The sequence below is a fragment of the Micromonospora sp. NPDC051006 genome, assembly GCF_044456245.1.
Classification (GTDB): domain Bacteria; phylum Actinomycetota; class Actinomycetes; order Mycobacteriales; family Micromonosporaceae; genus Micromonospora.
Map to the genome: position 1 here is coordinate 77,645 of NZ_JBITFP010000001.1, position 56,534 is coordinate 134,178.

Consider the following 56,534-nt stretch of genomic DNA (forward strand, 5'->3'; position numbering starts at 1 on the left):
ACACGTTGTGGGGGCTTATCTCCCCCGCGCCCCGTTACAACCACCTGGTGTCCCCGGGGGGGGGGGGGGGGGGGGGTTTGTGTGGGGGGGGGGGGGGGGGGGGGCCCCCCCCCCCCCCTTTCCGTGGGTCGGGTGGATCACATGTTGGCTACGTCGGCCTGCTTGGAGCGGACGGCCTCGGCGGCCTCCTTGAGGCTCGCCAGCTCGTCGGCGTCCAGGTCGGTCTCGACGACCCGCTTCACGCCCTCGGCGCCGATCTGCGCCTCCACGCCCAGGTAGACCCCGGAGATGCCGTACTGGCCGTCGACCCAGGCGCAGACCGGCATGACCTCGCCGGAGTCCTCCGCGACGGCCTTCGCCATCTTGGCGGCGGCGGCCGACGGGGCGTAGTACGCCGAGCCGGTCTTGAGCAGCGCGACCACCTCGGCGCCACCGTTGCGGGTCTTGACGACCAGCTCCTCGATCTGCGCGTCGGGCATGGCCTCACGCAGCGGCTTGCCGTTGACCGTGCTCTTCGACGGCACCGGCACCATGGTGTCGCCGTGCGAGCCGAGGGTGAGGGTCTTCACCGACTTCACCGGTACGTTCAGCGCCTCGGCCACGAAGTTGGTGAACCGGGCGGTGTCGAGCATGCCGGCCTGGCCGAGCACCCGGTTCTTGGGGAACTGGGTGGCGAGCTGGGCCAGCGCGGTCATCTCGTCCAGCGGGTTGGAGACCACGATGACCACGGCGTTCGGGGCGTACTTGGCGACGTTCTCGGAGACCTGGCGGACGATCTTGGCGTTCGTCTCCAGCAGGTCCATCCGGCTCATGCCCGGCTTGCGCGGCAGACCGGCGGTGATCACGACGACGTCCGAGCCCTCGATCGCCTCGTAGCCCTCGCCGTTCGGGCCGGTGGTGACGCCGACGACCTTCGTCTCGAAGCCCTCGATCGGGCGCGACTGGTTGAGGTCCAGCGCGAGACCCGCCGGCTTGCCCTCCACGATGTCGGTGATCACGACGGTGTCGAAGACGTCGTACTCGGCCAGGCGCTGTGCGGTGGTGGAGCCGTAGAAGCCGGCCCCGACGACAGTGACCTTCTTACCCATGGTCGTCCCACTCCCTGCTACCAGTCGGTTTTCCGGACCGTATCAGTCATCCTGGCACCGAACCGGCCAGGGGCGGACGGTTATGACCCCGACGGGCGTCGCGTCCGGACCTCAGCCCTGCTCGGCGCGCTCGACCACGTTGGTCAGCAGCATGGCCCGGGTCATCGGGCCGACGCCGCCCGGCATCGGAACGAGGCCGCCGGCCACCTCGGCCACCCCCGGGTCCACGTCCCCGGTGTAACGGCCCTTGCCGTCCGGCCCGACCACCCGGGTGATGCCGACATCGACCACCACGGCGCCCGGGGTGATCATGTCGGCGGTGAGCAGGCCGGGTACGCCGGCCGCCACGATCACGATCTCGGCGTCCCTGGTCTGCGCGGCGAGGTCGAGGGTGCCGGTGTGGCAGAGCGTCACCGTGGCGTTCTCGGTGCGCCGGGTGAGCAGCAGGCCGAGCGGGCGGCCGACGGTGTTGCCGCGGCCGACGACCGCCACCTTGGCGCCGCGCAGCGGCACGTCGTAGCGGCGCAGCAGCTCGACGATGCCGCGCGGGGTGCAGGGCAGCGGCCCCGGGTAGCCGAGCACCAGCCGGCCGAGGTTCACCGGGTGCAGGCCGTCGGCGTCCTTGGCCGGGTCGATCAGCTCCAGCACCCGCTGGGTGTCGAGGTGGGCCGGGAGCGGCAGCTGGACGATGTAGCCGTGGCAGGCCGGGTCGGCGTTCAACTCGGCGAGCACGTCCTCGACCTGCTGCTGGGTGGCGTCGGCCGGCAGCTCGCGGCGGATCGAGGCGATGCCCACCTCGGCGCAGTCCCGGTGCTTGCCGTTGACGTACGCCTGCGAGCCGGGGTCGGAACCGACCAGGACCGTGCCCAGTCCGGGGGTGATGCCGCGTTCGGCCAGGGCCTTCACCCGCGCCCGCAGCTCGTCCTTGATCTCCGCCGCGGTCGCCTTGCCGTCCAGAAGCGTCGCCGTCACGAACTGATCGTCTCATGTTGGACGTCGGTCTTTCGGATGACCCGGTTCCACGACCCGGCGGCAGCTCGAGCAGCCGCCGTCGGTAACGAAGCGTGACGTGTCGTTCATCACTCTAGGTGATGGTTTGTGGATCAAGCCACAGCTGTTACCGGACCCGTCGGCACGGAAGGCGACAACCGGGACGGGCGACCGAATACCGCCGATCAGCGTCCGGGCAGGCCCGAAGCACGCCGCTTTCCCCGCAGTAATCGCACTTCAGGGGCGTAAACGCCGCCTCGCCCTAGCAGGCTCGCCGCCCATCGGCAACGGGCCACCACCTACACCGTTACCGAGTCGCAACCGGCTCGTTGCCGGAAGCACCCACCCCGACCTACCGTTGCCGATTGTTGCGCAGCGTCACCCAGCGTCGGGCCTGACTGCGCAGCGTGAGGAGATGAGGAGGCTCAATGCGAGTTCGTAGGCTCGCCGCCTGGACCGCCCTCCCGCTCGCGGTGACCCTGGGCCTCGCGGCCTGCGGCAGCGGCGGCGACGGTGGGTCCGGTAGCGGCGGTTCCGGTTCCGCGGTCAGTATCCAGATCGGGGAACCCCAGCACCTGGTTCCGACCAACACCACCGAGACGTCCGGGTCCCAGGTGCTCGCCGGCCTGTTCAGCCCGCTCGTCGACTACGACGCCCAGAACAAGCCGTACGAGGTCGCGGCCGAGTCCGTGACGTCGACCGACAACAAGGTCTGGACGATCAAGCTCAAGGACGGCTTCACCTTCCACAACGGTGAGAAGGTCACGTCCGAGGACTACATCAACGCCTGGAACTACGGCGCGTACGCGCCCAACGGCCAGGGTGGCAGCTACTTCTTCGAGAAGATCGACGGCTACCAGGACCTGCAGGGCGACAAGCCGAAGGCCAAGGAGATGTCCGGCCTGAAGAAGGTCGACGACCTGACCTTCCAGGTGACGCTCTCCGCCCCGTACATCGACTTCAAGACGATGCTGGGCTACAACGCCTTCTACCCGCTGCCGGACGCCGCGTTCTCGGCCCCGGGCGTGCTCAAGGACTCCTACGAGCAGGCGCCGATCGGTCAGGGCCCGTTCAAGATGAAGGGCACCTGGCAGCACGACAGCAAGATCGACGTCGAGCGGTACGACGCCTACCCGGGTGAGAAGCCCAAGGTGAATGCCGTCGAGTTCCGGGTCTACCAGCAGCTCACCGCCGCGTACGCGGACGTGCTGGCGGACAACCTCGACGTGCTGCCGACGATCCCGACCGAGAGCCTGAGCACCGCGCCGACCGACCTGGGCGACCGTTACCAGACCAGCCCGATGTCGTCGTTCCAGTTCCTGGCGTTCCCGACGTTCGACAAGAACTTCAGCAACCCGGACGTGCGCAAGGCGATCTCGATGGCGATCGACCGGGACGAGATCACCAAGTCGATCTTCAAGAACTCGCAGCAGCCGGCTCGCTCGTTCGTCTCGCCGGTGCTGCCGGGCTACCGGGAGAACACCGCGGGCGCGGCGGGCGAGTTCAACCCGACCGAGGCCAAGAAGCTCTACCAGGCCGCCGGCGGCCCGTCGAAGATCGTCATTTCCTACAACGGGGACGGCGGCCACAAGGACTGGGTCGACGCGACCGCCAACCAGCTGAAGGCCAACCTGGGCGTGGACGTCGTCGGCTCGGCCGAGCCGAAGTTCGCCGACCTGCTCACCAAGGTCGAGAAGAAGCAGCCGGTCGGCATGTTCCGGCTGGGCTGGGTCATGGACTACCCGTCCATGGAGGACTACCTGGGCCCGCTGTACAGCACCAACGGCTCGTCGAACTACTACGGCTACAGCAACCCGGAGTTCGACCGCCTGGTGAAGGAGGGCTCCGCCGCTCCCACCCAGGAAGAGGCGATCAAGAAGTACCAGCAGGCCGAGGACATCCTGGCCAAGGACATGCCGGTCATCCCGCTCCGCTTCGGCGAGAACGTGTTCGGGCATTCGACCAAGGTCAGCCACGTCGAGATGGACCTGTTCCAGCGCGTCAACCTGGTCAAGATCGAAGCGACCAGCTGAGCTAGCTGACCGCGTCCGGGCCACTCGGGGAAACCCGGGTGGCCCGGGCACGCGCGGACCGGGAATCGCCGACCAACCGTCCGGCCGCTCTCCGCACGGCCCCCGGGCCGGAGGGGCACCGGCGGCAAGATTTCCGGTACGACCAGAGACGTCGTACTGCGAACCTTTCGCACTTTTCCAGAGAGACTGTCAAGTATGTTCCGCTACATCCTGCGGCGCCTCCTGCAGATGGTCCTCGCGTTCCTCGGGACCACCCTGATCGTCTACGCGCTGATGTTCGCCGGGCAGGGCGACCCGATCCAGGCTCTCGCCGGTGAGCGGCCGGTGACGGCGGCTCAGCGGGCATATCTGACCGAGAAGTACCACCTGGACGCGACCGGCGTGGGCGGCTTCTTCTACCGCTACTTCGACTACGTGCGCAGCCTGCTCCAGGGCGACCTGGGCCAGTCGCTCACCGGCCGGCAGATCGGCGACATCCTCCAGCAGGCCTGGCCGGTCACCGTGAAGCTTGCCCTCATCGCGCTCGCCGTGGCCGTCATCTTCGGCGTCACCTCCGGCGTGATCGCCGGAATCCGCCGGGCCAGCATCTTCGACAACTCGACGCTGGTGCTGACCCTGCTGGTGCTGGGCATCCCGACCATCGTGCTGGCGCCGCTCGCACAGTTCTTCCTCGGCGTGAAGTGGCAGCTCTTCCCGCCCACCGCTGGCTCGGAGCCGAGCTTCTACGCGCTGCTGCTGCCCGGCATCGTGCTCGGCTCGCTCTCGCTCGCCACCGCGCTGCGGCTGACCCGCACCTCGGTGGCCGAGAACCTGCGCGCCGACTACGTACGGACCGCCCGGTCGAAGGGCCTGCTCAAGCGGCGCATCGTCAGCGTCCACGTGCTGCGCAACTCGCTCATCCCGGTGGTGACCTTCCTCGGCGTCGAGCTGGGCAACCTGATGAGCGGCGCGATCATCACCGAGGGCGTCTTCAACATCCCCGGCGTGGGCTTCAACCTCTTCCGGGGCATCCGCACCGAGGACGGGCCGCTGGTGGTGGGCATCGTCAGCGTGCTCGTCGTGGTCTACCTGGTCTCGAACCTGGTGGTGGACGTCCTGTACGCCGTACTCGACCCGAGGATCCGCTATGAGTGATTTTGAGACTGTGGCGGCCACCGAGAACCAGGCCGCACGGCGTGGCCCCTCGGGTGAGCCCGGCACGCCCAACCAGGTCGGCGCGGCGCAGAAGCCGCGCAGCCTGGCCGGGGACGCCTGGCGCGACCTGCGCCGCAACCCGATCTTCTGGATCTCGCTGGTGCTGGTGCTGCTCGTCACCCTGATGGCGCTCCTGCCCGGCGTGTTCACCGCGAACGACCCGCGCGACTGCCTGCTCTCCCGGCAGCACGCCGGGCCGTCCGGCGGGGCCATCTTCGGGTACGACTTCCAGGGCTGCGACACGTACTCCCGAGCGGTCTACGGCACCCGGGCGTCGCTGCTGGTCGGCGCGCTCTCGGCCCTGGGCACCGGCGTGATCGCGCTGGTCATCGGGATGCTGGCCGGTTACTTCGGCCGCTGGGTGGACGCGGTGCTCTCCCGGGTCATCGACGTCGTGCTCGGCATCCCGCTGCTGCTGGCCGCGATCGTGCTGCTCAAGCGGGTCGGCAGCGACAGCCCCACGGCCCGGATCACCGCGGTCATCTTCGTGCTGGCCGTCCTCGGCTGGACGACCGCCGCCCGGGTGGTCCGCTCCTCGGTGATCACCGCCAAGGAGCAGGACTACGTCGCCGCGGCCCGGATGCTCGGCGCCAACCACGGCCGGATCATGTGGCGGCACATCCTGCCGAACTCGCTGGCCCCGGCCATCGTGGTGCTGACCATCGCGCTCGGCTCGTTCATCGCCGCCGAGGCCACGCTCTCCTTCCTGGGCATCGGCCTCAAGGCGCCGACCATCTCGTGGGGCCAGGACATCGACACCGGCCGGATCCACATGCGGGAAGCGGCGACGCCGTTGATCGTCCCGTCGGCCTTCCTCGCACTGACCGTGCTCGCGTTCATCATGCTCGGCGACGCGATCCGTGACGCCTTCGACCCGAAGCTGCGGTGACCCTGATGACCGACTCCATCGTCCAACCCACGCCCGCCTCCGCCACCCCGGAGGGCGGCCACCTGCTCGAGGTACGGGACCTGCACGTCGAGTTCCGCACCGGCGAGGGCGTGGCCAAGGTGATCAACGGCGTCTCGTACCACCTGGACGCCGGCGAGACGCTCGCCGTGCTCGGCGAGTCCGGCTCCGGCAAGTCGGTGACCGCCCAGGCGATCATGGGCATCCTGGACACCCCGCCGGCGCACATCCGTTCCGGGCAGATCCTCTATCAGGGCCGTGACCTGCTCGCCCAGTCGGAGGAGCAGCGCCGGCAGGTGCGTGGCAAAGAGATCGCGATCATCTTCCAGGACGCGCTCTCGGCGCTGAACCCGGTCTTCCCGGTCGGCTGGCAGATCGGCGAGACGCTGCGCCAGCGGGAGGGGATGTCTCGCGGCGACGCCCGCCGGCGGGCCATCGAGCTGATGGACCTGGTGAAGATCCCGGCCGCCGCCCGGCGGATCGGCGACTACCCGCACCAGTTCTCCGGCGGCATGCGGCAGCGCGTCATGATCGCGATGGCGCTGGCGCTCAACCCGAAGGTGCTCATCGCCGACGAGCCGACCACCGCGCTGGACGTCACCGTGCAGGCCCAGATCATGGACCTCCTGGCCGACCTTCGCCGGGACCTCGGCATGGCGATGATCCTGATCACCCACGACCTCGGCGTGGTGGCCGGCGTGGCGGACCGGATCGCGGTGATGTACGCCGGCCGGATCGTCGAGCACGCCGACGTCCGCTCGCTCTACCGCGCGCCGGCGCACCCGTACACCAAGGGGCTGCTGGAGTCGATCCCGCGCCTGGACGTCCGCGGCCAGGAGCTGTCGACGATCAAGGGGTTGCCGCCGAACCTGATGCGGATCCCCTCCGGCTGCCCGTTCCATCCCCGCTGCCCGTACGTCCAGCAGGTCTGCGTGGACGCGGTGCCGCACGACCTGGTCCTCGGCGACGGCCGGACCAGCGCATGCCACTTCGCGCAGGAGGTCCGTGATGACAGCGCCCGCTAGCTCCACCAAGGTCCGGGGCGAGACCATCCTCTCCGTCGACAACCTGGTCAAGCACTTCCCGATCTCGCAGGGCGTGCTGTTCAAGCGGCAGATCGGCGCGGTCAAGGCGGTGGACGGGGTGAGCTTCGAGCTGCGTCGGGGCGAGACCCTCGGCGTGGTCGGTGAGTCCGGCTGCGGCAAGTCGACGCTGGCCCGACTGCTGATGCGGCTGGAGACGCCGACCTCGGGCGGGGCCACCCTGGAGGGCAAGGACCTGTTCAAGTCCTCCGGCGGCGAGCTGCGCCGGCTGCGGCGCAACATGCAGATGGTCATGCAGGATCCGTACACCTCGCTGAACCCGCGGATGACGGTCGGCGACATCATCGGCGAGCCGTTCGAGATCCACCCGGACGCGGCGCCGAAGGGCAGCAAGCGCAAGCGGGTGCAGGAGCTGCTGGACGTGGTCGGGCTGAACCCCGAGCACATCAACCGGTACCCGCACCAGTTCTCCGGCGGGCAGCGGCAGCGCATCGGCATCGCCCGGGCACTCGCCCTGCGTCCGGAGGTGATCGTCTGCGACGAGCCGGTGTCGGCGCTGGACGTCTCCATCCAGGCGCAGGTGATCAACCTGCTCGAACAGCTCCAGGACGAGTTCGGCCTCTCCTACATCTTCATCGCCCACGACCTGTCGGTGGTCCGGCACATCGCGGACCGGGTCGCGGTGATGTACCTCGGCCGGATCGTGGAGATCGGCACCGAGGACGAGATCTACGAGCGGGCCACCCATCCGTACACCCAGGCGCTGCTCTCCGCCGTGCCGGTGCCGGACCCGGAGGCGCGCACCGACCGGAACATCATCCGGCTCACCGGTGACGTGCCGTCGCCGGCCGACCCGCCGAGCGGCTGCCGGTTCCGCACCCGTTGCTGGAAGGCGCAGGAGATCTGCGCCGTCGAGGACCCGGAGACCGTGCCGCGCGCCGCCGATCCGCACCCCTCGGCCTGCCACTTCGCCGAACTGCGCCCCACCGCGGCGGCCTGACCCCTGCCCCCAGCCCGGTCGATCATGCAGTTGTGGTGGCCGAAAGGCGCCGATTCGCGCCCTTCGTGAGACACCACAACTGCATGATCGACGGGGTCCAGCGGGGTCTAGCGGCGGGGTCCAGCGGGGGTCAGTGGAAGAAGTGGCGGGTGCCGGTCAGGTACATCGTCACGCCGGCCTGCTTGGCGGCGGCGATGACCTCCTCGTCGCGGATCGAGCCGCCCGGCTGGACGATCGCCCGAACCCCCGCGTCGATGAGGATCTGCGGGCCGTCGGCGAACGGGAAGAACGCGTCCGAGGCGCAGACCGAGCCCCGGGCCCGGTCCGCCCCGGCCCGGCTGACCGCCAGCCGCGCCGAGTCGACCCGGTTGACCTGACCCATGCCGACCCCGACGGTCGCGCCATCGCTGGCCAGCAGGATCGCGTTGCTCTTCACCGCGCGGACCGCCCGCCAGGCGAAAGCCAGATCGTGCAGGGTCTGCTCGTCGGCCGGGTCGCCGGCGGCGAGCTGCCAGTTCGCCGGGTCGTCGCCGGGGGCGTCCACCCGGTCGGCCAGCTGCACCAGCACGCCGCCGCTGATCTGCCGCCACTCCGCCGGCGGCGGGTTCCACGCCGGGGCGCGCAGCAGCCGGAGGTTCTTCTTGGCCTGGAGGATCTCGACCGCGCCGGCCTCGAACTCCGGCGCCACCACCACCTCGGTGAAGATGTCCGCCACCTGCCGGGCCAGCTCGGCCGAGACCGGCCGGTTGACCGCGATCACGCCGCCGTACGCCGAGACCGGGTCGCAGGCGTGCGCCTTGCGGTGCGCCTCGGCGACGTCCGCGCCCACCGCGATGCCACACGGGTTCGCGTGCTTGATGATCGCGACGGCCGGCTGGTCGACGAAGTCGTTGGCGGCCCGCCACGCGGCGTCCGCGTCGACGTAGTTGTTGTAGGACATCTCCTTGCCGTGCAGCTGCTCGGCCTGGGCCAGCCCGGCCGGCGCGTCCGGGTCGGTGTAGAGCGCCGCCGCCTGGTGCGGGTTCTCGCCGTAGCGCAGCGCCCGCTCCGCCCGCAGCGCCAGCCCGGCGAAGCCCGGCCACTCCGGCTCGGCCCCGAGCTGCACCGCGCACCAGTTCGCCACCGCCACGTCGTACTCGGCGATGTCGGCGAAGGCCCGCGCGGCCAGGGCCCGGCGCTGAGCCAGGGTGAAGCCGCCCGCGTCGAGGGCGGCCAGCAGTGCCGGGTACGCCGACGGGTCGGTCAGCACGGCGACCGACGCGTGGTTCTTGGCCGCGGCCCGGACCATCGCCGGCCCGCCGATGTCGATCTGCTCCACGCACTCGTCGAGGCTGGCGCCGGAGGCGACCGTGGCCTGGAACGGGTAGAGGTTGCTGACCAGCAGGTCGAACGGAGCGACCCCCAGCTCGTCGAGCTGGTCGACGTGCGACTGCTTGCGCAGGTCGGCCAGGAGCCCCGCGTGCACCTTCGGGTGCAGGGTCTTGACCCGGCCGTCGAGGACCTCGGGGAAGCCGGTGACCGTCTCCACCGCGGTGACCGGCACACCGGCGCCGGCGATCGTCGCGGCGGTGCTCCCGGTCGACACGATCTCCACGCCGGCGGCGTGCAGGGCCCGGGCCAGCTCGACCAGCCCGCTCTTGTCGTAGACGCTGACCAGCGCCCGCCGGATCGGGCGGCGCTCGTCCTGAGTGGAGCTCACGGGGTCGTGACCTTTCTTCCGGTGATCGTCCAACCGGCGCGGACCAGGCGGCCGACCTGCTCGACGAGCTGGCGCCGCTCGGCCGACTTGATGCGCTCGGTGAGGGTCTCCTCGTCGTCGTCGTCGAGCACCGGCACGGCGACCTGCGCGACGATCGGGCCGGTGTCCATTCCGGCGTCGACGAAGAAGAGGGTGGCGCCGGTGACCTTCACGCCGTAGGCGAGGGCGTCGCGCGGGCCGTGGATGCCGGGAAAAGCCGGCAGCAGGGTGTTGTGCGTGTTCAGGTAGCGGTCGCCGAAGGCGGCCAGGAAGTGCGGCCCGACCAGCTTCAGGAACCCGGCGGAGATGACCAGGTCGGGCGAGTGCGCGGCGACCTGCGCGGTGAGCGCGAGGTCCCACTCCTCCCGGGTCTCGTACGCCTTCAGCGGCACCACGAAGCTCGGCACCCCGGCCGCGGCGGCCCGGTCCAGCCCGGCGATGCCGTCCCGGTCGGCGCCGACCCCGACCACCCGGGCGCCGTACGCCGGGTCGGCCGTGGCGTCGAGCAGCGCCTGCAGGTTGCTCCCGGATCCGGAGATGAGGACGACGATGCGGGCGGCGGACGCGGGCTCGGTCACCGGGTCACCCTATCGGGCAGGTCGGGACGGCCCACGTCCGGGCAGGTCGGGACGGTTGCCGTCGATCGGTGCTCGCAGGTGACAGCCGGACTGGCGCGAAACCGGTACGCTGCCGGTCGCTCGGGACCGGCGCGCCCGGCCCGCACCCCGTCGATGATCCGACACGCGAGCCGTGTCGATGAATGAGGAGCCCCCATGCAGCCCGGATACCCTGCCCCCCAGCAGCCGATCAACAACAACATGACGATGTCGATCGTCGCCATCTTCCTCTTCTGGCCGCTGGCCATTCCGGCCATCATCAACGCGTCCAAGGTGAACCCGCTGCTCCAGCAGGGTGACTACGCCGGGGCGCAGGCCGCCGCGGCGGAGTCGAAGAAGTGGTCCAAGTGGGCCCTGATCATCGGCATCGCGTGGTATGTGATCGTGCTGGTGTGCTGCGCGCTGGGCGGTCTCGGCGCGATCATGAGTGGCGACAGCACCACATACTGACGGACCATGTACTGACGACACAGCCAAGGAGCCTCGTCGAATGCAGCCCGGTTACCCCGGTCAGGATCCCTACAACCAGCAGCCCAACCAGGATCCGACCGCGCCGCAGCAGCCCCACGACCCGTACGCCCCGCCGCCGGCGGCGCCGTACGGGCAGCAGCCTCCCGCCGGGCAGCCCTACGGCCAGCCGCAGGACCCGTACGCCGCGCCGCAGAACCCCTACGGTCAGCAGCCGCCGCACGGGCAGCAGCCGACCTCGGGCCAGCCGTACGGCCAGCCGCCCACCTCGGGACAGCCCTACGGCCAGCCGTACCAGGACCCGTACGCGCAGCAGCAGCCGTACGGCGGTGCGCCGACCTACCCGAACGCCGGCTACCCGCAGGCGCAGGGGCAGAACAACACCCTCGGCCTCGTGTCGATGATCCTCGGCATCGCGTCGATCCCGTTGGCCTGCTGCCTGTTCCTGGGCATCCCGGCCGGCATCGCCGCCGTGGTCACCGGCTACCTGGGTAAGCAGAAGGCGGACCAGGGCCTGGCCAACAACGCGGGCCAGGCCAAGGCCGGTCTGATCTGCGGCGCGGTCGGCGCCGGCCTGGGCATCCTGGTGCTGATCCTCAACCTCATCGGTATGAGCCTGCCCAGCCAGCCCTGACCGTCCGAATCACGAAAGGGGCGTCCCGCGAGCCGCGGGGCGCCCCTTCGGTCTGTCTGCGGGGTGTGGGGACCGGCCGCCCGCGGCTCAGCCGGCGGCGGGGCGGGCGAAGGCCCGAGCGGCCGCCGCGCCGAGCAGCGCGCCGGCGCCGACCACCGCGGTGGTCACCGCGGCGACCTGCCAGGCGACCGGACCCACCTCGGCCAACCGGCCGCCACCCAGCGGACCGGCCGAGGCCGCCGCGGCCACGCCCAGCAGCACCCCGGCCACCGGTCCGGCGATCGCCGCCGGGCCGAGCAGCGCCGCCCAGCCGACCGGCGCCCGCTCGTCCAGGGCCAGCCGCAGCAGCCGCCGGGCGAGCAGCCAACCGGCGGTCATCGCGGCCAGCACGGGCACCGCGAGCATGGCGGCGCCCAGCCCGTCCACCGGGCCGCGGGGCAGGCCGGCCAGCAGCGGTACGGCCGGCAGGGCGCCCACCGAGACCTCGCTGGTCCGCACCGCGGTGTCGGTGCCGACGGCGAAGCCCGGCCCGAGCAGGTAGCTGGTGGACCAGACGGTGGCGTTGGGCGCATAGGCCAGGCTGACCAGGGTGATCCCGGCCTGCCCGGCCACCCCCGTCCGGTAGGCCCCGATCATGTCGGCCGCGTCGCCCCCGCCGGTGGCCACGGCGAGCCCGGCCGCCCCGGCGCCCGCGCCGAGCAGCAGCAGACCGGCGACCAGGCCGGTGCGGATCCCCTCGCGCAGCGCCACCGGGGCGCGCTCGTCGAACAGCCTGGCCACGCCGGAGATGCGCACCGCGCCGACCAGCGCGGCCAGTGTGCCGAGCAGGGCGAAGGTCAGCCCGGCACGGAGCAGGGACACCGTCGGTCCGCCCACGCCGACCAGCACCGCGGCGAGCACACCGAGCAGCGCGTAACCGATGCCGACCGCGCCGGCGGCGACGAGCGCCTGCCGCAGCGACCGGCCGCCGCGGGCGCCGATGGCCCGACTGACGTGCACCCCGGCCCGGGTCAGCCGCCAGACCACCAACCCGGTCAACGCCAGCGGAACGAGCCCGAGCGGACCGGCCTCGGTGTGCAGCGGGACGCCGTGCCCGAGCAGCCAGCCGGCCAGCCCGACACGCAGGGCACCGGTGACCGAGCCGGCGTCCTCGCTGAGCTGCGCCAGGCCGAGCACGATCGCGACGGGCAGGTAGGAGGTGAGCGCGGCGCCGATGGCCGCCACCGCCGCTGCCACGGCGAGCGGCGCGCGACCGCGCGGCGCTCCGCCCGACCGCGGCGCCGGCACCCGCCGGCCCGGCGCGGCGCGGCCACCCGACCGGTCGTCGGCGGTGGCCGTACCGGAGCGGCGGGGTTGATCAGGGGTGACGGAGGACATCGGGATCTACTCTGGCATGCCGCGCGCGCGGGAGCAGTCCGATAACCCCCCGGCACGACGGCGAGTTCCGCTGTCCGCGCTCCGTCGGCCCCCCGTGGGCCCTGCCGCCGGCCACCGAGCGGGCCCGCACCGCCGTTCCGGCGTGCTCGGCGTCGCGTCCGGTCCCATCCTCCGCGGAGTCCTCGGCATCGTCCTCGACCACCTGTCCATTCGGGACACCCACCCGCCCGGCCATCCGGTCACGTCGCCCTCGCGCCGGGCGTCGTGGGAGTCGTCGTTCGAGAGCGGGCTCCGCGCCCGGGCCGGCACCGACCCGGGCGAGGAGACGACTGAGGGGGCCGACCGCGCCGGTCGACCCCCTCGGTACGCGCACAGCCGGATCAGCCGGCGGACATGATCTCCCGCATCAGGCGCGCGGTCTCGGTCGGCGTCTTGCCGACCTTCACACCGACCGCCTCCAGCGCCGCCTTCTTCGCCTCGGCGGTACCGGCCGAGCCGGAGATGATCGCGCCGGCGTGCCCCATGGTCTTGCCGGGCGGGGCGGTGAAACCGGCGATGTAGCCGACGACCGGCTTGGTGACGTTCGCCTTGATGAACTCGGCGGCCCGCTCCTCGGCGTCGCCGCCGATCTCACCGATCATCACGATGGCGTCGGTGTCCGGGTCGGCCTCGAACGCGGCGAGCGCGTCGATGTGGGTGGTGCCGATGATCGGGTCACCGCCGATGCCGACGCAGGTCGAGAAGCCGATGTCCCGCAGCTCGTACATCATCTGGTAGGTCAGGGTGCCGCTCTTGCTGACCAGGCCGATCCGGCCGGTGCCGGTGATGTCGGCCGGGATGATGCCGGCGTTCGAGGCGCCCGGCGACGCGATGCCGGGGCAGTTGGGCCCGACGATCCGGGTCCGCTCCCCCTTCGACACGTTGTACGCCCAGAACGAGGCGGTGTCGTGCACCGGCACGCCCTCGGTGATCACCACGGCGAGGTCGATGCCGGCGTCGATCGCCTCGACGACGGCGGCCTTGGTGAACTGCGGCGGAACGAAGATCACCGTGACGTCGGCCCCGGTCTCCTTCATCGCGTCCGCGACCGAGGCGAAGACCGGCAGCTCGGTGCCGTCGAAGTCGACGGTGGTGCCGGCCTTGCGCGGGTTCACGCCGCCGACCACGTTGGTGCCCGCGGCGAGCATCCGCCGGGTGTGCTTGGAACCCTCGGAACCGGTCATCCCCTGGACGATGACCTTGGAGTCCTTGGTCAGCCAGATAGCCATCTTCAGACCCCCGCAGCTGCCAGCTCGGCGGCCCGCTCGGCCGCGCCGTCCATGGTGTCGACCCGCTGCACCAGCGGGTTGTTCGCGCCGTCGAGAATCGCCCGACCGGCCTCGGCGTTGTTGCCGTCGAGCCGGACGACGAGCGGCTTGGTGACCTGCTCGCCGCGCTGCTCGAGCAGGGCGAGCGCCTGGATGATGCCGTTGGCGACCTCGTCGCAGGCGGTGATGCCACCGAAGACGTTGACGAAGACGCTGCGCACCGACGGGTCGGAGAGCACGATCTCCAGCCCGTTCGCCATCACGGCCGCGCTGGCGCCGCCGCCGATGTCGAGGAAGTTGGCCGGCTTGACGCCGCCGTGCCGCTCACCGGCGTACGCGACCACGTCGAGGGTCGACATGACCAGACCCGCGCCGTTGCCGATGATGCCGACCTCGCCGTCGAGCTTGACGTAGTTGAGGTCCTTCTCCTTGGCGGCCTGCTCCAGCGGGTCCACCGCGGCCTGGTCGACCAGCGCCTCGTGGTCCGGGTGCCGGAAGCCGGCGTTCTCGTCCAGGCTGATCTTGGCGTCGAGCAGCAGCAGCTTGCCGTCGCCCGTCGTGGCCAGCGGGTTGACCTCGACCAGGGTGGCGTCCTCGGCGACGAAGGCCTGCCACAGGCCCACCGCGACGTCGACGACCTGGTCGGCGACCTCGGCCGGGAAGCCGGCCGCGGTGACGATCTCGCGGGCCTTCGCCTCGTCGACGCCCTTGACGGCGTCGATCGGGGCCTTGACCACCTTGTCCGGGGTGTCGGCCGCGACCTGCTCGATGTCCATGCCACCGGCAACGCTGGCGATGCAGAGGAAGGTGCGGTTCGCCCGGTCGAGCAGGTACGAGAAGTAGTACTCCTCGGCCACGTCCGCGGTCACCGTGATCATGACCTTGTGGACGGTGTGGCCCTTGATGTCCATGCCGAGGATGTCGGTGGCCCGGGCCACCGCCTCATCCGGGCCCTCGGCCAGCTTGACGCCGCCGGCCTTGCCCCGGCCGCCGACCTTCACCTGCGCCTTGACGACCACCCGACCGCCGAGGCGTTCGGCGATCGCGCGGGCCTCCTCCGGGGTAGTGGCGACGCCGCCGGCCAGCACGGGCAAGCCGTGCCGCTCGAACAGGTCCCGCCCCTGGTACTCGTACAGGTCCACGATTGCGCGTCCCGTCCCGTCTCCGCGGCGCGCCGTCGCGCCGCCACCAGCGTTCAGAAAACAGTTTGACGCCTGTCATCACTTGAAACAGGCCATTGGCCGCAGCCTAGCGAGGTGGCCACCGGCGGCAACCGAGCGGGTGCGCGGTGTGCGGTAATGCACAGCCCACCGTCGGACCCGGACCGCCGCCGCGCGGCAGCCGCCCCGGACGCGCCTGCGCCGGGTCTTTCCCGGGCGGCGACGGTCCGGTCGCGTCAGTCGTCCGGGCGATGTTGGCGGGGGCGCGTAACCCCTCCGGCGGGGCCTCGTTGAGTCAGATGTCGGAGCGCTGGAAAGCGCGATGACGGGAGACGGCCGATGCCCTGTCGGTCGAGGGGTGGCGGCGGGGCATCGTGCATAGAGGGGCCGGACGTGTGAGGGGTGCGTCCGGCCCCTCCCCCGTGTCCCGATCCGGCCGCGGCCTTCTCGCCGCCGCTGTCAGCCAGGAGAGCACCGCCGCTGTCAGCCAGGAAGGCCGGCGCGACGCCCGCCTCAGCTGACCGGCTGCGCCACGTTCTGCCGCACCCACTCCACGATCGACTGGGTGGTCGCCCCCGGCGTGAAGATCTTCGCGACCCCGAGCTTCTCGAGCTCGGGCAGGTCGGCGTCCGGAATGATGCCGCCGCCGAACACCACGATGTCCCGCGCGTCGCGCTCGGCGAGCAGCTCGAGGACCCGCCGGAACAGCGTCATGTGCGCACCGGAGAGCACGGAGAGGCCGACCGCGTCGGCGTCCTCCTGGATGGCGGTCTCGACGATCTGCTCCGGCGTCTGGTGCAGGCCGGTGTAGATGACCTCCATGCCGGCGTCGCGCAGCGCGCGCGCGACCACCTTCGCGCCCCGGTCGTGGCCGTCCAGGCCGGGCTTGGCGACGACGACCCGAATTCGAGAGCTCATCAGCGCACACCTTTCACCGGACTTCGCGGCATTCACCTGAACGAACGGTAACCCGGCCGACCGGGGCCGGGAAATCCGGGCCGGGAACCCGGCCGGCGAGTCGGGTGGCGAGTCGGGTGGATCGTCGGCCGGGCGGCGGGGTCCACCCGACGGGCGAGCCGTGCCGGACCTCCGGGTCCGGGATCCCCGGTGACCTGCGGCGGGCGCCCGGGCGGTGCGGCGACCGCCCGGTCGGGAACGGGCGGCGCGGCCCTCGCCGTCAAGCGGGACGAGTCCGCCGTACCGGTCACGCTCGGCGACGAACGGACAGTAACCTGGGCACCGATCGGCGGCGCGAGGCGTGACAATCACGGACGCAAACGGACAGATCGACACGCCAATTCGGCGCTCCGGCTTGTGACTCGCCTGGTGGTTGGCTAACGTGTCCACGGTTGTCATCAGGTCCATGGACGGGTGACGACGCGGTCAGCAGACGTTCACCCGAGCTTCTTCGGGTGTCCGCGGGCCGCATCGGAACCCCGACAACGGAGGGTGTGCGTGCGCCAGCGCCTGTCGTCTGAGCCCGATAGATATCGCGGTCGTCGCCGCGTACCCACGCCCCCGCGTAGCCGTTACGCGGCCGTCGTCACCACCGCCTTCGTCGGCGCCGGCGTCGTCGCGCTCGGCGCGGGCGCCCTGCCGGACGCCAAGAGCGTCAACCCGTCGGTCCTCGACGACCTGCGGCAGGCCTCGATCACCAGCCAGGACGCCGCGGCCCGTGCCGACGCCGCCGACCGCGCCTCTCGCGACAGCGGGCGGTCCGACGAGGCCGGCGAGCCGGACGTCTGGCTGCTGCCCCTGCAGGGCTACGACTTCAACTCGCCCTACGGAATGCGCTGGGGCAAGCTGCACACCGGCGTCGACCTGGTCGCCCCAGAGGGCACCCCGTACGTCGCGATCCACGCCGGCACCGTCACCAAGGCCGGCTGGTTCGGCGGCTACGGCCACGCGGTGATCGTCCAGCACCCGGACGGCAGCGAGGCGATCTACGGCCACTCCTCGGCGGTCAGCGTCCAGGAGGGTCAGCAGGTCAAGGCCGGCGACCAGCTCGGCCTGGTGGGCAACACCGGCCACTCCTATGGCAGCCACCTGCACCTCGAGGTGCATGTCAAGGGCGAGCCGGTGGACCCGGTGCCGTGGCTCCAGGAGCGCGGAGTGGACATCAAGCTACAAGTCGAGGCAATCTACGGCGAGGTAGCCGCCTCCTGACGCTACGTATCGACGAACAACCGCCCGGATCGATCGATCCGGGCGGTTTTTTCATGCCCGGGGCGAACCGATGTCACCTGCGCCACAGCCGGAAATGTGAGCGGCGCCACCGTCGAACATGATCACTTAACGGGTCAGAACCCCCATGGCCGCCCAGAACGGGTCAGCGGCCGGTGTCCTGCCGCCGGCCCGACCCGTCCCCCTTACCCGCCGGTACCCGGGCCCGCACCAGGATCTTCTCCGTCCGATCCCCTCGACACGTGAAGGTCCCCCCGTGCAGGAAGAAGACAGCACCACCCGGAACGAGCAGCGCGCCGACGCCGACGTGACCCGGCACCGGATGCGCGTCGGGCGCCGCGCCCGGCTCCTCGTGGTCGGGGCGGTCGCCGCGCTCGGCATCGGCGTCGCCGGCGTCGCGGTCGCCACGACCGGCGACGACCACACCCCGGCGCCGGTCTCGCTCGACGCGCAGGCCCGTGCCGAGGCAGCCGCCCGCGCCGACCGCTCCGTCCGCGAGTCGAGCGCGGCGGCCACCCCGTCGGTCGCGCCGAGCAGCCCGACGCCGAGCCCGTCCGCCGCCAGCCCCTCGGCCAAGCCGGCCACCGCCAAGCCGAAGCCGAGGAAGACCACGAAGCCGAAGCCGGCCTGGGTCATCCCGATGAAGGGCGCCGCGACCACGTCCTGCTTCGGCCCCCGGTGGGGCACTCAGCACGCGGGCATCGACTTCGCCCTGCCGGCCGGCACCCCGATCCACGCCGCCGCCGCGGGCACCGTGGTCAAAGCCGGCGACGCCGGCGACGGGTACGGCAACTCGGTCTTCATCGACCACGGCAATGGCTACCTGACCCACTACGCCCACCAGAGCCGGCTCGTGGTGAGCGTGGGCGACAAGGTCGGCGTCGGCGAGGTCATCGGCTACGAGGGCTCCACCGGCGACTCCACCGGCCCGCACCTGCACTTCGAGGTGCACCAGGGCCAGATGTGGAACCAGATCGACCCGGCGCCGTTCCTGCGCGCCCGGGGCATCGACGTGCCCTGCTGACCTCACCGAGGCACGCGGCCCGGTCCGGCATCCGCCGGGCCGGGCCGCGCCGGCTCAGAGCTTGTCGATCGGGGCGTGCCGGAGCACCAGCCACATGGTCTGGTCGCCGAAGTCGATCTGCGCGCGGGCACCGGGGCCGTGTCCCTCCACGGCGAGCACCCGACCCAGCCCGTAGCGCTGGTGGTTGACCCGGTCGCCGGCGGCCACCTTCGGCCCCTGCGGCAACTCGCTGGCGGTGGTCAATCGGCTGCCGTCGACACCGAGCCGCTTCGCCAACTGGGCCGCCTTCGGCGTACCCCCGTTGAAGGTCCCGCGCCCGCCGGGCGTGCGGTCCGCGCGGCCACCGACGCCGCCGCCCCCGCCGGCCCACGAGGTGTACGACCCCTCGGTGCGCTCCCAGCGCACCAGCTCGGGCGGCAACTCCTCGAGGAAGCGGGACGGCGGGTTGTAGGACGGCTGTCCCCACGCAGAGCGGGTCACCGCCCGGGAGAGGTAGAGGCGCTGCCGGGCCCGGGTGATCCCGACGTAGGCCAGCCGCCGCTCCTCCTCCAGCTCGCGGGTGTCGCCGAGCGAGCGCAGGTGCGGGAAGACGCCGTCCTCCAGACCGGTCAGGAAGACCACCGGGAACTCCAGCCCCTTGGCGGTGTGCAGCGTCATCAGCGTGACGACGCCCTGGTGGTCCGGGTCGTCGGCGGGGATCTGGTCGGCGTCGGCGACCAGGGCGACCTGCTCCAGGAAGCCGGCCAGGGTGGCCCGCTCCCCCTCGTCGCCGGTCGCCTCGATCCGCTCGGTGTACTCCCGGGCCACGCTGACCAGTTCCTGGAGGTTGTCGACCCGGCCGGCGTCCTGCGGGTCGAGGCTCTCTTCCAGCTCGGTCAGGTAGCCGGAGCGGGTGAGCAGTGCCTCCAGCACCTCCTCCGGGGTGCCGGTCTCGGCCAGCTCGCGGGCGCCGTCGAGCAGGGCGACGAAGTCGGCGATGCCGTTCGCCGCCCGGGTCGAGATGCCCGGCGCCTCCTTGGCGCGGTGCAGCGCCGCGCCGAAGGAGATCCGGTCCCGGCTGGCGAGCGCCTCGACGCACGCCTCGGCCCGCTCGCCGATGCCCCGGCGCGGGGTGTTCAGGATCCGGCGCAGGCTCACCGTGTCGTCGTCGTTGACCACCGCGCGGAGGTAGGCCAGCGCGTCGCGGACCTCCTTGCGCTCGTAGAAGCGCACCCCGCCGACCACCTTGTAGGGCAGGCCGATCCGGATGAACACCTCCTCGAAGACCCGGGACTGGGCGTTGGTGCGGTAGAAGACCGCCACGTCACCCGGGCGGGCCTCGTCGGCGTCGACCAGCCGGTCGATCTCGCGGGCCACCCAGTCCGCCTCGGCGTGCTCGGTGTCGGCCACGTAGCCGACGATCTGCTCGCCGGCGCCGGCGTCGCTCCACAGCCGCTTGGGCTTGCGGGAGGTGTTGCGGTCGATCACCGCGTTGGCGGCGTTGAGGATGGTCTGGGTGGAGCGGTAGTTCTGCTCCAGCAGGATCGTCCGGGCGTCGGTGAAGTCCCGCTCGAACTCCAGGATGTTGCGGATGGTCGCGCCACGGAACGCGTAGATCGACTGGTCCGCGTCGCCGACCACGCAGAGCTCGGCCGGTGCCAGTCCCTCGGTGCCGGAGACCAGCTCCTTGATCAGGGTGTACTGGGCGTGGTTGGTGTCCTGGTATTCGTCCACCAGCACGTGCCGGAAGCGCCGGCGGTAGGTCTCCGCGACGTGCGGGTGCGACTGGAGCAGGTGCACCGTGGTCATGATCAGATCGTCGAAGTCCAGCGCGTGCGCCTCGCGCAGTCGGCGCTGGTAGAGCGTGTAGGCCTCGGCCAGGGCCCGCTCGTTGGGGCCCTTGGCCCGGGCGGCGAACTCCTCGGGGTCGACCAGCTCGTTCTTCAGGTTGGAGACCTGGGCGGCCAGGCCGCGCGCCGGGTAGCGCTTCGGGTCGAGATCGAGCTCGCGGGTGACCAGCTGCATCAGCCGGCGGGAGTCGTCGGCGTCGTAGATGGAGAAGGTCGACTTCAGACCGGCGTGCTCGTGCTCGGCGCGCAGGATCCGGACACAGGCCGAGTGGAAGGTCGACACCCACATCAGCCGGGCCCGCGGCCCGACCAGCGCGGCGACCCGCTCCTTCATCTCGCCGGCGGCCTTGTTGGTGAAGGTGATCGCGATGATCTCGCCGGGGTGCACGTCTCGCGCGGCGAGCAGGTAGGCGATCCGGTGGGTGAGCACCCGGGTCTTGCCGGAGCCAGCGCCCGCCACGATCAGCAGCGGCGTGCCGGCGTGCGTGACCGCGTCGCCCTGCGGCCCGTTCAACCCGGTGAGCAGGGCCTGTGGATCGAGGCGGCTGGGCGCCGGCCCGGGCCGGTGCGGACGGGCCGACGCGCGCTCGAGCGCGGGCGGGGACGCGGGGATGTCGAAGAGAGGATGCATCGCACGGCGAGTCTATGCCGCCGGGCGGACACTTCCCGACCGCGCACGCCCGGGTGCGACCCAGCCGGCACCGCCCGCCGGACGGCGACCCGCTGGGGGTGACCTGAGGCCTGCTTCCCCGGGAATCCTTGCGCGCCGGCGCCCCGGATGGGCATACTCGACGGCGTGTTCGGTCAGCGCTACTACTTTTACTACGGCACCGGGAGTCCGGCAGCCGTAGGTCGCGCCTGATCACAGACCTGCGAAAAGCCCCGGGCTCCTGGAGCCCGGGGCTTTTTCGTCCCGGGATCCGGGCACCGGGCCCGACGTCCGAGGGGTACGGCGATGATGACAGACGTGGTGGAGCAGAACGGCGGCCCGGGCAAACCCGATGCGTCCGGCGACGCCGACGGGGGGCGGTCCGCCGCGGTGACGCCCGGCGACGTGCCGGCCCGGTCGGTCGACGCGCCCGCCGAGGCTACGAACGGCACGCCCGCCCAGGCGGCCGACCTGGCGGCGAACCTGGCCACCGGCGACACCGAGAACGACCGACCCGACCCGCGGCCGGTGGACGCCGGCACCCAGGAGCCGGTCGCGGCGGCCCAGATCGTGGCCATCCGCGAGCGGATCGACCAGATCGACCAGGCGCTGATCGACCTGTGGCAGGAGCGGGCGAGCCTGTCCCAGCAGGTCGGCGCGACCCGGATGGCCTCCGGCGGCACCCGGCTGGTGCTCTCGCGCGAGCGGGAGATCCTGGAGCGGTTCCGGCAGGCGCTCGGCTCCGACGGCACCCAACTCGCGCTGCTGCTGCTCCGCGCCGGTCGCGGCCCGCTCTGAGGCGCCGGCGACGGCGCCCGCGGCGGCTGGGCGCGGCCGCCCGGCGTCGACCGGGCCCGGAAACGCGGAACCGCCTGCCGGCGTCGCGACGACGTCGGCAGGCGGTCCAGGGTGGCTCAGGCGTCGTGAGTGGCCACGATCTCCCGCTTCTCCGCGAAGTGGCAGGCGCTCGGGTGGTCCGAGCCCTGCCGGATCTGCAGCAGCGGCACCTGCTGGGCGCAGATGTCCTGCGCCTTCCAGCAACGCGTACGGAACCGGCAGCCCGAGGGCGGGCTGACCGGGGACGGCACGTCGCCGGTCAGGCGGATGATCGCCTTGTGCTCCCGGACGGTCGGGTCCGGCACCGGCACGGCGGAGAGCAGCGCCTGGGTGTACGGGTGGGTCGGCCGCTCGTAGATCTCGTCCTCGGTGCCGATCTCCACGATCTTGCCGAGGTACATGACCGCGACCCGCTCGGAGAGGTGGCGCACCACCGACAGGTCGTGGGCGATGAAGACGTACGACAGGCCGAACTCGCCCTGGAGCTTCTCCAGCAGGTTCATCACCTGCGCCTGGATGGAGACGTCCAGCGCCGACACCGGCTCGTCGCAGACGATGATCTCCGGACGCAGGGCGAGCGCCCGGGCGATGCCGATGCGCTGCCGCTGCCCGCCGGAGAACTGGTGCGGGTACCGGTTGATGTGCTCCGGGTTGAGGCCCACCAGGTCGAGCAGTTCCTTGACCTTGCCCCGTCGGCTGCCCCGCGGGGCGACCTCGGGGTGGATCTCGAACGGCTCGCCGATCAGGTCGCCGACCGTCATCCGCGGGTTCAGCGAGGTGTACGGGTCCTGCATGACCAGCTGGATCTGCCGGCGCAGTCGCCGCAGCGCCCCGCCGGAGAGCTTGGCGGTGTCCTGCCCCTTGTAGAGCACGCTGCCGCCGGTCGGCTTCTCCAGGTTCATCAGCACCCGGGCAAGCGTCGACTTGCCGCAGCCGGACTCGCCGACCACGCCGAGGGTCTCGCCCTGGCGCAGCTCGAAGGAGACGCCGTCGACGGCCTTGACCTGACCGATGGTCTTCTTGAACACCACGCCACGGGTGACCGGGTAGTGCTTGACCAGGTCACGGACCTCGAGAATGTTAGTCACGGTTCACCAGCTCCTCGGCGAAGTGGCAGGCGCTGGCCCGGCCGGCGCCGATCTGTAGCAGCGGCGGCACCTTCTCCCGGCAGACCGGCTGCGCCATGGGGCAGCGCGGGTTGAACGGGCAGCCCGGCGGGATGTTCATCAGGTTCGGCGGGAGGCCCTTGATCGTCCGGAGCTGCTGCCCCTTCTCGTCCAGCCGCGGGATCGAGTTGAGCAGGCCGAGGGTGTACGGGTGCGCCGGCTTGGCGTACAGGTCGTACACGTCGGCTTCCTCGACGATCCGGCCGGCGTACATGACCGCGATCCGGTCCGCGACGTCGGCGACCACGCCGAGGTCGTGGGTGATCAGGATCATGCCCATCTGCCGCTCACGCTGCAGCTCGGCGAGGAGGTCCATGATCTGCGCCTGGACGGTCACGTCGAGCGCGGTGGTCGGCTCGTCCGCGATCAGCACCTCCGGGTCGAGCGCCAGCGACATGGCGATCATCGCCCGCTGCCGCATACCGCCGGAGAACTGGTGCGGGTAGTTGCTGAACCGGCCCTTGGCGTTCGGGATCTTGACCTGGTCGAGCATCTCGATCGCGCGCTTCTTGGCCTCGGAACGGCCCATGCCGCGCCGGACCCGGAACTGCTCGGCGATCTGGAACCCGACGGTGAAGACCGGGTTCAGCGCGGAGAGCGCGTCCTGGAAGATCATCGCGATGCCCTCGCCGCGGATGCGGCGGCGCTCCTCGAAGGACATCTTGAGCATGTCCTTGCCGTGGAAGCGCACCTGACCGCCGGTGACGTGACCGGGCGGCGTGTCGAGGATGCCCATGATGGTCTGCGCGGTGACGCTCTTACCGGAGCCGGACTCGCCGAGCACGGCGAGGGTCTCCCCCGCGTCGACGTGGTAGGTGACTCCGTTGATGACCTTGGCGACGCCGTCGCGGGTACGGAACTCCACCCGGAGGTCGTCGACCTCGAGCAGACGGCCGGCCGGGCGCCCGGCGGCACCCGCGGCGGACTGCTCGGACACGAGAATGTCGGACAACTGAATCTCCCCTAGCGGAGTTTCGGATCGAGTGCCTCGCGGACCGCCTCACCGAGCATCACGAAGCTCAGGACGGCGGCGACGAGGAACGCGGCGGGGAAGAAGAGCAGGTAGGGAGCGACCCGGATCAGGTCCTGCGCCTCGTTGATGATGATGCCCCAGGAGACCACCGGCGACTTCAGCCCGACGCCCAGGAAGGAGAGCGTCGCCTCGGCGCCGATGAACGAGCCGACCATGATCGTGCCGTAGACCAGCAGCGGCGCCAGGCAGTTCGGCAGCAGGTGCTTGAGGATGATCCGGCCGGTGCCGGCGCCCAGTGCCCGGGCCGCGACGATGTAGTCGGCCTCCTTGGTGGCCAGCACCGAGGAGCGCATCAGCCGCATCACGACCGGCCAGCTCAGCACGACCAGCGACGCGATGACCAGGAACTTGATCTTCCACTCGCCGTTGCTGGTCCCCGACCCGTTGAACGTGGTCAGGATGACGATCGCGCCGAGCACGAACGGCAGGCCGAAGAACACGTCGGCGATCCGGGAGAGCAGGGCGTCCACCCAGCCGCCGCGGTAGCCGGCGATCATGCCCATGGTGCCGCCGATCAGCAGCGTCCCGAGCACCGAGAGCAGCGCCACCACGATGGAGGCGTTGGCGCCGTAGATGGTCCGGGCGAAGACGTCCTGGCCCTGGAGGTCGTAGCCGAACCAGGCGTGCCCGGAGGGCTTCTCCAGGCTCCGGCTCAGGTTTCCGGCGGTCGGGTCGGCCGAGGTGAAGAGCGACGGGAAGGTCGCCATCGCGATGAAGAGCAGGATGAACGCCGCCGAGATCCAGAAGAGCGGCTTGCGGCGCAGGTCCTGCCAGGCGTCGCCGAGCAGGCCGCGGGGCTTCTCCCGGGCACTGGCGGGCAGGCCGGCGTTGGTCGGGCCGCCGATCTCGGTGGGCTGGTGCGCCGGCGGGGTGGAGACGATCGAGGCGGTGCTCGGGTCGCTCATGCCGTCACCTCACTCTTCTCGGCGCCGGCCTGGGTCATCAGGCACGCCGCGTTGATGATTCGTTCGCTGCGCTCACTCATAGCGGATCCTCGGGTCAAGGGCGGCGTAGAGCAGGTCCACCAACAGGTTCATCAGGAGGTAGACGATCACCAGGATCACCACGATGGAGACCACGGTGGCGCTCTCCTTCGTGACGATCGACCGGTAGACGACCCGACCGATGCCGTTGATCTGGAAGATGCCCTCGGTGACGATGGCGCCGCCCATCAGGGCGCCGAGGTCGGTGCCGAGCAGGGTGACCACCGGGATCAGCGAGTTGCGCAGCAGGTGCACGCCGACCACCCGGCGCATCGGCAGGCCCTTGGCGATGGCCGTGCGCACGTAGTCGGAGCGGCGGTTCTCGGAGATGCTGGTCCGGGCCACCCGGGCGATGTACGCCATCGAGGCGCTACCCAGCACGAAGCCGGGTACGAGCAACTCGGAGATCCGCATTTCGCTCGACACGGTGGGCTCGACGATGTTCCACTGCACACCCAGCACCCACTGGAGCACGAAGCCGATGACGAAGATCGGCAGCGCGATCAGGAAGAGGGTGGAGACCAGGACCAGGTTGTCCAGGAAGCCGTTACGCCGAAGGCCGGTCAGCACGCCGGCGGTGAGGCCGATGATCGCCTCGATCGCCAGGGCCACCACGGCCAGCTTCAGGGTGTTCGGGTAGGCCGTGGCGATGATGTCGTTGATCGAACGACCGCCGAAGGTGGTACCGAAGTCACCCTGGAAGAGGTTCTTCATGTAGGTGGCGTACTGCACGTAGAGCGGCTGGTCCAGCTGGAACTTCTCGGTCATCACCGCGACGAATCCGGGCGGGCACGGCCGCTCGCCGCACTTGCCGGCGAACGGGTCGCCGGGCACCGACCAGACGAGCCAGTAGATCAGGAAGGTCGTGCCGATGAAGACCGGGACGAGTTGGAGCAGCCGTCTCAACAGATAACGGCCCATGGGGTGGTCCTCCAGACAGGGGGCGCGTCGGCGAGGCGACACGCGTGACGACGTGTCGAGGGGTATTTTGCACCCCTCGCGGAACGGCCCCAGGTCGGGCTCACCTGGTAGGTGAGCCCGACCTGGGTCAGACCGTACGGATCAGAGCTCGACGGAGGTGATGTCGATCTCGCCGACGTTGGTCAGCTCCACCTTCTTGATCTTCTCCGAGTGGCCGGACTGCTGACCCTGGAAGTAGACCGGGATGGACGGAACGTCCTGGTCGATGATCGCGACAGCCTCGGCGAACTTGGCGTGCGACGCGTCCAGGCTCGGCGCGCCACTGGCCTCCTTGGCCAGCGCGTCAACCTGGGTGTTGCTGTACAGGCCGTCGTTCGAGGAGCCACCAGTCACGTAGAGCGGGTTGACCCAGTTCTCCACGTCCGGGTAGTCCTGCTGCCAGCCGGCACGGTACGGGCCCTTCATCTTGTGGGCGTTGATCTGCTCACGGAAGACGGCGAAGGTCGGGATGCCCTCGGCCCGGGCGTTGATGCCCAGGGTGTTCTTTACGCTCTGCGCGACGGCGTCCATCCACGGCTTGTGGCTGGCGTCCGCGTTGTAGTAGAAGACCATCTCGCCCGTGAAGCCACCGGCCTCGGCCAGCAGCGCCTTGGCCTGCGCCGCGTCGAAGACGCACGAGGTGCAGTTCTTCTCCTTGGCGCCCGGGGTCAGCGGGTTGGCCCAGCTGTCGGCCGGAACGCGGTTACCGAAGAAGATCTTCTCGGTGATCTCCTGCCGGTTGATCGACAGCGAGACCGCCTTGCGCAGCTTCGGGTTCTTGAAGCGCGGGTCGTACGTCGGGAAGGCGATGATGCCCGTGGACGGGGTGACGGACTGGATGGCCCGCTCGCCCAGGTCGGTCTTCCACTTGTCACCGGCGAGCGACGACTGCGGCACCTGCTGCTGGAAGTCCAGGTTGTTGGCCAGCAGGTCGTTGTAGGCCGCCGTGTCCTCCTGGTACAGCTTGACGTCGACGTCCTTGATCTTCATCTTGTCGCGCAGCGTGTAGTCGTCGAAGCGCGTCAGCTTGATCATGACGTCGTCTTCCCACGACACGAACTTCACCGGGCCGTTACCGATCGGCTTCTTGCCGAAGTCTTCCGGCTTCTGGGTGAAGAACACGTCCGGCAGCGGCACGAAGGCGCTGTAGCCGAGCTTGGTCGGGAAGACCGCGGTCGGCGCGGCGAGGGTGACCTCGAAGGTGTAGTCGTCGACGACCTTGAGGCCGGTCATCTCCTTGGCCTTCGGCTCCGGAGCCGTCTTCGGGCCGTCCTCGTCCGGGTCCGTGGACTGGACGTCGGCGAAGCCCGCGATGTCGGCGAAGAAGCTGGAGTTCTGCGCGCCGTTCGGCGAGTACGCAGCCCAGTTCCAGGCCTTGGTGAAGTTGGCGGCCTTCACCTCGGACCCGTCGTGGAACTTCAGGCCCTTCTTGATCTTGATGGTGTAGACCTTGGAGTCCGTGGTTTCGATCGACTCCGCGACGGCGTTCTGCGGAGCACCACCGTTGTTCGGGTACTCGACCAGACCGGTCCACAGGTAGTCGATGATCGCGCCACCACCGGTCTCGGTGGTGTTCGCCGGGACCAGGGGAACCTCCGGCTGGGTGCCGTCGATGACGATGGCGCCGTCCGCGCTGTTGCCGGCGTCGCCGCCGTTGTCGCTGCCCGAGCAGCCGGACGCGATGAGCGCGACAGCCGCGCCCAGCGCAACCGCGCTACTCGCCCGCTTCGAGACTCTCATTCCGAGGGGCCTCCTCTTTCTAACCTGGTTCCGTCGTGGGTTTCACGCACGTCTGGGGGGTGACGCCAACGGCGACCCGTTGGCCGGGTCGCCGAACACCACTGGGAAATCGGGACACCCCCGATGTACCGATCCGCCGGGCCACCCCACCCGATCGGGATCGGCACTGCGCAGGCGTTTCTTCCACGAACCGCAGTCGACAGGCGGCGGGCGTGGTCGTCGGGCCGTACGGAGTGCCTCACACCGGGGGCGAGGTGCTGCCACTGTGACACTCACCGGCCACTTCCGTGAAGGTGCCGTTATCAAGACGTTAGTTGCCCGCCACGTTGCCGATACTTGAGAAAAGATCATGAAGTGGGCGTCTCGTGCCGCTCTGAGCAGGAAAGACATGGTCCTGCCAGAGCACGGGCCGACGCGTACGCTCAGGCCCTGTGAGCTTTCCCGCCTCCGCTCCCGTGCTCTCCGACGTCCGTCGAGCACTGGCTGTTTTTGCCCATCCGGACGATGTCGACTTCGGCTGTGCGGGCACAATCGCCGGCTGGGTGGATGAGGGTATCGAGGTCGCGTACCTCGTCGTCACCCGGGGGGATGCCGGCGGCTTCGACGACACCGAGCGGGCCCGGATGCCCCGGCTGCGGGAGGCCGAACAGCGGGCCGGCGCCGCGGCCGTCGGCGTCCGGCAGGTCGAGTTCCTCGACGACTATCCCGACGGGACGCTCGCCCCGACCCTGGACCTGCGTCGCGACATCACCGCGATGATCCGCCGGTTCCGCCCGGACCGGGTGCTGACCAGCTCGCCGCTACGCCGCTGGGAACAGCTCACCGGCCCCAGCCACCCGGACCACCTGGCCGTCGGCGAGGCCACCACCTGCGCGATCTATCCCGACGCGCGCAACCCGTTCACCCACCCCGACCTGCTCGCCGAGGGACTGGAGCCCTGGGTGGTCCGGGAGGTCTGGTACGCCGGCGGCCCCGGGCCGGACCACGCCGTCGACGTGACCGACCGGTTCGACCGGAAGATCGCGGCGATGCGGGCGCACCGCTCGCAGACCGGGCACTTCGACGTGGCGACCTGGATCCGGGACCGGCTCACCACGGTGGCCGACAACGCCGGGCTGCCGCCCGGCCGGCTGGCCGAGGCCTTCACGGTGCTACGAACCGAGTGACCCGACCGCGACCCGGCCGGCGCCCGCAGGTGTGGCGGCTGCCGGAGAAGAGGAGGCGATCACACCAGTCGGCGGTCGGCCGCCCAACGGGAGAGCTCGTACCGGTTGGACATCTGGAGCTTGCGCAGCACGTTGGAGACGTGCGTCTCGACCGTCTTGATCGAGATGAACAGCTCCTTGGCGATCTCCTTGTACGCGTACCCCCGGGCCAGCAGCCGGAGCACCTCGCGCTCACGGTTGGTGAGCTGGTCGAGTTCCGGATCGGCGACCGGAGTGTCGGGCCGGGCCGCGAATGCGTCCAGCACGAAGCCGGCCAGCCGCGGGCTGAACACCGCGTCGCCGTCGGCCACCCGGCGGATCGCCGCGGTCAGCTCGTCCGGCGAGATCGTCTTGGTGACATAGCCGCGGGCCCCGGCCCGGATCAGCCCGATCACGTCCTCGGCCGCGTCCGAGACGCTCAGCGCCAGGAACTTGACCTGCGGGTGGGTACGCCGCATCGCGTCCAGCACCGCCCGCCCGCCGCCGTCGGGCATGTGCACGTCGAGCAGGACCACGTCCGGCAGGGTGGCCGCGATCCGGTTGACCGCCTCGGCCACCGTGCTCGCCTCGCCCACCACTTCGACGTGCGCGCCGAGTTCGGCGCGTACGCCGGCGCGGAACATGGCGTGGTCGTCCACGAGGAAGACCCGCAGCCGCTCGGTGCGGGGCTCGGCCCCCTCGACCGGTTCCATCGACTGCTCGGCCATCGTCATCTGTCCCTTTCCGCTGTGGACGAGTCCCGGGAGATCGGCAGCATCAACCGGACCTCCGTCCCGTCACCCGGCCCGGACCGGATCTCGGCCCGACCGCCGTGCCGCTTCATCCGCCCGATGATCGAGCCACGGACGCCGTGCCGGTGATCCTCCACGGTATCCGGATCGAAACCCTTGCCCCGGTCCCGGACGAAGACGCTGACCTGATCGGGCTCCACCTCGGCGTAGAGCGAGACGGTCTGCACTCCGGCGTGCCGGGCGGCGTTCACCAGCGCCTCCCGGGCGGCGGCGACCAGCGCGCCGACCCGCTCGTCGGTCTCGCGGTCGCCGACCACCACCGCCTCCACCGTGATCGCGAAGGTGTCCTCGACCTCGGCCGCGGCCTGCTCCAGCGCGGCCGCGAACCGCTCGCTCGGCGACCCGGTGGGCTTGTAGAGCCAGTTGCGCAGAGAGCGCTCCTGCCCGCGGGCCAACCGCTGGACGGTCTTGATGTCGCTGGCGTTGCGCTGGATCAGGGCGAGGGTGTGCAGCACCTGGTCGTGCACCATGGCGGCCAACTCGGCCCGCTCCTGCTCCCGGATCCGCCCCTCGCGCTCCGAGCGGAGCTGGTTGTACGTCCGCCAGAGCACCGGTGCAGCGACCACGCACACCCCGGCGAGGCCGACCAGCGCGAAGATCACGCCGTTGATCACCGCGTCGAAGTTCTGCGCCGGGGAGTAGACCGCGGCGACGCCGATGATGCCGACCGCGACCAGTACCCCGCCGCCGATGAAGCGCAGCACGAACGCGCGCCGGTCACTCTCCTCCACCACCGCGCCGAGCCAGGGCACCGGCATCGAATCGCCCCACTGGCGACGCCGCTCCGGCGCGGACTGGTGCCAGATCACGCCGGCGCCGACCGCGATGATCGCCACCAGCCAGCCGGCGGTGCCCGCCGCGCCGATCGAGTCGAAGACCATCACCTGCACCAGCAGGACGCCGAGCCCGATCGCCACGAACGGCAGCAGCTGGGCGACGTCACGCCGGGGTGGCACTCCCGAGTTGCCGGGCCGCAGCGGCACCACGGCCCAGAAGGCCGCGTAGAGCAGCAGGCCGAGCCCGCTCAGCCCGAGCAGCACCATGAAGGCGATCCGTACCCGCAGCACCGAGATGCCGAGATGATCGGCGATGCCGGCGGCCACCCCGGCGGCCATCCGGTGCTCCGGGGCGCGGTAGAGGCGCGGTGGCGGGCTCGCGATGCTGATCGGAAACTCCCTGGTCGCGGTGGGGTGACGCCGGTCGAGGGCGGCGGAGACGGTGCGGCTGGCACCGGCCGTTTCCGGCGCCGGTTCGATCGTCACACGCTGCGCCCCGTGCCGACCACGGGGACGCCCCCGACATTCCGGCGCTCGGGATCTCAGGGTGGGGTCAGGGTCGGGTCCTGAGGTCGCTCGGGCGGGTGGGGCAGCAGGATCGAGGCATGACCGAGGAAGCTGCCCAGTCGCCCCGTCCCGGGGCGGCCTCGCCGGGCGGACCGCCACCACCAGCCCCGTCCACCGGCGGAGCCGGCCCCACCACGTTCGGCCCGCCGACCGCGACCGGTCCGCAGGAGCCCGCCGCCGCGACATCGGCCGGGTCCGATCCGACCGCCGCCGGCTGGGGGGCCGGCCCGGGCCCGGGATCGGGACCGGCCTGGTACGGGCCGGAGCCGACCGCGGCCGGCTTCGGGCCGGGCGGGCCCGGTGGTGGCCCGCCGCCCCCGCCCGAGGGCCCGGGTGGCGCCACCGTCGGCCCACCGCCCGGCGGCGCCGGCTTCACCTCACGCTACGGGCTGGTCCGGCCTCGGGAGGGGCGTTACCTGGCCGGTGTCTGCGCGGCCATCGGCCGGGCCACCAACACCGACCCGGTGCTGTGGCGGGTGCTGCTCGCGGTGCTCGGCTTCTTCGGCGGGATCGGCATTCTGGTATACGTGACGGCGTGGCTGATCATCCCCGGCGAGGGCGACACCGCGTCGCCGGTCGAGTCGATGCTCGGCCGGGGTCGGTCCAGCATGTCCCCGGTCACCGTGATCGTGCTCAGCATCCTGGTCGCGGTCAGCTTCGGCTACATCGTCACCGACGCCTTCCGGGCGGTCCTGCTCGGCGCGGCCATCCTGATCGGTGGCGCGCTGCTGCTCAACCGGGACAGCCGCGGCACACCGCCCGCCGTCGTGCCGGGCCCGCCGCCGCCCGCCGCGCCGCCCGGCCCGGTGCCACCGGTCAGCTACCCGGTGCCGGACCGGCCGGTCGCGCCGCCCACCGCCGACCTGGCCGCCGCAACCGGCGCCCCGGCGCCCGGGGTCGGCCCGGCGACCGGTCATCAACCGGCCACCGCCGGCGGCACCGGCTACCCGTGGGGCGCTCCGCACGGGGGGAGCGCGCTGCCCGGAGCCACCTCGGTCTCCGGCGGGGCCCCGGTCGCCGCCGTCCCGCCGGTCTCCGGTCAGCCGGCCGACCGCACCGCCGAGCTGCCCACCTGGCCGCCGGTGGCCGCCCCGGCGCCGCAGTGGCCGAGCAGTGTCGCCGCCACCTCGGGCCTGCCTCCGGCGACGCCCGCCGAGGCGGCGGCGAACGCGCCGGCTGGCCCCGGCTACCCGCCGACCGCGCCCCTGCCGCCGGCCGGCTACCGTCCGCCGTTCGCCCCGCACGGCCCGTACGCCTCGCAGTCGGCCGGGTACAAGCCACCGAAGCCGCCCAAGCCGCCGAAGCCGCCGAAGCGCCCGAAGGAGCGGTCCCCGCTCGGCGCGGTGACCTTCTCGCTGATCTTCCTCGCCCTGGGCGTGGTCGTCGTCCTCGACCTGGTCAACGCCTTCGACGTGGGCGCGTCGGCGTACTTCGCCGCGGCGCTGGCCACCATCGGTCTCGGGCTGCTGGTGGGCACCTGGTTCGGCCGGGCCCGCTGGCTGATCGCGCTCGGCCTGGTGACCGCCGCCGCGCTCGGCGTGGGTACGGTCGCCGAGTCCTACGACCGGGTCCGCGGCGTGGACGGGGCGGTGACCTGGGCGCCGACCAGCTACCAGGACCTCGCCACCCGCTACGAGAACAGCTTCGGCGACGCGGTGCTCGACCTGCGCGCGGTCGACTTCGCCAAACGGAACACCGAGATCACCGTGTCGATCAACTTCGGCGAGGCCACCGTCGTGGTGCCGCCGAACGTCGACGTGACGACGGTGGCCGACGTCAACGCCGGTGACGCGTCCATCTTCGGCCGGCGCCACGCCGGGCCGGCCGGGCCGTCCCGGGAGATCACCGACCTCGGCTCGGACGGGGTCGGCGGCGGGACGCTGCGCCTCTTCATCCACGTGAACGCCGGCAACCTGGAGGTGACTCGGTGAAGGCTCACCGCACCGATCTGGTCTCGTTCGCCTTCGGGCTGGTCTTCCTGGCCCTCGCCGCCTGGTGGCTGCTGGCCCAGTTGCTCGGGCTGGCACTGCCACCGGTCGGCTGGTTCCTGGCCGGCGCGCTGATCCTGATCGGGGTGCTCGGCCTGGTCGGCGCGCTCCGCTCGGGCCGGTCCGCCGACCGGGATGCGGCAACCGCCACCACGCCGGCCCCGGCCGAACCCGTCTCCGGCGCCGCCGGGCCCGCCCTCGGCGGGCCGGCCGCCGCCTTCGGAGAAACGGCGCCGACCTCGGGCGCGGCGATGCCCGGCTCCGGCGCGGGCCTGCCGGCCTGGGACGCCCCGCCGCCGGCCTGGGACACCGCGCCACCGGCCCGGACCGCAGAGCATTCGGCCCTCAACGCGGGCTGGGCGGAGCCCGGCCTGGGCGGTGTCGGTCCCGGCCTGGGCGGCGCCGGGCGCGAGCCTGGTGACCAGGCGGTCGGTGGGATCCACCCGGCGTGGCTGCCCGACCAGCCGACCGGCAGCCCGGCCTGGCAGCCCGACCAGCCCACCAGCGGCAGCCCGGTCTCGGCGGTCGACGAACCGACCGCCGACGGCAGCCCGGTCCGGCCGGCGGACGAGCCGACCGTCGGCGGAAGCCGGGCGGTGGATCAGGCCGACGAACGGCCGACCGAGGCGGTCACCAGCACTCCGGGCGAGATGGTCGAGGACCGGCCGGGCGGCGGGGCCGAGCCCCGGGCGGCGACCCCCGACGAGGACGGTCCCCGGCGCTGACGCCGGCGCCGCTCGTCCGGCGGACGGCCGACCCGACGGATTCCTGGCCGGGCACGCCCCAGGCGTGCCCGGCCAGCCTCGGCGAGCCACGATCGGCCCGAGGCGCCACGACCGCTCCGGCGAGCCACGACCGGCCCGAGGCGTCACGATCGCCCCGGCCGACCGCGCCCGCCCACCTGGCCTGGCCGAGCCGACAGACGGAGCCGGGTCGGCGGACCGGGCCGAGCCGGCAGACCGGGCGGACGACGGCGGTGCGGTCGTCGCGCGTGGACGCCTATGCTGACCGATGGAGAATCCGCCGTCGTCGGCCGGCCCGCGTCGCCGTGGCGGCCCCGTCGCGCTTCCCGTGTCTACCCCGTCAGGAGCCCGTCCGACATGACCCAGTCCCCCGCCGTGCGTCCCCCCGGCCGGCCCGGTCCGGTCCGCATCGGCGAGCGAGCCGCCCGTACCCTCGTCACCGAGCTCGCCCGGCTCAACCACCCGAAGGCCGCCCTGCTGGTCGGCGCGGGCCCGCAGTCCGCCGTGCTCGCCGCGGCGATCGAGGCGCTGCTGCCCGGTGACCGGCTCACCGTGGTGCCCGCCGAGGGCGCGTCCGCAGCCGCGCTGCGCGATCACGTCACCGCCCAGGGCCGGTGGGTCGCCGACCGGGTCCGGGTGGTCGACTCGCTCGCCGAGACCGACGCCGCCGAGGTGGTCATCGCCGCCGAGCCGTTGCTCGGCACGGTCGACGAGACCCGTACCGCGATCGAGGGGCTGACGAAGTACCTCAGCGACGGCGCGGTGCTCAGCGTGGCGACGGCCGCCGCCCCCGGTCGGACGGCAGGTGCGGCGGCCGAGCTGGAGCGGCAGGGCGCCCTCTACGGCGTCGGCACCGACCTGGTGCTGCGCAACTCCCCGCCGGTGCGACTGTTCCGGCTCCGGCTCACCCCGGCCGGCCCCTCGGCGGCCGACCAGCTCGCGCCGGCCCACCGGCCGTCCAGCGTGCCGCTGACGCGCGCGATGCACATCGACTCCAACGGGGTGGCCGCGGCCGGCATCACTCTCGGCCTGGCCGCGCTGGCCCGGCTGACCCGGCCGAAGTCCAAGCTCTGGCTGCTGCCCGCGCTCGCCGCGGCCCCGGTCGCCGCGTTCTTCCGTGACCCGGAGCGCGACGTCCCCGAGGACCCGACGGCCGTGGTGGCCGCGGCGGACGGGCAGGTCCTGTCGGTGCAGCGGCTGCACGACGAGCGTTTCGGCGACGGCGAGTGGCTGCGCGTCGCGGTCTTCCTGTCGGTGCTGGACGTGCACGTCAACCGCGCTCCCGTCGCCGGCAAGGTGGTCGACTACTTCGTGGCCGACGGCGGGTTCGTCAACGCCATGAAGCCGGACGCCGAGCACAACGTGGCCGCGTACACGGTGCTGGACACCACGCACGGCACGGTGGTGGTGGCGCAGCGGACGGGGCTGATCGCCCGGCGCATCGTGCAGCGGGCACCGATCGGCGCGCTGCTGGCCAAGGGCGAGCGCTTCGGGCTGATCCGGTTCGGTTCGCGTACCGACGTCTACCTGCCCGCCGAGGCGGCGGATCCGCTGGTCGGCCCGGGCGACAAGGTGGTCGGCGGGTCGAGCGTGATCGCCCGCTGGCGCTGAACCGCAGCGACGAAGAAGGGGGCGCCGCGGCTGCGGCGCCCCCTTCTTCGTCGAGGTACGGGGATCAGGCGGTGCGGCGCTGGCGCAACCAGAGCACCGGCCCGCTGACCAGGTAACCCACCACGATCAGGGCGAAGGTGAGCCGGATGTCGACCAGGGCACCGATCACCGGCGCCAGCCAGAGCCACGCCGGCAGCTTCACCAGCCGGGCGAGCTTCGCGTACGGGAAGCTGGACACCATCGCGAAGGCGAGCAGCGCCACGCCGGCGACGAGCACCGGGCCGGGCACCGGCAGGCCGATGGCGACGGTCACCGCGAGCACGGCGGCAGCCATCGTGGTGGGCACCCCGCAGAAGAACCGGCCGTCCTTCGGCGAGACGTTGAATCGGGCGAGCCGGATCGCCGCGCAGGCCCCGACGAGGGCGCAGGCGACGGCCGCGGCCGCCGTGGAGACGGAACCGGCGAGCGAGGCGTAGACCACCACCGGCGCGGCGAGGCCGAACGAGCACATGTCGGCCAGCGAGTCCATCTGTGCACCGAACGGGCTGGCCACGCCGAACTTGCGGGCCAGCGCCCCGTCCAGGCCGTCGAACGCGACGCAGGCGATCAGGCAGATCGCAGCGACGCGCACCTCGCCCTGCATGGCCAGGAAGATGGCGAACATGCCCAGCGTCAGGCTGCTCAGCGTGCACGCGTTGACCAGGGCGAACTTCACCCGGCGGCTGGTGGTGCGCTCGCCGGGGAGCAGCGGGATGGGGCGCCCGTTGCTCTGGTCGTCGGGCTCGGCGACAGGCGCCAGGGCCGGGCTGACCGGCATGACCGACTCGACGCTCGGCCGGTTGAACCGGTTGAGGCCGTAGCGTCGGCGGCGCCGGTCGGCGTAGCGGGGCTCGGTCAGCACGCCCTCGCTGCCGCCGTGCAGGTCGCCGTCGCGGCGGCCCACCCGGACCAGCAGCACCTGCCGGGCAAAGGTGCTGCTGCGGCGCAACCGGCCCGCCCAGCGGGGCCCTGCGGGGCGCGGACTGTCAGTCGTACGACGCCGGCGCCATGGGGCTCTCGGCACGTTTCCTCCATCACCGGATCGGCTGTCCGCCATTGGGGCGGGCGTCCGGCTGTCTCGTGCCGGACCTTCACTGGCCCGGCAGCCGTTGTGCGGAGTACACCATCGCATAAGGGAACGGAGCTTGGCGATAGCTGCCGGCGGTACTTATATCTGGCTTAAACCGCGCGAACCGCTGTCATATTCCCATCCCGGGCCTCATCGCCCGTTTCTCCATCATTCCCCGCTTCGACTGTACCGGAGTTGGCCAATGTCGGCTCGGCTGGCGGGTGCTATCGGCGCGGACGTCCCATTGACCAGGCAGCGATCTCGGTGAGTGGCAGCCCGGCCAGCTCCGCGGGGTCGAACCAGGCGGCCCGGGCGGTCGAGCCACCGGCCAGCTCGGTGACCCTCGGCTCGGTCGGCGCCTCGACCACCACCCGGTAGACCACCCGTACGCCGTGCCAGTCCAGCGGGCGGCCCTCCGGGCCGAGCGCCGCCGGGTTGTGCAGGTTGTCCACCGCGACCAGCTCGGTCACCCGGCCGAGCTGGCCGGACTCCTCGACCAGCTCACGCAGGAGCGCGGGCACCGGCTGCTCGCCGTGGTCCGTCCCGCCGCCGGGCAGGTGCCAACGCCCGGCCCCGGGGTAGCCGTCCGCGATCATCGTGAGCAGTACCCGCCCGGCCGGGTCGGTGACCAGCCCGTACGCCCCGAACCGGAGCCGGCGGTCGGCCGGTGGCGGTGGAAACGACGCCCGCCGTCCCTGCCCGGCCGGCAGCGGGGTGACCGGCAGGCCGAGCAGCTCGGCGGTGAACGGCATCAGCGGCACCTCGGCCGCCTCGTCCGGGGTCAGCCAGCGGGCCAGGTCGGTCGTGCCGTCCCGCTCGTCGCGCAGCTCTCCGTCGACCACCGTCAGGTCGAAGACGAGCCGGTCGGTGTGCATCGCCACGCCGGCCTCGGGGAACTGGACCACGTCGGCGACCACCGCACGCAGCCCGGCCACCTCGACGGTCAGCCCGGTCTCCTCGGTGACCTCACGGACCACCGCGTGCGCGGGATGTTCGGCGTGCTCCACGCCGCCGCCGGGCACCTGCCAGACGCCCGGGAAGTGGGCGCTGGCGGATCCCCGCACCAGCAGCACCCGCCCGTCGTCCCGGCAGACCCCGTACGCACCCACCCGCCGCCGCTGCTGCATCCCCGTGGCCCTCGCGTCCCCGTCCGGATCGTCCCGTCGATCATGAAGTTATCGCCGTCCATGTCGGCGTGTCCCGACAATAACTTCATGATCACCGCCGGGGCGGCGGGAGGGGTGGGGGTTGGGGGGGCAGGGGGGCAGGGGGTTGGGGGTTAGGGGGTTAGGCGGGCGGCTTGGACGGCTTCGGCGGTGACCTCGGTTAGGCGGTCGGCGGGCAGCGCGCCCAGCTCGGCGGGAGCGAACCACCGGGCCTCGCTGGTGGAGCCGCCGACGTCGGCGACCCGGGGCGGGGCGGGCTGGTCGACCACCACCCGGTAGAAGGCACGCACCCCGTGCCAGTCGATCGGGTAACCCTCCGGGCCGAGTGAGGCGGCGTCGCGGTGACTGGCCACCCCGAGCAGCTCGACCAGCCGGCCGGACTGCCCGGTCTCCTCGACCAGCTCCCGGATCAGCGCGGCGCCGGGCTGCTCGCCGTAGTCGGTGCCGCCGCCGGGCAGGTGCCAGCAGCCGGCGCCCGGGTAGCCGTCGGCCACCCGGGTGAGCAGCACCCGGCCCGCCGGGTCGGTGCAGACCGCGTACGCGGCGAAGCGCTGTGCCCGGTGCAGCCCGTCCGGGCCGGGCACCGCGTAGAAGGAGGGGAACTCCGGCGGCTCGTCGGGGACCACGTCGGCGGAGGAGGCGGGCAGTTCCAGGGCGCGCGCGGTGAACGAGCGCAGCGGCAGCGAGGCGGCCTCCTCGCGGGTGAACCACCGCACCAGGTCGGTCGGCCGGTCCACCCGGTCGAGCAGGGTGCCGCCCCGTACCGAGACCCGGTAGACGAGGCGGTCGGTGTGGATCGTGATGCCCCGCTCGGGCAGCGCCCGCATGTCGGCCAGCACGTCGTGCAGACCGGTGACGGCGACCGAGAGGCCGGTCTCCGCCGCGGTCTCGCGGACGACGGTGTGGTTCGGATCCTCGCCGTGGTCGACCGCCCCGCCGGGCAGCGACCACGTGCCGGGAGTGCCGGAGCGCTCCGACGCGCGGACCAGCAGAACTCGGCCCTGAGGATCAGCACAGACTGCGTATGCCGCGATCCTGCGCAGCGGCGTCAGCGTGGTGGTCACGGGTGGAAATTCTCCCCGGGCCCGGTTACCGGTATCGAAAAGAGTCAGATTCCTGACTCAAGGCTCCCGGGTCAGGGACCGGTCAGGGTAGGGATCCGGGCGGTCACCGAGGACGCCCCGCCGTCCGGCGCGGAGGGTGGAGGCATGACAGCCACCACCCCTCCCCACGCTCCCTACAAGCAGCTCCGGCGACCGACCACCGACCGCATGGTGGCCGGCGTCGCGAGCGGTGTCGGCCGCTACTTCGGCATCGACCCCACCCTGGTCCGGGTGATCTTCGCGGTCACCGGGCTGCTCACCGGCGGGCTCGCCCTGCTCGCGTACCCGATCATGTGGTTCCTGATGCCCGAGGAGCCGGCCGGCGCGCCCGCGTGGCCGCACCCGACGGCCGCCGCGCCGCAGGGCCCGCCACCCGCCGCCGGGCCCGCGCCCACGCGACCCGGGTACGCCCCGACGCCGACCTACCCGAACGTGCCGCCGAGCGGACCCACGCCGCCGGCCGCGGCCTGAGCCGGGATCACTCCCACTCGATGGTGCCCGGCGGCTTGCTGGTCACGTCGAGCACGACCCGGTTGACCTCGGCCACCTCGTTGGTGATCCGGGTGGAGATCTTGGCGATCACGTCGTAGGGCAGCCGGGACCAGTCGGCGGTCATCGCGTCCTCGCTGGAGACCGGGCGCAGCACCACGGGATGCCCGTAGCTGCGCCCGTCCCCCTGCACCCCGACGCTGCGCACGTCGGCGAGGAGGACCACCGGGAACTGCCAGACGCCCCGGTCCAGGCCGGCCGCGGTCAGCTCCTCGCGGGCGATCAGGTCGGCCCGGCGGAGCAGGTCAAGGCGCTCCCGGTCGACCGCGCCGATGATCCGGATGGCCAGGCCGGGGCCCGGGAACGGGTGCCGCCAGACCATCGCCTCGGGCAGCCCCAGCTCCAGGCCGAGCGCCCGGACCTCGTCCTTGAAGAGCGTGCGCAGCGGCTCGACCAGGGCGAACTTCAGGTCCTCCGGCAAGCCGCCGACGTTGTGGTGGCTCTTGATGTTGGCGGTGCCGGTGCCGCCGCCGGACTCGACGACGTCCGGATAGAGGGTGCCCTGCACCAGGAACTCGACGTCGCCGTGCGACGCGATCTCCCGGGCGGCGGCCTCGAAGACCCGGATGAACTCGCGTCCGATGATCTTCCGCTTCTGCTCCGGGTCGGTGATCCCGGCCAGCGCGCCGAGGAACCGGTCCGCGGCGTCGACCACCTTCAGCTTGATGCCGGTGGCCGCGACGTAGTCCTTCTCCACCTGCTCGGCCTCACCCGCGCGCAGCAGGCCGTGGTCGACGAAGACGCAGGTCAACTGGTCGCCGACGGCCTTGTGCACCAGCGCGGCGGCGACCGCGGAGTCGACCCCGCCGCTCAGGCCGCAGATGACCTCCTTGTCGCCGACCTGCGCCCGGATCCGGGCCACCTGCTCGTCGATGATGTTCGCCGGCGTCCAGGTGGGCTCGATGCCGGCGATGTCGTAGAGGAACCGGGTGAGCATCTCCTGGCCGTGCGCGGTGTGCCCGACCTCCGGGTGGAACTGCACGCCGGCCCGGCGGCCGGTCAGGTCCTCGAACGCGGCGACCGGCGCGCCGGCGGACTCGGCGGTGACCGTGAAGCCGGCGGGCGCCTCGGTGACGCAGTCACCGTGGCTCATCCAGACCGGCAGGTCGGCCGGCAGATCGCGCAGCAGCACGCCGGGGTCGAGGAGACGCGGGCGCAGCGGGGTGCCGCCGTACTCGCGGTTGCCGGTGCGGGCCACCGTGCCGCCGAGCGCCTGGGCCATCGCCTGGAAGCCGTAGCAGATGCCGAAGACCGGCACCCCGGCGTTGAACATGCCGGCGTCGATCTGCGGGGCGTCCGGCGCGTAGACGCTGGCCGGGCCGCCGGAGAGGATGATCGCGGCCGGGTCCTTGGCCAGCATCTCGGCGACCGGCATGGAGTGCGGCACGATCTCCGAATAGACCCTCGCCTCACGCACCCGGCGCGCGATGAGCTGGGCGTACTGGGCTCCGAAGTCCACCACGAGGACGGGGCGAGGCGTGCTCATGTGGGCAAAGCCTACCGACAGTCACCGGCGGGCCCGCTCCGCCCCGCCCGGCGGCGGGACAGATCACTCTTCCGCTCCCGGATCAGGGGCGCAGGGCGGCGGGAGCGTGGGCCGGCACGGCGGGCTGCCGCGGCGCGACCGGGTCCAGCCGGCGGTACGGAGCGCCGAGCGGCGGCCTCGGGTCCGTCTCGCCCTTGTTGGGCCAGAGCGACATCGCCCGCTCCGCCTGGGCGGTGATGGTCAGCGACGGGTTCACCCCGAGGTTGGCCGAGACCGCCGCCCCGTCCACCACGTGCAGCCCCGGATGCCCGTACACCCGGTGGTAGGGGTCGATCACCCCCTCGGCCGGGGTGGCCCCGATCACCGCCCCGCCGAGGATGTGCGCGGTCATCGGGATGTTGAAGGGCTCGGTCAGCGCGCCGCCCGGCGTACCGCCGATCTCCTCGGCGAGCAGCCGGACAGCGTCGTTGCCGGCCGGAATCCAGGTCGGGTTCGGCGCGCCGTGCCCGGGGCCGCTTACCAGCCGCCGACCGAGCGGCCCACGCCGCCACCGGGTGGTCAGCGAGTTGTCGACCGACTGCATGACCAGGGCGATCACCGTCCGCTCCGACCAGCGGCGGACGGAGAGCAGCCGGGCCGCGGTGCCCGGCTGCCGCAGCAGTGTGCCGACCCAACGCCGGACGCGGTGCGGACCGCCGTCGACCAGCAGCGACTGGAGCAGCCCCATCGCGTTGGAGCCCCGCCCGTAGCGGACCGGCTCCACGTGGGTCTGCGGGTCGGGGTGGAACGAGCTGGTGATGGCCACCCCCTCGGTGAAGTCGAGCCGCTGTGTCCGGGCCCGCCGGCGGGGCACCGAGGCGCCGAGGATCGCCTCCGAGTTGGTCCGGGTCAGCTCGCCCAGTCGGGGCGAGAGCGCGGGGAGCGCGCCGGTCGCCTTCATCTCGTGCAGCAGACGCTGGGTGCCGAGCGCGCCAGCGGCGAAGACCACCTGATCGGCCCGGAAAATCTGGCGGCGCCGGCGCAACCAGGCGCCGGTGCGAACGGTGTGCACCTCGTGACCGCCGTCCGGCGCGGGGCGGACGGCGGTCACCGTGGTCAGCGGGTGCACCCGCGCGCCGAGCCGCTCGGCCAACCAGAGGTAGTTCTTGACCAGGGTGTTCTTCGCCCCGTGCCGGCAACCGGTCATGCAGGATCCGCAGTGCGTGCAGCCGGTGCGCTCCGGGCCGGCCCCGCCGAAGTACGGGTCGGCGACCCGCTCGCCGGGCCGGCCGATGTGCACCCCGACCGGGGTGGCGTGGAAGGTGTGCCCCACCCCCATCCGCTCGGCCACCGCCCGCATCGCCCGGTCCGCCCCGGTGTCGCGCGGATAGGTGGTGACGCCGAGCATCCGCTTGGCCTGGTCGTAGTGGCGGGCCAACTCGTCGCGCCAGTCGGTGATGTCCCGCCATTGCGGGTCGCTGTAGAACGCAGGTAGCGGCTCGTAGAGGGTGTTGGCGTAGACCAGCGATCCGCCGCCCACCCCGGTGCCGGAGAGCACCAGCACCCCACCGCCGGCACGGCGGTCGGCCGCCCGGAGCAGGGTGATCCGCTGGATCCCGTAGCAGCCGAGCCGTGGCGCCCAGAGGAAGCGCCGGGCCCGCCACGAGGTCTGCGGGAACTCGTCGTCGGCGAAGCGCCGGCCGGCCTCCAGGACCCCGACCGAGTAGCCCTTCTCGGCCAGCCGCAGCGCGGTGACGCTGCCGCCGAACCCGGACCCGATGACCAGCACGTCGTACCGCATGAACGCATCATTACCGGTCAGTAGCTGTCGCGCCAGGGGCGGGATTCGCGCGATCATGCACAGCGGTCGACCGACCCGGTGCCCCGGGCCGCAACCGAAGAGACCCGTCGGAGCGTTGTTCCAGTGCGGGCGGAAGGGGTCGGAGATGGTCCTCGGGTCAGGCGCACCACGGCGGCGCTGGCTGCTGGGGCTGGTGCTGCTCGCCGCCGTGGCGCTGGTCGCCGTGGGCGGGGTGGTGGTCACCCGACTGGTCGCCGACCGGAGCCCCGAGCGCGGTGCCGCGCCGGCCGGCTCGGCCCGCCCCACGACGGCCGCGCCGACCACCGCGAGCCCGTCACCACCGCCGGGCGCCGACATCACCGGCCCGCTCAACCTGCTGCTGGTCGGGGTGGACACCCGGGTCAGCGTCCCCGGCTGGGAGCCGCACGCGGACGCCGTGCTGGTGCTGCACGTGCCGCGCGGACTCGACCGGGCGTACCTCTTCTCGCTCCCCCGCGACCTGGTGGTCGACATCCCGGCCTTCCCGAGGGCCAACTACCGCGGTGGGCGCACCAAGCTGACCCACGCGATGAGCTACGGCAGCCGGGTGCCGGGCCGCCCCAAGCGACCGGACCCGGCCCAGGGGTACGACCTGCTGCGCTCCACCGTGAGCGGCTACACCGGGCTGCGCATCGACGCCGGCGCGGTGGTCACCTTCAGCGGCTTCGACCGGCTGGTGGACAGCCTCGGCGGGGTGGACGTCTACGTCGACCAGCGGGTCGTCTCGCGGCACCGGCAACCCGACGGACAGCACCGCAAGGGCGCGCCGGGCGGCTACACCGGCCCGCAGATGGTCTACGAGAAGGGCACCCGGCACCTGACCGGCTGGCAGGCCCTGGACTACTCCCGGCAGCGCTACATCCCCGGCGGCGACTACAGCCGGCAGCGGCACCAGCAGCAGCTGATCCGGGCCCTGGCCCGCAAGATCCTGGACCAGGGGCTGGCCCGGGACCCGGACCGGGTGCAGCAGGTCGCCGACGCGCTCGGCGACACGCTGATCTTCGCCGGCGGCGGTCGGCGGCTGGTCGACCTCGCGTACGCCCTCGGCGGGCTGCCCGCGGACCGGTTCGTGCTGGTCGGTCTCCCCGGCGCGTCCGTCGGCTCCGGCGGCGGCTACCGGGGCGAACAGCTCACCTCCACGGGCCGGCGCTTCCTCACCGAGCTACGCGCCGGCCGCGCCGACGCCTACCTCGCCGAGCACCCGTCGCTGCGGGTCAAGACCCAGCCCTAGAGCGCCTTCGGCTCCTCGGGACGGGAGGTGCCGTAGAGCCAGGCGTCGAAGAGCGCGTCGAGCTTCTTGCCGGAGACGCGCTCGGCGAGCGCGATGAACTCGGCGGTGGTGCCGTTGGCGTTGCGCTTCTCGGCCGCCCAGGTCTTCAGGATCTGGAAGAAGGCCTTGTCCCCCACGGCCACCCGCAGCGCGTGCACCGTCATTCCGCCGCGCTGGTAGACCGACTGGCTGAACAGGTTCTCCACGCCCGGCTTGCCGGGCGGGGTCCGCCAGAGCGAGGCCGGTGAGCCGGAGTACCGGGTGGCGAAGGCCGCCGCGGCCCGGCGGCCCTCGCTGTGCTCGGCCCAGAGCCACTCGGCGTACGTGGCCAGCCCCTCGTTGAGCCAGATGTCCTGCCACTTCGTCAGCGCCACGCTGTCGCCGAACCACTGGTGCGCCAGCTCGTGCGCCACCACCTCGGTGTTGCGACCCTGCCGGAAGAACCCCGCCGAGTAGACCGGCCGGGACTGCGTCTCCAGCGCGTACCGGATCCGGGCGTCGGAGATCACCACCCCGCCGTACGCGTCGAACGGGTAGGGGCCGAATACGGTCTCCAGGTAGTCCGCGACCTTGACGGTGTCGGCGATCGAGTCGTCCGCCGCGCCCTCGGCCACGTCGACGTCGACGGCGCTGAACACCGGCCGTCCCTTGTGCTCACCCGTGGTCACCCGCAGCTTGCCGATCACCACGAAGCTCAGGTAGCTCGCCATCGGCGCCCGCTCGGACCACTTCCAGGTGGTCCAACCGTCGTCGCGCGACTTCCCGGCCGGCACGCCGTTGCTGACCGCGGTCAGGCCGTCCGGGACGGTGATCTCGAAGTCGTAGCTGGCCTTGTCGGACGGGTGGTCGTTGACCGGGAACCAGGTGCTCGCCGACTCCGGCTGGCCGAGCGCGATCGCGCCGTCGCCGGTGTGCAGGAAGCCGCCCTCGCCGAGGACCTCGTTCGCCAGCGGCTCCGGCTTGCCCTCGTACGCGATCTCGGCGACGAAGCCGTTGCCCGCGATCAGGCCGTTCGCCGGGGTCACCACCAGCTCGTCGCCCTTGCGGGTGTGCTTGGCCGGCGCACCGTCCACCTTCACCGAACGCACGGAGAGCCCGGCCAGGTCCAGGTTGAACGCGGAGAGGTCACTGGTCGCGGCGGCCTGCACGGTGGCGGTGCCGGTGAGCCGGTCCTTGTCCGGGTCGTACCGGACCTTCACCGTGTAGCGGCCGACGTCGTAGCCGCCGTTGCCGTAGCTCGGGAAGTACGGGTCGCCGGCGCCCGCCGCGCCCGGCTTGAACTGCCGGGGGGCGCCCGAGGAGGGGGCGGCCGCCGAGGGGCCCGACTCCGCCGGCGCCGAGTCGCACCCGGCCAGCAGTGCCCCGGTCAGCAGCAGACCGACGCCCGTTCGCAGCGCCCGCCGTCGCAGCCTCATCGCTCAGCCCTTTCGTGTGCCGACGGGAACCACGCCCGTCCGCCCTGTCGGCGCGCCCGTCGACCCGGCCCGCCGCGCGCCGACCGGGCGCGGCCCGGCGCGTCGCCCGTCCGTTCCGCGGCAGCCTACCGAGCGACCATCACAAGGTCATCACGGCAGGGCGGGTGCGGTGCCACCGACCAGCCACGCGTCGAAGAGGGACCGCAACTGCCGGCCGGAGACCCGTTCGGCGAGGACGATCAGGTCCTCGGTGGTGGCGTTGCCGTCGCGCCGCTCGGCCGTCCAGGCCCGCAGGATGCGGAAGAACGCGTCGTCGCCGACCGTGCGGCGCAGCGCGTGCACGGCCAGCGCGCCACGCTTGTAGACGGCGTTGCCGAACATCGCCGCCCGGCCCGGGTCCACCGAGGGCTGCGACCAGTCGGTGGTCGCGTACTGGGCCTCGAAGGCACGTTGGGCGGTCCGGCCGCCGTCGTGCTCCTCCCAGAGCCACTCGGCGTAGCTGGCGAAGCCCTCGTTGAGCCAGATGTCGCGCCAGTGGCTCAGCGACACGCTGTCGCCGAACCACTGGTGGGCCAGCTCGTGCGCCACCACCGCCGGATTGGGCCGGTCGTCGAGGAAGAACCCCGGGCCGTACACCGGCCGGGACTGCGTCTCCAGCGCGTAGCCGATCCGCGGGTCGGCGACCACGATCCCGCCGTACGACTCGAACGGGTACGGCCCGAACCGGGTGGCGAGGAAGTCGACGATCGCCCCGGTACGGGCCAGCGACACGGCGGCGGCACCGCCCGCCGGCTCACTCGACGGGACGGCGGTCACCATCGGCCGCCCGGCGTGCGTACCCGTGGTGACCCGGTAGTCGCCGATCACCAGTGTGGTCAGGTAGCTGGCCATCGGCTGCCGCTCGGCCCACCGCCAGGTGGTCCAGCCGTCCGCGCTGCGCTTCGGCCCGGGCACCCCGTTGCTCAGTGCGGCGAGCCCGTCCGGGACGGTCACCGCGATGTCGTAGCTGGCCTTGTCGGACGGGTGGTCGTTGACCGGGAACCAGGTGGCCGCCGAGTCCGGCTGGCCGAGCGCGATCGCACCGTCGTCGGTGTGCAGGAAGCCACCGGCGCCCAGCGCGCCGTCGGCGACCGGGGCTGGCACGCCGGCGTACTCGACCGCCACGGTGAACGGCTGGCCGCGCGGCAGCCCGTCGGGTGGGGTCACCACCAGCTCGCCGTCGTCGCGGCGGTGCTCGGCCCGGGCCCCGCCGACGGTGACCGCGCCGACGTCGAGCCCGGCCAGGTCCAGGTTGAACCGGGACAGGTCCTGGGTGGCCGTCGCCGAGATGGTGGCCCGGCCGGTCAGCCGGTCGGTAGCCGGGTCGTAGCGGACGTCGAGGCCGTAGTGGGTGACGTCGTAGCCGCCGTTGCCGCGCCCCGGCACGTACGGGTCGCCGGCGTCGGCGGCGCCGGGGCGGAACCCGCCCTCGTCGTCGCCCGTGCAACCAACCGTGACCAGCGCGATCGCGCAGGTCAGCGCGGCGACCACGGCGGCCGGCCCACGACGGGCCGAGGTCCGTCCGGTCAGGACCATGCACACTCCTCCTGCGACGATCGCCGGTCAGGACGAGCCTAGCCAGGGCGAGCGGGCGAGCGGCGCGGATCGCCGGATGCCGGGCTTCCCCCGGTACGACGAAAGGCCGGACCCGCACCGTGGCGGGGCCGACCTTCCGTCGTGCGAGATTGCGCCTCAGCGGTCCAGGACCAGCCCGACCTTCTGGAACTCCTTGAGGTCGCGGTAGCCGCACTTGGCCATCGCCCGGCGCAGCCCACCGAAGAGGTTGAGCTGGCCGTCGGGCTCGTCGGCCGGGCCGAAGAGGAGCTGCTCCATGGAGCCGAGCGGCTCGCTGGCGGACTCGAACGCGCCGCGCGGCAGCGACGGGTGGCTGGCCGCCGAGTGCCACCAGGTGCCACCGGCGGGCGCCTCCTGGCAGAGCGAGAGCGGCTCGCCGAGCATCACCGCGTCCGCGCCGCAGCCGAGCGCCTTGGCGATGTCGCCCGAGGTCTGCATGTCGCCGTCGGCGATCAGGTGCACGTACCGCCCGCCGGTCTCGTCGAGGTAGTCACGACGGGCCGCCGCCGCGTCGGCGATCGCGGTCGCCATCGGCACCCGGATGCCGAGCACCGACTCGGTGGTCGACCAGTCGTCCCCGCCGATGCCCACGATCACGCCGGCCGCGCCGGTACGCATCAGGTGCAGCGCGGTCTTGTAGTCGGTGCAGCCGCCGACGATGACCGGCAGGTCGAGGTCGGCGATGAACTCCTTGAGGTTCAGCGGCTCGTCGGTGGTCGAGACGTGCTCGGCGGAGACGATCGTGCCCTGGATGACCAGGATGTCGACCCCGGCGTCCAGGATCACCGGGGCGAGCGCCAGGGTGTGCTGCGGGGAGACCCGCACCGCCACCGTGCCGCCACCGGCGCGCAGCTCGCGGACCCGCTCCGCGATCAGGTCGGGGCGGATCGGCTCGGCGTAGACCTCCTGGAGACGCTTGGTGGCCCGGTCGTCCTCGTCGAGACCGGCCAGCTCCTCCAGCACCTTGGCCGGGTTCTCGTAGCGGGTCCAGAGCCCCTCGACGTTGAGCACGCCGAGACCACCGAGCTCGCCGAGCCGGACGGCCGAGGCGGGGCTCATGGTGGCGTCCGAGGGGTGCCCGACGCACGGGATGCCGAACTGGTAGGCGTCGAGCTGCCAGGCGGTGGAGACGTCGTCGACGTCCCGCGTCCGGCGGCTCGGCACGATCGCGATGTCGTCCAGGTGGTAACCGCGCTGCGCGGTCTTGCCCAACCCGATCTCGACCACGTCACGCATGGGTCACTCCAGTTGTCTTCGGGGGTGGTGGGGGAAGTCAGCGGGTGTGGTAGTTGGGCGCCTCGGTGGTCATCTGGATGTCGTGCGGGTGGCTCTCCTTGAGCCCGGCCGCGGTGATCCGGATCAGCTGGCCGCGCGCGTGGAGCTGGGGGATGTTCTCCGCGCCCGCGTAGCCCATCGCCAGCCGCAGCCCGCCGACCAACTGGTGGGCGACCCGGGAGAGCGGCCCGCGGTAGGGCACCTGACCCTCGACGCCCTCCGGGACGAGCTTCTCGTCGCTGAGCACGTCCTGCTGGAAGTAGCGGTCCTTGGAGTAGGACTTGGCCTGCCCGCGGGACTGCATCGCGCCGAGCGAGCCCATCCCCCGGTACGCCTTGAACTGCTTGCCGTTGACGAAGATCAGCTCGCCGGGGCTCTCCTCGCAGCCGGCCAGCAGGCTGCCGAGCATCACCGTGTCGGCGCCGGCGACCAGCGCCTTGGCGATGTCGCCCGAATACTGGATGCCGCCGTCACCGATCACCGGCACGCCGGCCGGGCGGGCGGCCCGGGCCGCTTCCATGATCGCGGTGATCTGCGGTACGCCGACCCCGGCGACGATCCGGGTGGTGCAGATGGCACCCGGGCCGACCCCGACCTTGACGCCGTCGGCGCCCGCCTCGACCAGCGCCCGGGCCCCGGTGTAGGTGGCGATGTTGCCGCCGACGATGTCGACGCTGACGTCCTTCTTGAGCCGGCGGACCATGTCCAGCACGGCCCTCTGGTGGCCGTGCGCGGTGTCCACGATCAGCACGTCCACGCCCGCGTCGACCAGCGCCCGGGCCCGCTTGTACGAGTCCTCGCCGACACCGATCGCGGCGGCCACCCGGAGCCGGCCGGCGTCGTCCTTGGTGGCGTCCGGGTACTGCTCGCTCTTGGTGAAGTCCTTGACGGTGATCAGCCCGCGCAGCCGGCCGGAGCCGTCCACGATCGGCAGCTTCTCCACCTTGTGCTGGCGCAGCAGGGCCAACGCCTCGTCCTTGCTGACCCCGACCGGCGCGGTGATCAGCGGGGCCTTGGTCATGATCTCGCGGACCGGGGTGGCCGGGTCGGAGACGAACCGCATGTCGCGGTTGGTCACGATGCCGACCAGCTCGCCGTCCCGGTCGACCACCGGCACGCCGGAGATCCGGTAGCGGCCGCAGAGCGCGTCGACGTCGCGCAGCGTGTCGTCGGGGCTGGCGGTCACCGGGTTGGTGATCATGCCGGACTCGGAGCGCTTGACCAGGTCGACCTGGAGCGCCTGGTCGTCCACGGAGAGGTTGCGGTGCAGCACGCCGATGCCACCCTGGCGGGCCATCGCGATCGCCATCCGCGCCTCGGTCACCGTGTCCATCGCGCTGGAGAGCAGCGGCACGGAGAGGGTGACGTTGCGGGTCAGCCGGGTGACCGTGTTGACCCGGCTGGGCACCACGTCCGACTCGCCGGGCTGGAGCAGCACGTCGTCGAAGGTGAGGCCGAGCGGCACCACCCGGGCCGAGCCGGCGGGCAGCTCCGGCAGGTGACCGCCCAGCTCGCCGTGGTCGGCGCCGGTCGGAAGATCGGTGCTGGGCGAATTTTCCACGATTTGCTCTCCTGAGCTGCTCGAATCGGCTTCAGCGAGGTGGCGCGGGTAGGCACCGGAACGCGCCACGCGCGACGCGTCGTCTCATCGTACCCAGTGAGCTGGGCAAGGCCTCGTCGCGGCGGGCCGGCCGGCGCGCGCCCGGGGGCGGGCGTCCCGGCGGCGTTGGGTCTACGGTGAGGGGGTGCACGACGAGCCCATCGACCCGTTCAACGGCGACCCGGCCGATCCGGCCGCGGGCCTGCACGACCCCGGCGACGACGCACCGCTGGACCCGCTGACCGAGATCGAGCGGCAGGACGTGCTGGAGGACCTCGCCGACCTGGAGATCTACCAGGCGTTGTTGGCGCCGATCGGGGTCCGTGGGCTGGTCATCGAGTGCGAAGACTGCCGGGAGCCGCACTACTTCGACTGGGATCTGCTCCGGGGCAACCTGCGCCATCTGCTCAGCTCCGGCCGGCCGCGGGTGCACGAGCCGGCCTACGATCCCGACCCGGATCACTACGTCACCTGGGAGTACGCCCGGGGCTACGCCGACGGCGTGCACGACACCCTCACCGAGGGGGCCGACGAGGAGCCCAGCGCCGACGCCTGAGGCTCGGGCGGCACCGCCCCACGGTGGGAGGGATCACGCCGCGGCACGACGTCGACCGGTGCGGCAGATCACTCCGCGACCCGGCCGACGACTCGCGATGGTGGGCCTTCAGGCCACCAGCCCGGCGCGGAAGCCGGCGGCCACCGCGTGCGCCCGGTCCCGCGCGCCCAGCTTGCGGAACAGCCGGCGGGCGTGCGTCTTGACGGTGTCCTCCGAGACGAACAGCTCGCGCCCGATCTCGGCGTTGCTCTTGCCCTCCGCCATGCCGAGCAGCACCTGCAGTTCACGCTCGGTCAGCCCGATGGCGGCCCGGGCGGCCCGGACGTTCGGCGCCGACCGCTGGCCGTCCGGCGGCGTGCCGTCCGCCTCGCCGCCCGTCTCGGCCCCGTCGTCGCCGCGCTGCACCGGCACCACCGCCGGTACGCCGCCGGGCCCCTCCACCGGCCCGGCCGGCCAGCCGGGGCCGGACTCGCCCGAGGGCCGGCCGGGCGGCACGGAGCGGCCCGAGCCGCCGACCGACGCGGTGTCCCGGGCCGGGTCGTTGACCCGGTGCCGGGCGGCCCGCCCGGGGGCGGAGAGCAGCAGCAGCGCCTTGGCGACGGCGCTGGTCAGGTCGTGGTCGGTGCCCTGGATCAGACCGCGGGCGCCGGCGTTGATGGTGGCCGCGGCGGCCTCGGACTCCTCCGCGCCGAAGAGCAGCACCGCGGCCTGCGGCGCGCGGGCCAGCACCCGGCGTACGAAGCCGGCGCTGTCGGGGCGGGTGAGCGCCGTGTCGGCGAGCACCACGTCGGGTTGCCGCTCGGCGAGGCGCAACATCACCTCGGGATCGGAGACCGCGGTACGGACGACCGCGGACAGTCCCAGCCGGGCCGCCGCAGAGGTCAGGTGCTGCGCCGCGAGCGGTGTCCGGACGCACACAAGAACGTTACGCACTGTGCTCTCCTCTCCGCCAACGAGCAGACCATGACGGGGTCGGCTGGGGAGGAGGTTCCCGGCAATCCTCCGAACTTTTACGACAGTTGGCGCATTTGACGCAAATTGCCCTGAGGTTTTCGATCACAGAAGTGTGAGTTCCGAAGCGGCCGGGTACCGGAGATCCAGGCCGGAAACGGTGCGCCTGCGCGGCCCGCCGCCCGAAACCGGCCAACAGAACCTCGCGGTGCCGCGCGGGAGGAGGGGTGCTGATGTCGAACGTACGTAGACTGCCCGGACCCATCGTCGATCTCTGGGACTGGCAGCGACTCGGCGCCTGCCGGGGGCGCGACAGTGCCCAGTTCTTCCACCCCGACGGCGAGCGGGGCTCCTCGCGGCTGCGCCGCGAGTCCGGCGCCAAGGCCGTCTGCCGTACCTGCCCGGTCCGGGCCGAGTGCGCCGCGCACGCGCTGTCGGTACGCGAGCCGTACGGCGTCTGGGGTGGCTTCAGCGAGGCCGAGCGGCTGCGCCTGCTCGCCGTCGGCTGGGAGGACCTGGCCGACCGCCGGCAGAGCCGGGTCGACGTCGCCCGGCTGGAGGCCCGGTTGGGCCGGCCGCACAAGTCGACCCTGCCGGCCCAGCGCAACGTCGCCTGAGCCTCACCCACACCGCCGATTCCGCGAACCGCGCCCCGATCAGGGGCGCGGTTCGACGTGTGACCAGGCTGGTCAGCGGACGGTCACGGTGACCGTGTGCCAACCGGTGGCGCCGTCCGGCGCGACGCCCTGCTCGCGCGCGGTCTGCGTCTCGCCCGTGGCATCCGTGGCCCGGACCTGGAGCCGGTGCTCGCCGGGCGTGGCGTCCCAGCCCCACGACCACTGCACCCAGGTGTCCACGGAGACCGTGGGGGCCAGCGCCGCGTCCTGCCAGGGCCCGTCGTCCACGCGGACCTCGACCCGCCGGATCCCCCGCTGCTGCGCCCAGGCCACCCCGGCCACCACCACCCGGCCGGCGCTCAACCGGTTGCGCGCCCGGGGCGCGTCGATCCGCGACTGGGTCTTGATCGGCCCCTGCGCCGACCACCCCCGCGGCACCCAGTACGCGTCGAAGTCGGCGAAGCTGGTCAGCTCCAGCTCGGTCACCCACTTGCAGGCCGACACGTAGCCGTAGAGGCCGGGCACCACCATCCGGACCGGGAAGCCGTGCTCGATCGGCAACGGCTCGCCGTTCATTCCCACCGCCAGCAGCGCGTCCCGCGCGTCGCGCAGCGCCGCCGTCGGGGTGCCGCAGGTCCAACCGTCGACCGAGCGGCCGACCACCTGGGCCGCGCCCTCCTCCGGCTCGACCTCGTCGAGCAGGTTCCGGATCGGTACGCCCAACCAACGGGCATTGCCGATCAGATCCCCGCCGACCTCGTTGGAGACGCAGGCCAGCGTGACGTACCGCTCCACCATCGGGCGGGCCAGCAGCTCGGCGAAGCTGATCGTGAGCGGGCGGCGAACCCGGCCGTGGATGCGCAGCTGCCAGGTCTCCGGGTCCACCTGCGGCACCACCAGGGCCGTGTCGATCCGGTAGAAGCCGGCGTTCGAGGTGACGTAGGGCGCGAGCTGGGTCAGGGAGAGATCCGCCCCGGCGGGTAGCGCGGGGGCGGGCGACGCCGGGGCGGGCAGCACCACCGCCTGCCGGGCGGCCGACACGCCGCGCCGACCGGCCAGCCAGTGCCCGCCGAGGCCGGTCACGGCCGCCGCGCCGAGCAGTGCCCCGGTCCCGGTCAGGAACCGCCGCCGGGACCCCGGATCGGTGACCTCCAGCGGCGCCCCTCCGGCCGGCGGTGGCGCGACGCCCCCGGCCGCCGCCGGTGCGGGGACCGCCGGGGCGGGCGTGGGCGGGGTCCAGGGCCACGGGTCCATCTCCAGCGGGCCGGCGATGAAGGCCCACAGCACGATCGCCCCGAGCGCGGCGCCGAGCAGCGAGGGCAGCGCGTCGGCGGCGTCCGCGTCGACCCGGGTGAGGGCGGCGGCGACGCCGAGGGCGGCGAAGCCGGCGATCCCGGCGAGACCGACGGCGAGCCGACGTAGCGAGAGCACGCCGAGCAGCGCGGCGAAGGCGGCCAGCAGCAGCGCCGTCCCGGTCAGCAGGGCGAGCTTGTCGTACCGGCCGAAGAGGTCGATCGCGAACTGCTTGAGTGGCTCCGGCACGGTGTCGACCACCACGCCTCCGACCGCGACCAGCGGCGCCGATCGGGGGCCGGTGAGGACGGCGACGAGTTCGGCGACGCCGATCGCCACGGCGGCGGCGGTGATCCCGGCCAGGGCGGCGAACCGAGGGGTGGTGGTGCTCATCGGCCCAGTGTTTCCGATCGAGCGGGCCGGCCGGTAGGGACGTCAGCGTTCGGTAACCACCGGCACGAACGCGTCGGGGCACACCGCCGAGTGACGGTGTGCCCCGACCGGGCGTACGACGTGGGTCAGAAGCCCGGGCCGTGCTGGTGACCGTGGCCGTGCGAGTGGCCGTGGCCACCGGCGGCGGCCGGCTCCGGCTCGGCCGGCTTCTCCACCACGAGGCTCTCGGTGGTGAGCAGCAGGCCGGCGATGGAAGCGGCGTTGGTGACCGCGTTGCGGGTCACCTTCACCGGGTCCAGGATGCCGGACTTGACCAGGTCGACGTACTCGCCGGCGGCGGCGTCGAGGCCGTTGCCCCACTCCTTGCCGGCGACCTTCTGCACCACCACGTAGCCGTCGTGGCCGGCGTTCTGGGCGATCCAGCGCAGCGGCTCGACCAGCGCCTTGCGCACGATCGAGACACCGACCTTCTCGTCCCCGGTGAAGCCGAGGTCGTCGTCGAGCACCGGCAGGATCTGCGCCAGGGCGGCGCCGCCACCCGGGACGGTGCCCTCCTCGACCGCGGCCTTGGTCGCGGCGATCGCGTCCTCGATGCGGTGCTTGCGCTCCTTCATCTCGACCTCGGTCGCCGCGCCCGCCTTGATGACCGCGATGCCGCCGGAGAGCTTCGCCAGCCGCTCGGCCAGCTTCTCCCGGTCCCACTCGGAGTCGGAGGCCTCGATCTCCTTGCGGATCTGGGCCACCCGGTCGGCGACGTCGGCGCTCTGGCCGCCGCCGTCGACGATCGTGGTGTTCTCCTTGTCGACCACGATGCGCCGGGCGGTGCCGAGCACCTCCAGGCCGACCTGGTCGAGCTTGTAGCCCAGCTCCGGGGCGACCAGCTCGGCGCCGGTGGAGATCGCGATGTCCTGGAGCATCGCCTTGCGCCGGTCGCCGAAGCCCGGGGCCTTGACCGCGCAGACCTTGACGGTCTTACGGATCGAGTTGACCACCAGGGTGGAGAGCGCCTGGCCCTCCACGTCCTCGGCGATGATCAGCAGCGGCTTGCTGTTCTGGAGGACCTTCTCCAGCAGCGGCAGCAGCTCCTCGATCGCCGAGATCTTCTGCGTGGTGATCAGGATGTACGCGTCCTCGAGGACGGACTCCTGCCCCTCCACGTCGGTGACGAAGTTCGGCGAGATGAAGCCCTTGTCGAACTGGAGACCCTCGGTCACGTCCAGCTCGGTGGTGAGGGTGGAGCCCTCCTCGACGGTGATGACACCGTCGCGGCCGACCCGCTCCATCGCCTCGGCGATCAGCTCACCGATGGTGGAATCCTGCGCGGAGATCGTCGCCACGTGCGCGATCGACTCCTTGTCGGCGACCTCGACGGCCCGGCCGAGCAGCGCCTCGGAGACCTTGGCGGCCGCCGCGTCGATGCCCCGCTTGAGGCCGGCCGGGTTGGCCCCGGCGGTCACGTTGCGCAGGCCCTCACGGACCATCGCCTGGGCCAGCACGGTCGCGGTCGTGGTCCCGTCGCCGGCGACGTCGTTGGTCTTCGTCGCCACCTCCTTGACCAGCTGCGCGCCGAGGTTCTCGTAGGGGTTGGTGAGCTCGATCTCCTTGGCGATGGTCACACCATCGTTGGTGATCGTCGGCGCACCGAATTTCTTGTCCAGGACGACGTTGCGCCCGCGCGGTCCGAGGGTGACCTTGACCGCGTCCGCGAGGGCGTTGACACCGTGCTCCAGCTGGTGCCGGGCGTCGTCCGAGAAGCTCAGGATCTTCGCCATGAATGTCCCTTCGAAGCGCCGTTGCCCCGGCCCGGCGAGCCGGACCGGGGCAACGACACTGATCGGTTGCTTACTTCTCGATGACCGCGAGGACGTCGCGGGCGGAGAGCACCAGGTACTCCTCGCCGGCGTACTTGACCTCGGTGCCGCCGTACTTCGAGTAGAGGACGGTGTCGCCGACCTTGACGTCAACCGGAACCCGGTTGCCGTTGTCGTCGACGCGCCCCGGGCCCACAGCGAGGACGGTGCCCTCCTGCGGCTTCTCCTTGGCGGTGTCGGGGATCACGATGCCCGACGCCGTGGTGGTCTCAGCCTCGTTCGCCTGGACCACGATGCGGTCCTCGAGCGGCTTGATCGCAACCTTGGTCGCGGTAGTCACGGGCATACCCTCCTGGGGTACTGGTTTCTGTGCCGGCCGGCCTGAGCCGACCAGCGTCATCTGCCACATGCCACCGGGCGGGGCCGTCGTCGCGGGTGCCGGTCCGCCTGGCGTTCAGCGCCCGGGCCGAGTGGCCCGGAAGCTGGCACCCTCGGGGTGAGAGTGCTAATCGCAGGTTATTCCGTGGCTAGCACTCCGTCAAGGAGAGTGCCAACGCACCGCCCCTCGTGTCGCCACAGCTCCGCCACAGGTTCGCGCAACACGCCGGAGACGTCTCGCCCCCCGGTGACCGGCTCTCTACTCTCCGCACAGCCCGCACCGGATGCCGAGGAGGGGGAGCCGAGTGTCCCGGATACCGACCCTGACGTTCCTGCACGAACAGTTGCGCCGGGCACGCCAGGCACGCGGGCTCAGCCAGGAGGAGCTGGGCAGGCGGGTCAACTACTCGTCGTCGTACGTGAGCGCGGTCGAGACGGGGCAGAGCCCGGTCAAGCCGGACTACCTCGCCCGCATCGACTCAACCCTG

47 protein-coding genes and 1 pseudogene (1 of these 48 cut by a window edge) are annotated in these 56,534 nt (G+C 72.2%); 19 read left to right on the plus strand and 29 right to left on the minus strand.

The features are described 5' to 3' along the window. Positions 1 to 137: 137 nt before the first annotated feature. Both mdh and ACIBBA_RS00350 read right to left on the minus strand, forming a co-directional pair. The gene (mdh, locus tag ACIBBA_RS00345) at positions 138 to 1,088 is read right to left on the minus strand and encodes a malate dehydrogenase (protein ID WP_396692408.1); all 951 of its coding nucleotides are present in this window, start codon (positions 1,086 to 1,088) and stop codon (positions 138 to 140) included. 111 nt (positions 1,089 to 1,199) lie between these two features. Further along, positions 1,200 to 2,060: a bifunctional methylenetetrahydrofolate dehydrogenase/methenyltetrahydrofolate cyclohydrolase gene (locus ACIBBA_RS00350; protein WP_350871444.1), complete on the minus strand. Its 861-nt coding sequence runs from the start codon at positions 2,058 to 2,060 to the stop codon at positions 1,200 to 1,202. Positions 2,061 to 2,506: 446 nt separating this feature from the next. Here ACIBBA_RS00350 and ACIBBA_RS00355 point away from each other — a divergent pair, with 446 nt between their 5' ends. The 5 genes from ACIBBA_RS00355 (at position 2,507) to ACIBBA_RS00375 (ending at position 8,255) form a co-directional block, all read left to right on the plus strand. Beyond that, on the plus strand, positions 2,507 to 4,111 hold the full coding sequence (locus tag ACIBBA_RS00355; RefSeq protein WP_350871442.1) for an ABC transporter substrate-binding protein: 1,605 nt from the start codon (positions 2,507 to 2,509) through the stop codon (positions 4,109 to 4,111). Between the two features lie 195 nt (positions 4,112 to 4,306). Further along, positions 4,307 to 5,245: an ABC transporter permease gene (locus ACIBBA_RS00360; RefSeq protein WP_350871440.1), complete on the plus strand. Its 939-nt coding sequence runs from the start codon at positions 4,307 to 4,309 to the stop codon at positions 5,243 to 5,245. Continuing rightward, positions 5,238 to 6,194 (plus strand): ABC transporter permease, encoded by a 957-nt coding sequence (locus ACIBBA_RS00365; RefSeq protein WP_350871438.1) that lies wholly within the window; start codon positions 5,238 to 5,240, stop codon positions 6,192 to 6,194. The genes ACIBBA_RS00360 and ACIBBA_RS00365 overlap by 8 nt, the downstream gene beginning before the upstream one ends. A 5-nt stretch (positions 6,195 to 6,199) precedes the next feature. After that, positions 6,200 to 7,237, plus strand: coding sequence for an ABC transporter ATP-binding protein (locus tag ACIBBA_RS00370; RefSeq protein WP_357051101.1), 1,038 nt, complete (start codon positions 6,200 to 6,202; stop codon positions 7,235 to 7,237). Continuing rightward, a complete protein-coding gene (locus ACIBBA_RS00375) occupies positions 7,221 to 8,255 on the plus strand; it encodes an ABC transporter ATP-binding protein (RefSeq protein ID WP_396692412.1) in 1,035 nt (344 codons plus the stop codon). Before ACIBBA_RS00370 ends, ACIBBA_RS00375 begins: the two co-directional genes overlap by 17 nt. Positions 8,256 to 8,385: 130 nt before the next feature. Here ACIBBA_RS00375 and purH read toward each other — a convergent pair whose 3' ends face one another. Next, a complete protein-coding gene (gene purH, locus ACIBBA_RS00380; RefSeq protein WP_396692414.1) occupies positions 8,386 to 9,954 on the minus strand; it encodes a bifunctional phosphoribosylaminoimidazolecarboxamide formyltransferase/IMP cyclohydrolase in 1,569 nt (522 codons plus the stop codon). After that, positions 9,951 to 10,571 (minus strand): phosphoribosylglycinamide formyltransferase, encoded by a 621-nt coding sequence (gene purN / locus ACIBBA_RS00385; protein WP_350871427.1) that lies wholly within the window; start codon positions 10,569 to 10,571, stop codon positions 9,951 to 9,953. The genes purH and purN overlap by 4 nt, the downstream gene beginning before the upstream one ends. Positions 10,572 to 10,766: 195 nt before the next feature. Between purN and ACIBBA_RS00390 the strand changes: the two genes are divergently transcribed. Beyond that, positions 10,767 to 11,060 (plus strand): CD225/dispanin family protein, encoded by a 294-nt coding sequence (locus ACIBBA_RS00390; protein WP_350871424.1) that lies wholly within the window; start codon positions 10,767 to 10,769, stop codon positions 11,058 to 11,060. Positions 11,061 to 11,100: 40 nt separating this feature from the next. Further along, positions 11,101 to 11,712 (plus strand): hypothetical protein, encoded by a 612-nt coding sequence (locus ACIBBA_RS00395; protein WP_396692417.1) that lies wholly within the window; start codon positions 11,101 to 11,103, stop codon positions 11,710 to 11,712. 87 nt (positions 11,713 to 11,799) lie between these two features. On the opposite strand, the gene ACIBBA_RS00400 is transcribed toward ACIBBA_RS00395, so the two are convergent. The 4 genes from ACIBBA_RS00400 to ACIBBA_RS00415 all read right to left on the minus strand — a co-directional run bounded on the left by ACIBBA_RS00400 (position 11,800) and on the right by ACIBBA_RS00415 (position 16,474). Next, positions 11,800 to 13,089, minus strand: coding sequence for a DUF6350 family protein (locus tag ACIBBA_RS00400; protein ID WP_396692419.1), 1,290 nt, complete (start codon positions 13,087 to 13,089; stop codon positions 11,800 to 11,802). A 380-nt stretch (positions 13,090 to 13,469) separates the two neighbouring features. Continuing rightward, positions 13,470 to 14,357: a succinate--CoA ligase subunit alpha gene (sucD, locus tag ACIBBA_RS00405; RefSeq protein ID WP_396692421.1), complete on the minus strand. Its 888-nt coding sequence runs from the start codon at positions 14,355 to 14,357 to the stop codon at positions 13,470 to 13,472. A gap of 2 nt (positions 14,358 to 14,359) precedes the next feature. Next, the gene (gene sucC / locus ACIBBA_RS00410; protein WP_396692423.1) at positions 14,360 to 15,538 is read right to left on the minus strand and encodes an ADP-forming succinate--CoA ligase subunit beta; all 1,179 of its coding nucleotides are present in this window, start codon (positions 15,536 to 15,538) and stop codon (positions 14,360 to 14,362) included. A gap of 531 nt (positions 15,539 to 16,069) precedes the next feature. Then, the gene (locus ACIBBA_RS00415; protein WP_350871411.1) at positions 16,070 to 16,474 is read right to left on the minus strand and encodes a cobalamin B12-binding domain-containing protein; all 405 of its coding nucleotides are present in this window, start codon (positions 16,472 to 16,474) and stop codon (positions 16,070 to 16,072) included. Between the two features lie 537 nt (positions 16,475 to 17,011). On the opposite strand from ACIBBA_RS00415, the gene ACIBBA_RS00420 reads away from it, so the two are divergent. Then, the gene (locus tag ACIBBA_RS00420; protein ID WP_350871410.1) at positions 17,012 to 17,722 is read left to right on the plus strand and encodes a M23 family metallopeptidase; all 711 of its coding nucleotides are present in this window, start codon (positions 17,012 to 17,014) and stop codon (positions 17,720 to 17,722) included. A gap of 340 nt (positions 17,723 to 18,062) precedes the next feature. Beyond that, positions 18,063 to 18,764 (plus strand): M23 family metallopeptidase, encoded by a 702-nt coding sequence (locus tag ACIBBA_RS00425; protein WP_396693380.1) that lies wholly within the window; start codon positions 18,063 to 18,065, stop codon positions 18,762 to 18,764. Positions 18,765 to 18,818: 54 nt separating this feature from the next. On the opposite strand, the gene pcrA is transcribed toward ACIBBA_RS00425, so the two are convergent. Next, positions 18,819 to 21,224 carry a DNA helicase PcrA gene (pcrA, locus tag ACIBBA_RS00430; RefSeq protein WP_396692426.1) on the minus strand — a complete coding sequence of 802 codons (2,406 nt, stop codon included), beginning with the start codon at positions 21,222 to 21,224 and terminating at the stop codon, positions 18,819 to 18,821. Positions 21,225 to 21,770: 546 nt separating this feature from the next. On the opposite strand from pcrA, the gene ACIBBA_RS00435 reads away from it, so the two are divergent. Further along, positions 21,771 to 22,040: a chorismate mutase gene (locus ACIBBA_RS00435; RefSeq protein ID WP_396693382.1), complete on the plus strand. Its 270-nt coding sequence runs from the start codon at positions 21,771 to 21,773 to the stop codon at positions 22,038 to 22,040. Between the two features lie 116 nt (positions 22,041 to 22,156). Here ACIBBA_RS00435 and ACIBBA_RS00440 read toward each other — a convergent pair whose 3' ends face one another. The 5 genes from ACIBBA_RS00440 to ACIBBA_RS00460 form a co-directional block, all read right to left on the minus strand. Further along, entirely contained in the window at positions 22,157 to 23,167 is a 1,011-nt protein-coding gene (locus ACIBBA_RS00440) for an ABC transporter ATP-binding protein (RefSeq protein ID WP_396692428.1), read from the minus strand. After that, a complete protein-coding gene (locus ACIBBA_RS00445) occupies positions 23,160 to 24,182 on the minus strand; it encodes an ABC transporter ATP-binding protein (protein ID WP_357052201.1) in 1,023 nt (340 codons plus the stop codon). The genes ACIBBA_RS00440 and ACIBBA_RS00445 overlap by 8 nt, the downstream gene beginning before the upstream one ends. Before the next feature lie 26 nt (positions 24,183 to 24,208). Beyond that, a complete protein-coding gene (locus ACIBBA_RS00450) occupies positions 24,209 to 25,183 on the minus strand; it encodes an ABC transporter permease (RefSeq protein ID WP_350871404.1) in 975 nt (324 codons plus the stop codon). 72 nt (positions 25,184 to 25,255) lie between these two features. Continuing rightward, complete coding sequence (locus ACIBBA_RS00455) at positions 25,256 to 26,182, minus strand: ABC transporter permease (protein WP_350871403.1); 927 nt, start codon at positions 26,180 to 26,182, stop codon at positions 25,256 to 25,258. Positions 26,183 to 26,323: 141 nt separating this feature from the next. Then, positions 26,324 to 27,961 carry an ABC transporter substrate-binding protein gene (locus ACIBBA_RS00460; protein ID WP_396692431.1) on the minus strand — a complete coding sequence of 546 codons (1,638 nt, stop codon included), beginning with the start codon at positions 27,959 to 27,961 and terminating at the stop codon, positions 26,324 to 26,326. A gap of 455 nt (positions 27,962 to 28,416) precedes the next feature. Here ACIBBA_RS00460 and ACIBBA_RS00465 point away from each other — a divergent pair, with 455 nt between their 5' ends. Continuing rightward, on the plus strand, positions 28,417 to 29,127 hold the full coding sequence (locus ACIBBA_RS00465) for a PIG-L deacetylase family protein (RefSeq protein ID WP_396693384.1): 711 nt from the start codon (positions 28,417 to 28,419) through the stop codon (positions 29,125 to 29,127). Between the two features lie 59 nt (positions 29,128 to 29,186). On the opposite strand, the gene ACIBBA_RS00470 is transcribed toward ACIBBA_RS00465, so the two are convergent. Both ACIBBA_RS00470 and ACIBBA_RS00475 read right to left on the minus strand, forming a co-directional pair. Beyond that, positions 29,187 to 29,873 carry a response regulator transcription factor gene (locus ACIBBA_RS00470; RefSeq protein ID WP_357052198.1) on the minus strand — a complete coding sequence of 229 codons (687 nt, stop codon included), beginning with the start codon at positions 29,871 to 29,873 and terminating at the stop codon, positions 29,187 to 29,189. A gap of 2 nt (positions 29,874 to 29,875) precedes the next feature. Continuing rightward, positions 29,876 to 31,117 carry a PspC domain-containing protein gene (locus tag ACIBBA_RS00475; RefSeq protein WP_396693387.1) on the minus strand — a complete coding sequence of 414 codons (1,242 nt, stop codon included), beginning with the start codon at positions 31,115 to 31,117 and terminating at the stop codon, positions 29,876 to 29,878. 221 nt (positions 31,118 to 31,338) lie between these two features. On the opposite strand from ACIBBA_RS00475, the gene ACIBBA_RS00480 reads away from it, so the two are divergent. From ACIBBA_RS00480 to ACIBBA_RS00490, 3 genes and pseudogenes are all read left to right on the plus strand, one after another. After that, positions 31,339 to 33,231 (plus strand): PspC domain-containing protein, encoded by a 1,893-nt coding sequence (locus tag ACIBBA_RS00480; protein ID WP_396692433.1) that lies wholly within the window; start codon positions 31,339 to 31,341, stop codon positions 33,229 to 33,231. Next, positions 33,228 to 33,458, plus strand: a pseudogene (locus ACIBBA_RS00485) (hypothetical protein); the annotation flags it as partial. The gene ACIBBA_RS00480 and the pseudogene ACIBBA_RS00485, both read left to right, overlap by 4 nt. Positions 33,459 to 34,388: 930 nt before the next feature. Then, entirely contained in the window at positions 34,389 to 35,642 is a 1,254-nt protein-coding gene (locus tag ACIBBA_RS00490) for a phosphatidylserine decarboxylase (protein ID WP_396692435.1), read from the plus strand. Between the two features lie 64 nt (positions 35,643 to 35,706). Here ACIBBA_RS00490 and ACIBBA_RS00495 read toward each other — a convergent pair whose 3' ends face one another. From ACIBBA_RS00495 to ACIBBA_RS00505, 3 genes are all read right to left on the minus strand, one after another. Then, positions 35,707 to 36,630 (minus strand): CDP-alcohol phosphatidyltransferase family protein, encoded by a 924-nt coding sequence (locus ACIBBA_RS00495; protein ID WP_396692437.1) that lies wholly within the window; start codon positions 36,628 to 36,630, stop codon positions 35,707 to 35,709. 344 nt (positions 36,631 to 36,974) lie between these two features. Next, entirely contained in the window at positions 36,975 to 37,877 is a 903-nt protein-coding gene (locus ACIBBA_RS00500) for an NUDIX hydrolase (RefSeq protein WP_396692439.1), read from the minus strand. A 152-nt stretch (positions 37,878 to 38,029) separates the two neighbouring features. Further along, positions 38,030 to 38,980 carry an NUDIX hydrolase gene (locus ACIBBA_RS00505; protein ID WP_396692441.1) on the minus strand — a complete coding sequence of 317 codons (951 nt, stop codon included), beginning with the start codon at positions 38,978 to 38,980 and terminating at the stop codon, positions 38,030 to 38,032. 144 nt (positions 38,981 to 39,124) lie between these two features. Between ACIBBA_RS00505 and ACIBBA_RS00510 the strand changes: the two genes are divergently transcribed. Beyond that, complete coding sequence (locus ACIBBA_RS00510; RefSeq protein ID WP_396692443.1) at positions 39,125 to 39,490, plus strand: PspC domain-containing protein; 366 nt, start codon at positions 39,125 to 39,127, stop codon at positions 39,488 to 39,490. A 7-nt stretch (positions 39,491 to 39,497) separates the two neighbouring features. On the opposite strand, the gene guaA is transcribed toward ACIBBA_RS00510, so the two are convergent. Together guaA and ACIBBA_RS00520 are read right to left on the minus strand one after the other, a co-directional pair. Next, entirely contained in the window at positions 39,498 to 41,054 is a 1,557-nt protein-coding gene (guaA, locus tag ACIBBA_RS00515) for a glutamine-hydrolyzing GMP synthase (RefSeq protein ID WP_396692445.1), read from the minus strand. Between the two features lie 82 nt (positions 41,055 to 41,136). After that, positions 41,137 to 42,834 (minus strand): FAD-dependent oxidoreductase, encoded by a 1,698-nt coding sequence (locus ACIBBA_RS00520; RefSeq protein WP_396692447.1) that lies wholly within the window; start codon positions 42,832 to 42,834, stop codon positions 41,137 to 41,139. 145 nt (positions 42,835 to 42,979) lie between these two features. Here ACIBBA_RS00520 and ACIBBA_RS00525 point away from each other — a divergent pair, with 145 nt between their 5' ends. Beyond that, positions 42,980 to 44,104 (plus strand): LCP family protein, encoded by a 1,125-nt coding sequence (locus tag ACIBBA_RS00525; protein WP_396692449.1) that lies wholly within the window; start codon positions 42,980 to 42,982, stop codon positions 44,102 to 44,104. Here ACIBBA_RS00525 and ACIBBA_RS00530 read toward each other — a convergent pair. The 4 genes from ACIBBA_RS00530 to guaB all read right to left on the minus strand — a co-directional run bounded on the left by ACIBBA_RS00530 (position 44,101) and on the right by guaB (position 50,008). Further along, positions 44,101 to 45,558 carry a M1 family metallopeptidase gene (locus ACIBBA_RS00530; protein ID WP_396692451.1) on the minus strand — a complete coding sequence of 486 codons (1,458 nt, stop codon included), beginning with the start codon at positions 45,556 to 45,558 and terminating at the stop codon, positions 44,101 to 44,103. The two genes, ACIBBA_RS00525 and ACIBBA_RS00530, sit on opposite strands and share 4 nt — an antisense overlap. Positions 45,559 to 45,708: 150 nt before the next feature. Then, a complete protein-coding gene (locus tag ACIBBA_RS00535; protein ID WP_396692453.1) occupies positions 45,709 to 47,133 on the minus strand; it encodes a M1 family metallopeptidase in 1,425 nt (474 codons plus the stop codon). Between the two features lie 156 nt (positions 47,134 to 47,289). Further along, a complete protein-coding gene (locus tag ACIBBA_RS00540) occupies positions 47,290 to 48,408 on the minus strand; it encodes a GuaB3 family IMP dehydrogenase-related protein (protein WP_396692455.1) in 1,119 nt (372 codons plus the stop codon). A gap of 37 nt (positions 48,409 to 48,445) precedes the next feature. Further along, entirely contained in the window at positions 48,446 to 50,008 is a 1,563-nt protein-coding gene (guaB, locus tag ACIBBA_RS00545; protein WP_396692457.1) for an IMP dehydrogenase, read from the minus strand. A 184-nt stretch (positions 50,009 to 50,192) separates the two neighbouring features. On the opposite strand from guaB, the gene ACIBBA_RS00550 reads away from it, so the two are divergent. Next, positions 50,193 to 50,603: a DUF5319 domain-containing protein gene (locus ACIBBA_RS00550; RefSeq protein ID WP_350871370.1), complete on the plus strand. Its 411-nt coding sequence runs from the start codon at positions 50,193 to 50,195 to the stop codon at positions 50,601 to 50,603. Between the two features lie 108 nt (positions 50,604 to 50,711). Here ACIBBA_RS00550 and ACIBBA_RS00555 read toward each other — a convergent pair whose 3' ends face one another. Further along, positions 50,712 to 51,536 carry a response regulator transcription factor gene (locus ACIBBA_RS00555; RefSeq protein ID WP_396692460.1) on the minus strand — a complete coding sequence of 275 codons (825 nt, stop codon included), beginning with the start codon at positions 51,534 to 51,536 and terminating at the stop codon, positions 50,712 to 50,714. A gap of 251 nt (positions 51,537 to 51,787) precedes the next feature. Between ACIBBA_RS00555 and ACIBBA_RS00560 the strand changes: the two genes are divergently transcribed. Continuing rightward, a complete protein-coding gene (locus tag ACIBBA_RS00560; RefSeq protein ID WP_350871366.1) occupies positions 51,788 to 52,171 on the plus strand; it encodes a WhiB family transcriptional regulator in 384 nt (127 codons plus the stop codon). A gap of 72 nt (positions 52,172 to 52,243) precedes the next feature. On the opposite strand, the gene ACIBBA_RS00565 is transcribed toward ACIBBA_RS00560, so the two are convergent. The 3 genes from ACIBBA_RS00565 to groES all read right to left on the minus strand — a co-directional run bounded on the left by ACIBBA_RS00565 (position 52,244) and on the right by groES (position 56,014). Next, on the minus strand, positions 52,244 to 53,857 hold the full coding sequence (locus ACIBBA_RS00565) for a molybdopterin-dependent oxidoreductase (RefSeq protein WP_396692462.1): 1,614 nt from the start codon (positions 53,855 to 53,857) through the stop codon (positions 52,244 to 52,246). A 125-nt stretch (positions 53,858 to 53,982) separates the two neighbouring features. Beyond that, positions 53,983 to 55,629 carry a chaperonin GroEL gene (gene groL, locus ACIBBA_RS00570; protein WP_396692464.1) on the minus strand — a complete coding sequence of 549 codons (1,647 nt, stop codon included), beginning with the start codon at positions 55,627 to 55,629 and terminating at the stop codon, positions 53,983 to 53,985. A gap of 70 nt (positions 55,630 to 55,699) precedes the next feature. Next, positions 55,700 to 56,014 carry a co-chaperone GroES gene (gene groES / locus ACIBBA_RS00575; RefSeq protein WP_130404589.1) on the minus strand — a complete coding sequence of 105 codons (315 nt, stop codon included), beginning with the start codon at positions 56,012 to 56,014 and terminating at the stop codon, positions 55,700 to 55,702. 337 nt (positions 56,015 to 56,351) lie between these two features. Here groES and ACIBBA_RS00580 point away from each other — a divergent pair, with 337 nt between their 5' ends. Next, on the plus strand, positions 56,352 to 56,534 hold the 5' end (the start) of the coding sequence (locus tag ACIBBA_RS00580; protein ID WP_396692467.1) for a Scr1 family TA system antitoxin-like transcriptional regulator. Its footprint extends 618 nt past the window's final position; only the first 183 of its 801 coding nucleotides appear in the window; it begins with the start codon at positions 56,352 to 56,354; its stop codon lies off the right edge, out of view.

Excerpts from the sequence above, each read along its gene's own strand:
- mdh (WP_396692408.1), bottom strand. The coding sequence starts at position 1,088 with ATGGGTAAGAAGGTCACTGTCGTCGGGGCCGGCTTCTACGGCTCCACC.
- guaA (WP_396692445.1), bottom strand. The coding sequence starts at position 41,054 with ATGAGCACGCCTCGCCCCGTCCTCGTGGTGGACTTCGGAGCCCAGTAC.
- ACIBBA_RS00425 (WP_396693380.1), top strand. The coding sequence starts at position 18,063 with ATGCGCGTCGGGCGCCGCGCCCGGCTCCTCGTGGTCGGGGCGGTCGCC.
- ACIBBA_RS00525 (WP_396692449.1), top strand. The coding sequence starts at position 42,980 with ATGGTCCTCGGGTCAGGCGCACCACGGCGGCGCTGGCTGCTGGGGCTG.
- ACIBBA_RS00565 (WP_396692462.1), bottom strand. The coding sequence starts at position 53,857 with ATGAGCACCACCACCCCTCGGTTCGCCGCCCTGGCCGGGATCACCGCC.
- ACIBBA_RS00460 (WP_396692431.1), bottom strand. The coding sequence starts at position 27,961 with ATGAGAGTCTCGAAGCGGGCGAGTAGCGCGGTTGCGCTGGGCGCGGCT.
- ACIBBA_RS00470 (WP_357052198.1), bottom strand. The coding sequence starts at position 29,873 with ATGGCCGAGCAGTCGATGGAACCGGTCGAGGGGGCCGAGCCCCGCACC.
- ACIBBA_RS00455 (WP_350871403.1), bottom strand. The coding sequence starts at position 26,182 with ATGGGCCGTTATCTGTTGAGACGGCTGCTCCAACTCGTCCCGGTCTTC.
- ACIBBA_RS00560 (WP_350871366.1), top strand. The coding sequence starts at position 51,788 with ATGTCGAACGTACGTAGACTGCCCGGACCCATCGTCGATCTCTGGGAC.
- ACIBBA_RS00490 (WP_396692435.1), top strand. The coding sequence starts at position 34,389 with ATGACCCAGTCCCCCGCCGTGCGTCCCCCCGGCCGGCCCGGTCCGGTC.
- ACIBBA_RS00400 (WP_396692419.1), bottom strand. The coding sequence starts at position 13,089 with ATGTCCTCCGTCACCCCTGATCAACCCCGCCGCTCCGGTACGGCCACC.
- groL (WP_396692464.1), bottom strand. The coding sequence starts at position 55,629 with ATGGCGAAGATCCTGAGCTTCTCGGACGACGCCCGGCACCAGCTGGAG.
- ACIBBA_RS00365 (WP_350871438.1), top strand. The coding sequence starts at position 5,238 with ATGAGTGATTTTGAGACTGTGGCGGCCACCGAGAACCAGGCCGCACGG.
- pcrA (WP_396692426.1), bottom strand. The coding sequence starts at position 21,224 with ATGCATCCTCTCTTCGACATCCCCGCGTCCCCGCCCGCGCTCGAGCGC.
- ACIBBA_RS00530 (WP_396692451.1), bottom strand. The coding sequence starts at position 45,558 with ATGAGGCTGCGACGGCGGGCGCTGCGAACGGGCGTCGGTCTGCTGCTG.
- ACIBBA_RS00415 (WP_350871411.1), bottom strand. The coding sequence starts at position 16,474 with ATGAGCTCTCGAATTCGGGTCGTCGTCGCCAAGCCCGGCCTGGACGGC.
- groES (WP_130404589.1), bottom strand. The coding sequence starts at position 56,014 with ATGCCCGTGACTACCGCGACCAAGGTTGCGATCAAGCCGCTCGAGGAC.
- ACIBBA_RS00390 (WP_350871424.1), top strand. The coding sequence starts at position 10,767 with ATGCAGCCCGGATACCCTGCCCCCCAGCAGCCGATCAACAACAACATG.
- ACIBBA_RS00355 (WP_350871442.1), top strand. The coding sequence starts at position 2,507 with ATGCGAGTTCGTAGGCTCGCCGCCTGGACCGCCCTCCCGCTCGCGGTG.
- ACIBBA_RS00450 (WP_350871404.1), bottom strand. The coding sequence starts at position 25,183 with ATGAGCGACCCGAGCACCGCCTCGATCGTCTCCACCCCGCCGGCGCAC.
- ACIBBA_RS00500 (WP_396692439.1), bottom strand. The coding sequence starts at position 37,877 with ATGCAGCAGCGGCGGCGGGTGGGTGCGTACGGGGTCTGCCGGGACGAC.
- ACIBBA_RS00510 (WP_396692443.1), top strand. The coding sequence starts at position 39,125 with ATGACAGCCACCACCCCTCCCCACGCTCCCTACAAGCAGCTCCGGCGA.
- ACIBBA_RS00375 (WP_396692412.1), top strand. The coding sequence starts at position 7,221 with ATGACAGCGCCCGCTAGCTCCACCAAGGTCCGGGGCGAGACCATCCTC.
- ACIBBA_RS00535 (WP_396692453.1), bottom strand. The coding sequence starts at position 47,133 with ATGGTCCTGACCGGACGGACCTCGGCCCGTCGTGGGCCGGCCGCCGTG.
- ACIBBA_RS00540 (WP_396692455.1), bottom strand. The coding sequence starts at position 48,408 with ATGCGTGACGTGGTCGAGATCGGGTTGGGCAAGACCGCGCAGCGCGGT.
- sucD (WP_396692421.1), bottom strand. The coding sequence starts at position 14,357 with ATGGCTATCTGGCTGACCAAGGACTCCAAGGTCATCGTCCAGGGGATG.
- ACIBBA_RS00360 (WP_350871440.1), top strand. The coding sequence starts at position 4,307 with ATGTTCCGCTACATCCTGCGGCGCCTCCTGCAGATGGTCCTCGCGTTC.
- ACIBBA_RS00480 (WP_396692433.1), top strand. The coding sequence starts at position 31,339 with ATGACCGAGGAAGCTGCCCAGTCGCCCCGTCCCGGGGCGGCCTCGCCG.
- ACIBBA_RS00520 (WP_396692447.1), bottom strand. The coding sequence starts at position 42,834 with ATGCGGTACGACGTGCTGGTCATCGGGTCCGGGTTCGGCGGCAGCGTC.
- ACIBBA_RS00370 (WP_357051101.1), top strand. The coding sequence starts at position 6,200 with ATGACCGACTCCATCGTCCAACCCACGCCCGCCTCCGCCACCCCGGAG.
- ACIBBA_RS00395 (WP_396692417.1), top strand. The coding sequence starts at position 11,101 with ATGCAGCCCGGTTACCCCGGTCAGGATCCCTACAACCAGCAGCCCAAC.